Source organism: Pseudomonas sp. TH21, assembly GCF_016651025.1.
Lineage (GTDB): Bacteria > Pseudomonadota > Gammaproteobacteria > Pseudomonadales > Pseudomonadaceae > Aquipseudomonas > Aquipseudomonas aylmerensis.
In genome coordinates, this window is sequence record NZ_JAEKEQ010000001.1 from 3093703 (window position 1) to 3151373 (window position 57671).

At 61.8% G+C, this 57671-nt stretch carries 47 protein-coding genes and 2 pseudogenes (1 of these 49 running past the window's edge); 34 read left to right on the forward strand and 15 right to left on the reverse strand.

Features of this window, described 5'->3' with window-relative positions; genetic code table 11:
• A protein-coding gene (locus JFU04_RS13510; RefSeq protein WP_201144326.1) for a TonB-dependent receptor plug domain-containing protein crosses the window boundary here: on the reverse strand, positions 1-832 show its start. 1601 nt of this gene lie to the left of the window's left edge; 832 of the gene's 2433 nt are visible here — the first part of the coding sequence; the start codon lies at positions 830-832; the stop codon falls past the left edge of the window.
• Between the two features lie 197 nt (positions 833-1029).
• Complete coding sequence (locus tag JFU04_RS13515; protein ID WP_201144328.1) at positions 1030-1809, reverse strand: carboxymuconolactone decarboxylase family protein; 780 nt, start codon at positions 1807-1809, stop codon at positions 1030-1032.
• A 163-nt stretch (positions 1810-1972) separates the two neighbouring features.
• Between JFU04_RS13515 and JFU04_RS13520 the strand changes: the two genes are divergently transcribed.
• Positions 1973-2866: a LysR family transcriptional regulator gene (locus tag JFU04_RS13520; RefSeq protein ID WP_201144330.1), complete on the forward strand. Its 894-nt coding sequence runs from the start codon at positions 1973-1975 to the stop codon at positions 2864-2866.
• A gap of 106 nt (positions 2867-2972) precedes the next feature.
• Positions 2973-3983, forward strand: a complete 1011-nt coding sequence (locus JFU04_RS13525) for an aldo/keto reductase (protein ID WP_201144332.1) — start codon at positions 2973-2975, stop codon at positions 3981-3983.
• 11 nt (positions 3984-3994) lie between these two features.
• Here JFU04_RS13525 and JFU04_RS13530 read toward each other — a convergent pair whose 3' ends face one another.
• Positions 3995-4816 carry an SDR family oxidoreductase gene (locus tag JFU04_RS13530; RefSeq protein ID WP_201144334.1) on the reverse strand — a complete coding sequence of 274 codons (822 nt, stop codon included), beginning with the start codon at positions 4814-4816 and terminating at the stop codon, positions 3995-3997.
• 264 nt (positions 4817-5080) lie between these two features.
• On the opposite strand from JFU04_RS13530, the gene JFU04_RS13535 reads away from it, so the two are divergent.
• The 7 genes from JFU04_RS13535 (at position 5081) to JFU04_RS13565 (ending at position 12496) form a co-directional block, all read left to right on the forward strand.
• Entirely contained in the window at positions 5081-6028 is a 948-nt protein-coding gene (locus JFU04_RS13535; RefSeq protein WP_201144336.1) for an AraC family transcriptional regulator, read from the forward strand.
• Between the two features lie 107 nt (positions 6029-6135).
• The gene (locus JFU04_RS13540) at positions 6136-7509 is read left to right on the forward strand and encodes a Rieske 2Fe-2S domain-containing protein (RefSeq protein ID WP_065905065.1); all 1374 of its coding nucleotides are present in this window, start codon (positions 6136-6138) and stop codon (positions 7507-7509) included.
• Positions 7509-7997 carry a benzoate 1,2-dioxygenase small subunit gene (benB, locus tag JFU04_RS13545; protein ID WP_065905066.1) on the forward strand — a complete coding sequence of 163 codons (489 nt, stop codon included), beginning with the start codon at positions 7509-7511 and terminating at the stop codon, positions 7995-7997. The genes JFU04_RS13540 and benB overlap by 1 nt, the downstream gene beginning before the upstream one ends.
• A 10-nt stretch (positions 7998-8007) precedes the next feature.
• Complete coding sequence (gene benC / locus JFU04_RS13550) at positions 8008-9030, forward strand: benzoate 1,2-dioxygenase electron transfer component BenC (protein WP_201144338.1); 1023 nt, start codon at positions 8008-8010, stop codon at positions 9028-9030.
• A 10-nt stretch (positions 9031-9040) separates the two neighbouring features.
• Entirely contained in the window at positions 9041-9802 is a 762-nt protein-coding gene (locus JFU04_RS13555) for a 1,6-dihydroxycyclohexa-2,4-diene-1-carboxylate dehydrogenase (RefSeq protein WP_065905068.1), read from the forward strand.
• A gap of 69 nt (positions 9803-9871) precedes the next feature.
• Positions 9872-11206 (forward strand): MFS transporter, encoded by a 1335-nt coding sequence (locus JFU04_RS13560; RefSeq protein ID WP_065905069.1) that lies wholly within the window; start codon positions 9872-9874, stop codon positions 11204-11206.
• A gap of 42 nt (positions 11207-11248) precedes the next feature.
• Positions 11249-12496: an OprD family porin gene (locus JFU04_RS13565; RefSeq protein ID WP_201144340.1), complete on the forward strand. Its 1248-nt coding sequence runs from the start codon at positions 11249-11251 to the stop codon at positions 12494-12496.
• On the opposite strand, the gene JFU04_RS13570 is transcribed toward JFU04_RS13565, so the two are convergent.
• On the reverse strand, positions 12493-12717 hold the full coding sequence (locus JFU04_RS13570; RefSeq protein WP_106803980.1) for a DUF2790 domain-containing protein: 225 nt from the start codon (positions 12715-12717) through the stop codon (positions 12493-12495). The genes JFU04_RS13565 and JFU04_RS13570 overlap by 4 nt on opposite strands.
• A 110-nt stretch (positions 12718-12827) precedes the next feature.
• On the opposite strand from JFU04_RS13570, the gene JFU04_RS13575 reads away from it, so the two are divergent.
• On the forward strand, positions 12828-13763 hold the full coding sequence (locus JFU04_RS13575; RefSeq protein ID WP_201146389.1) for a LysR family transcriptional regulator: 936 nt from the start codon (positions 12828-12830) through the stop codon (positions 13761-13763).
• Between the two features lie 26 nt (positions 13764-13789).
• On the opposite strand, the gene JFU04_RS13580 is transcribed toward JFU04_RS13575, so the two are convergent.
• Complete coding sequence (locus JFU04_RS13580) at positions 13790-14932, reverse strand: cytochrome P450 (RefSeq protein WP_201144342.1); 1143 nt, start codon at positions 14930-14932, stop codon at positions 13790-13792.
• 74 nt (positions 14933-15006) lie between these two features.
• Here JFU04_RS13580 and JFU04_RS13585 point away from each other — a divergent pair, with 74 nt between their 5' ends.
• Positions 15007-15774: an ArsR/SmtB family transcription factor gene (locus JFU04_RS13585; protein WP_201144344.1), complete on the forward strand. Its 768-nt coding sequence runs from the start codon at positions 15007-15009 to the stop codon at positions 15772-15774.
• Between the two features lie 106 nt (positions 15775-15880).
• Here the strand turns inward: JFU04_RS13585 and JFU04_RS13590 are convergent, their stop codons facing one another.
• Complete coding sequence (locus tag JFU04_RS13590; protein WP_201144346.1) at positions 15881-16462, reverse strand: helix-turn-helix domain-containing protein; 582 nt, start codon at positions 16460-16462, stop codon at positions 15881-15883.
• Between the two features lie 153 nt (positions 16463-16615).
• Between JFU04_RS13590 and JFU04_RS13595 the strand changes: the two genes are divergently transcribed.
• On the forward strand, positions 16616-17536 hold the full coding sequence (locus tag JFU04_RS13595) for a DMT family transporter (RefSeq protein ID WP_201144348.1): 921 nt from the start codon (positions 16616-16618) through the stop codon (positions 17534-17536).
• 323 nt (positions 17537-17859) lie between these two features.
• Here JFU04_RS13595 and JFU04_RS13600 read toward each other — a convergent pair whose 3' ends face one another.
• The 4 genes from JFU04_RS13600 to JFU04_RS13615 form a co-directional block, all read right to left on the reverse strand.
• Entirely contained in the window at positions 17860-18612 is a 753-nt protein-coding gene (locus tag JFU04_RS13600) for an IclR family transcriptional regulator (RefSeq protein ID WP_201144350.1), read from the reverse strand.
• A 154-nt stretch (positions 18613-18766) separates the two neighbouring features.
• Complete coding sequence (locus JFU04_RS13605; RefSeq protein WP_106803974.1) at positions 18767-20086, reverse strand: MFS transporter; 1320 nt, start codon at positions 20084-20086, stop codon at positions 18767-18769.
• Between the two features lie 172 nt (positions 20087-20258).
• Positions 20259-21461: a CaiB/BaiF CoA transferase family protein gene (locus tag JFU04_RS13610; RefSeq protein WP_120448535.1), complete on the reverse strand. Its 1203-nt coding sequence runs from the start codon at positions 21459-21461 to the stop codon at positions 20259-20261.
• Positions 21458-22399 (reverse strand): hydroxymethylglutaryl-CoA lyase, encoded by a 942-nt coding sequence (locus JFU04_RS13615; protein ID WP_120448536.1) that lies wholly within the window; start codon positions 22397-22399, stop codon positions 21458-21460. The genes JFU04_RS13610 and JFU04_RS13615 overlap by 4 nt, the downstream gene beginning before the upstream one ends.
• Before the next feature lie 428 nt (positions 22400-22827).
• On the opposite strand from JFU04_RS13615, the gene JFU04_RS13620 reads away from it, so the two are divergent.
• Both JFU04_RS13620 and JFU04_RS13625 read left to right on the forward strand, forming a co-directional pair.
• Positions 22828-23760, forward strand: coding sequence for an SMP-30/gluconolactonase/LRE family protein (locus JFU04_RS13620; RefSeq protein WP_201144352.1), 933 nt, complete (start codon positions 22828-22830; stop codon positions 23758-23760).
• A 98-nt stretch (positions 23761-23858) separates the two neighbouring features.
• Positions 23859-25145: a CitMHS family transporter gene (locus tag JFU04_RS13625; RefSeq protein WP_201144354.1), complete on the forward strand. Its 1287-nt coding sequence runs from the start codon at positions 23859-23861 to the stop codon at positions 25143-25145.
• A gap of 369 nt (positions 25146-25514) precedes the next feature.
• On the opposite strand, the pseudogene JFU04_RS13635 reads toward JFU04_RS13625, so the two are convergent.
• Positions 25515-26428: pseudogene (locus tag JFU04_RS13635) on the reverse strand (LysR substrate-binding domain-containing protein).
• Positions 26429-26675: 247 nt separating this feature from the next.
• On the opposite strand from JFU04_RS13635, the gene JFU04_RS13640 reads away from it, so the two are divergent.
• The 4 genes from JFU04_RS13640 (at position 26676) to pgm (ending at position 32979) form a co-directional block, all read left to right on the forward strand.
• The gene (locus tag JFU04_RS13640) at positions 26676-27698 is read left to right on the forward strand and encodes a zinc-dependent alcohol dehydrogenase family protein (RefSeq protein WP_016975808.1); all 1023 of its coding nucleotides are present in this window, start codon (positions 26676-26678) and stop codon (positions 27696-27698) included.
• 705 nt (positions 27699-28403) lie between these two features.
• Positions 28404-29828, forward strand: a complete 1425-nt coding sequence (locus JFU04_RS13645) for a hypothetical protein (protein ID WP_201144355.1) — start codon at positions 28404-28406, stop codon at positions 29826-29828.
• A complete protein-coding gene (locus JFU04_RS13650) occupies positions 29825-31231 on the forward strand; it encodes an aminotransferase-like domain-containing protein (protein WP_201144357.1) in 1407 nt (468 codons plus the stop codon). Before JFU04_RS13645 ends, JFU04_RS13650 begins: the two co-directional genes overlap by 4 nt.
• A 104-nt stretch (positions 31232-31335) precedes the next feature.
• On the forward strand, positions 31336-32979 hold the full coding sequence (pgm, locus tag JFU04_RS13655) for a phosphoglucomutase (alpha-D-glucose-1,6-bisphosphate-dependent) (protein ID WP_201144359.1): 1644 nt from the start codon (positions 31336-31338) through the stop codon (positions 32977-32979).
• A 66-nt stretch (positions 32980-33045) separates the two neighbouring features.
• Here pgm and JFU04_RS13660 read toward each other — a convergent pair whose 3' ends face one another.
• Complete coding sequence (locus JFU04_RS13660; protein WP_201144361.1) at positions 33046-33741, reverse strand: pirin family protein; 696 nt, start codon at positions 33739-33741, stop codon at positions 33046-33048.
• A gap of 218 nt (positions 33742-33959) precedes the next feature.
• Between JFU04_RS13660 and JFU04_RS13665 the strand changes: the two genes are divergently transcribed.
• On the forward strand, positions 33960-36413 hold the full coding sequence (locus JFU04_RS13665) for a UvrD-helicase domain-containing protein (protein ID WP_201144363.1): 2454 nt from the start codon (positions 33960-33962) through the stop codon (positions 36411-36413).
• Positions 36414-36473: 60 nt separating this feature from the next.
• Here the strand turns inward: JFU04_RS13665 and JFU04_RS13670 are convergent, their stop codons facing one another.
• Entirely contained in the window at positions 36474-36746 is a 273-nt protein-coding gene (locus tag JFU04_RS13670; protein WP_065905103.1) for a DUF1652 domain-containing protein, read from the reverse strand.
• A gap of 257 nt (positions 36747-37003) precedes the next feature.
• On the opposite strand from JFU04_RS13670, the gene JFU04_RS13675 reads away from it, so the two are divergent.
• From JFU04_RS13675 to JFU04_RS13690, 4 genes are read left to right on the forward strand one after another with little or no spacing between them, the layout of a single operon-like run.
• Complete coding sequence (locus tag JFU04_RS13675) at positions 37004-37813, forward strand: helix-turn-helix transcriptional regulator (protein ID WP_065905104.1); 810 nt, start codon at positions 37004-37006, stop codon at positions 37811-37813.
• A 49-nt stretch (positions 37814-37862) separates the two neighbouring features.
• A complete protein-coding gene (locus tag JFU04_RS13680) occupies positions 37863-39269 on the forward strand; it encodes an NAD(P)/FAD-dependent oxidoreductase (RefSeq protein ID WP_106803914.1) in 1407 nt (468 codons plus the stop codon).
• Between the two features lie 26 nt (positions 39270-39295).
• Positions 39296-39637, forward strand: a complete 342-nt coding sequence (locus tag JFU04_RS13685; protein ID WP_201144365.1) for a cupin domain-containing protein — start codon at positions 39296-39298, stop codon at positions 39635-39637.
• A gap of 60 nt (positions 39638-39697) precedes the next feature.
• Positions 39698-40777, forward strand: a complete 1080-nt coding sequence (locus tag JFU04_RS13690) for a polyamine ABC transporter substrate-binding protein (RefSeq protein WP_201144367.1) — start codon at positions 39698-39700, stop codon at positions 40775-40777.
• A gap of 326 nt (positions 40778-41103) precedes the next feature.
• On the opposite strand, the gene JFU04_RS13695 is transcribed toward JFU04_RS13690, so the two are convergent.
• Positions 41104-41889, reverse strand: a complete 786-nt coding sequence (locus JFU04_RS13695) for a helix-turn-helix transcriptional regulator (RefSeq protein WP_201144369.1) — start codon at positions 41887-41889, stop codon at positions 41104-41106.
• A gap of 198 nt (positions 41890-42087) precedes the next feature.
• On the opposite strand from JFU04_RS13695, the gene JFU04_RS13700 reads away from it, so the two are divergent.
• The 9 genes and pseudogenes from JFU04_RS13700 to JFU04_RS13740 all read left to right on the forward strand — a co-directional run bounded on the left by JFU04_RS13700 (position 42088) and on the right by JFU04_RS13740 (position 53132).
• A complete protein-coding gene (locus JFU04_RS13700; protein WP_201144371.1) occupies positions 42088-43452 on the forward strand; it encodes an APC family permease in 1365 nt (454 codons plus the stop codon).
• A 9-nt stretch (positions 43453-43461) separates the two neighbouring features.
• A complete protein-coding gene (locus tag JFU04_RS13705) occupies positions 43462-44565 on the forward strand; it encodes a DmpA family aminopeptidase (RefSeq protein ID WP_065905114.1) in 1104 nt (367 codons plus the stop codon).
• 366 nt (positions 44566-44931) lie between these two features.
• On the forward strand, positions 44932-46365 hold the full coding sequence (locus tag JFU04_RS13710) for a serralysin family metalloprotease (RefSeq protein ID WP_065905116.1): 1434 nt from the start codon (positions 44932-44934) through the stop codon (positions 46363-46365).
• A 49-nt stretch (positions 46366-46414) separates the two neighbouring features.
• Positions 46415-46783 (forward strand): protease inhibitor Inh/omp19 family protein, encoded by a 369-nt coding sequence (locus JFU04_RS13715; RefSeq protein ID WP_201144373.1) that lies wholly within the window; start codon positions 46415-46417, stop codon positions 46781-46783.
• A gap of 102 nt (positions 46784-46885) precedes the next feature.
• The gene (locus JFU04_RS13720) at positions 46886-48637 is read left to right on the forward strand and encodes a type I secretion system permease/ATPase (protein ID WP_201144375.1); all 1752 of its coding nucleotides are present in this window, start codon (positions 46886-46888) and stop codon (positions 48635-48637) included.
• Positions 48634-49935 carry an HlyD family type I secretion periplasmic adaptor subunit gene (locus JFU04_RS13725; protein ID WP_065905122.1) on the forward strand — a complete coding sequence of 434 codons (1302 nt, stop codon included), beginning with the start codon at positions 48634-48636 and terminating at the stop codon, positions 49933-49935. The genes JFU04_RS13720 and JFU04_RS13725 overlap by 4 nt, the downstream gene beginning before the upstream one ends.
• Positions 49936-49937: 2 nt before the next feature.
• A pseudogene (locus tag JFU04_RS13730) lies at positions 49938-51263 on the forward strand (TolC family outer membrane protein); the annotation flags it as partial.
• A 188-nt stretch (positions 51264-51451) separates the two neighbouring features.
• Positions 51452-52882 carry a polyurethane esterase gene (locus tag JFU04_RS13735; RefSeq protein WP_201144377.1) on the forward strand — a complete coding sequence of 477 codons (1431 nt, stop codon included), beginning with the start codon at positions 51452-51454 and terminating at the stop codon, positions 52880-52882.
• 85 nt (positions 52883-52967) lie between these two features.
• Positions 52968-53132: a hypothetical protein gene (locus JFU04_RS13740; protein ID WP_162946084.1), complete on the forward strand. Its 165-nt coding sequence runs from the start codon at positions 52968-52970 to the stop codon at positions 53130-53132.
• A 42-nt stretch (positions 53133-53174) separates the two neighbouring features.
• Here the strand turns inward: JFU04_RS13740 and JFU04_RS13745 are convergent, their stop codons facing one another.
• Complete coding sequence (locus JFU04_RS13745; RefSeq protein WP_065905126.1) at positions 53175-53399, reverse strand: YgdI/YgdR family lipoprotein; 225 nt, start codon at positions 53397-53399, stop codon at positions 53175-53177.
• A 185-nt stretch (positions 53400-53584) separates the two neighbouring features.
• Between JFU04_RS13745 and JFU04_RS13750 the strand changes: the two genes are divergently transcribed.
• Together JFU04_RS13750 and JFU04_RS13755 are read left to right on the forward strand one after the other, a co-directional pair.
• Entirely contained in the window at positions 53585-55234 is a 1650-nt protein-coding gene (locus JFU04_RS13750; protein WP_201144379.1) for a VRR-NUC domain-containing protein, read from the forward strand.
• Entirely contained in the window at positions 55231-57495 is a 2265-nt protein-coding gene (locus JFU04_RS13755; protein ID WP_201144381.1) for an ATP-dependent DNA helicase, read from the forward strand. Before JFU04_RS13750 ends, JFU04_RS13755 begins: the two co-directional genes overlap by 4 nt.
• Positions 57496-57671: the final 176 nt, after the last annotated feature.

Consider the following 57671-nt stretch of genomic DNA (forward strand, 5'->3'; position numbering starts at 1 on the left):
CGGCGTTGTAGGCGAGGTTGAAGGCCTTGAGATCGGGGTCGCCGTTCTTGATCGCCACGCGATCCCACGCCGCTTCTTTTGCCGGGTCGGCAAATGCGCGCACGCTGTTGTCGGCCTTGTCGTTCCATGAGGCTTCACCGCGTTTGCGCGCATCTGCCGAGAAGTGGAAAAACCCGCCATCACCAAGCTTGAAGCCTTGGTCGCCGGCGACCTTGATAGTTTCGCCCTTGCCCGAATACAGCTGCCCGTAACTGGTTTCCAGGTGCCCACCGTTGTTGGTGGACTTGAGGATGATATTGATCACGCCGGCTACCGCGTCCGAGCCGTACTGCGCGGCAGCGCTGTCTTTGAGGACCTCGATATGGTCCACCGCGCTGACCGGGATCAGGTCGATGTCCACCGCATTCGCGCCGCTGTTGTCGATCGAACCGCGCTGGCCGGTGGCACCGTTGTGCCGACGTTTGCCGTTGACCAGCACCAGCGTGTAGGCCGGGCCGAGGCTGCGGTTGCTCAGGGGTCGCGTCACCGAGTTGTAGCCGGCGATATTGGTGCCGAAGTTGAACGACGGCAGCAGCTTGGCGATGGCCTCGGACAACTCGGCGCGGCCGGTCTTGAGCAACTGCTCGCTGTTGATCACATCAATCGGCGCCGGGCTGTCGGCCACGGTGCGCTCCTGGCCGCGCAGGCCGGTGGAGATCACCGTGACGGTGCCGAGCTTGGCATCCTCCTTGGTGGTGTCGGCGAAGGAGGGCGCGGTGGCCAGCAGCAGGGAGCTGGTCACCAATGACCAATGGAATTTTTTCAGCGGTTTAGGGAATTGAATATCTGGCATATCGAGAAGGATCCATTCAGCCTGCGGGAGGCTCCTGGTGGTCGGGGTACGTCCTCCGCCAGGCATGGGGTCGGTCTGTGATACGAAGATATTCCTATAAAAAACCTGAGTGAAAGTCTTTTTTGGAATAAGCTAATTATTAGACATTGTTATCTTATGAATTAATAAGATCATCTATTTTTATTATGTCGTGTGCATCAACCTTGCCCGCGGGCGGCGAAGACCTCCTTGAGCACCGGCACCGCCGACATCGCCTTCGGCCAGCCCACGTAGAACGCCAGGTGCGTCACCCCCTCGGCGACCTGGGCCTGGCTCAGGCCGTTGTCCAGCGCGCGGTTGAGGTGGAAGGGCAGTTGCGCCGCCTGGCCCTGGGCGATCAACGCGGCGACGGTGACCAGGCTGCGGTCGCGGGCGCTGAGAGTGCTTTGGCGCCACAGGTCCGCGAACAACACTTCATTGGTGTAGCGCGCGAGCTGCGGGGCCACACCGCCGACACCGGCGTCGACAGCGGCGCGGCGCTTGGCTTCACTGTCGGGGTCCAGCGTCAGCACGGCGCCTGCCGGCGGCGAGATCTGCTCGTCCGGGATGTTTCGTTCGATGAACACCTGCTTGGCGACTGCGGCAGCGGACATCGCGTTCGGCCAGCCTGAATAGAACGCCAGGTGCGTGATCAGCGCGCTGATCTCGCTGGGGGTGAGGCCATTGTCGAGGCCCAGCTTGAGGTGGTCCGCGAGTGCCGGCACCTGCCCGTTGGCGATCAGTGCCGACACGGTGATCAGGCTGCGATCACGCGGGGCCAGCTCGGTACGTTTCCACACCTCACCGAATAACAGCTCGGTGGTGTAGGCATACAGTTGCGGCGTGACTTCCAGCACCGCAGAGGAGGGCTTTGGGTCCGGACGCGGCTGGGCTTGATCGGCATCTACGACAGCCGCGTAGAGCAGGGTGGCGAAGGTGGTGGCGGTCAACAGTTTCATCGGGCGCTCCTTAAGCAGGTGAGCCCCATGGTAGGCAGCTGGCTGGCATTGATTAAGCCGCATAACCGGCATGCGCTTATGAGTCCGGCTCATCAATTCATCGCGAGGTCGGATTGATCTGCGATACGCTGCACCGTCATCACCCTATGAATGAGGTTCATCAATGGCACGCGAAGGCTACGGCGACCTGTTGGCTTTTGTGGCGGTCGCGCGTGAACGCAGCTTCACCCGTGCGGCCGCTCAGCTGGGCGTTTCGCAATCAGCCCTGAGTCATACCGTGCGGGCGCTCGAAGCCCGACTGGGCGTGCGCCTGCTGACGCGAACGACCCGCAGCGTGGCGCCGACCGAGGCCGGCGAGCAGCTGTACAACAAGCTGGCGCCACGCTTTGACGAGATCGAGTCGGACCTGGCCGAAGTCCTCGAACTGCGCGATTCGCCGCGCGGCACGGTGCGTATCTCGGCCACCGACTACGCAGCGAATGCGCTGCTGTGGCCGCGCCTGTCAGCGTTCATGCCGCGCTATCCCGACATCAAGGTCGAAATCATCACCGACTATGGCCTGACCGATATCGTCGCCGAGCGCTATGACATTGGCGTGCGCCTGGGCAACCAGGTGGCCCAGGACATGATCGCCGTGCGTATCGGCCCCGACCTGCGCATGGCCATGGTCGCGTCGCCGGCCTACCTGCAAGCCCACCCGGCGCCGCAGGCCCCGGACGAGCTGGCCGCGCACAACTGCATCAACCTGCGCCTGCCGACCCACGGCGGCTGCTATGCATGGGAGTTGGCCAACGGCGACCGCGAAGTGCAAGTGCGGGTGCAGGGCCAACTGACGTTCAACGGCACCTACCCGATGCTGGCGGCGGCGCTGGACGGCTGCGGCGTGGCGTACCTGCCCGAAGACCTGGCCAAAGAGCACGTGGTGGCGGGTCGCCTGTGCTGGGTGCTTGAAGAATGGTTTCCGACTTTTCCCGGCCTGCACATCTACTACCCGAGTCGACGCCAATCTTCGCGGGCGTTGAGCCTGGTGGTGGAGGCGCTGCGCTATAACACTTGATCACTCATGAGACAGGCTCATGGCCGTATCCTTCTTTAGCGCCTTAATCATCAATGCGCATTGGCCTAGGATCCGTCTACGTTTCCAACGCCGTTGAGGGTGAGCCATGAATTACCGTTACCTGGGCCGCAGTGCCTTGAAAGTGTCGCCCCTGTGCCTGGGGGCCATGATGTTCGGCGGCGAGGCCGATGAAGCCAGCGCCAAACGCATCATCGACAAAGCCGGCGCCGCTGGCGTCAACTTTATCGATACCGCCGATGCCTATCACGCCGGGCGCTCCGAAGCCGTGGTCGGCCGCGCCATTGCCGCCCAGCGTGACCAATGGGTGGTGGCAACCAAGTTCGGTTATCCGGCGTCGGCCGAGGCCGGCCCGAACCAGCAGGGCCAGTCGCGCAAGTGGATCATGCAGGCGGTCGACGCCAGCCTAAAACGCCTGGGCAGCGACTACATCGACATCGTGTATTTCCACCGGACCTTGAGCGATGCGCCACTGGAAGAGGGCCTGCGCGCCATCGACGACCTGATTCGCCAAGGCAAGATCCGCTATTACGGGGTGTCGAATTTTCACGGCTGGAAAATCGCCGAGATGGTGCGCATTGCCGACGCGCTGGGCATCCAGCGCCCGACCGTCAGCCAGCCGCTGTACAACATCGTCAACCGCGTCGCCGAGGTCGAGCAGTTGCCGGTGGCGGGCCACTACGGTATTGGCGTCGTGCCCTACAGCCCGCTGGCCCGTGGCGTGCTCAGTGGCAAATACGCGGTGGACGCGCCGCCACCGGCGGACACCCGCGCCGGGCGCGGTGACAAACGGATCCAGCAGACCGAATGGCGCCCCGAGTCGTTGAAGATCGCCAAGGCCATTGCCGAGCATGCGGCAGCGCGGGGTACCACTTCCGTGGCGTTCTCGATTGCCTGGGTCTTGAAGAACCGCTTGATCAGCGCGGCGATCGCCGGCCCGCGCACCGAAGCGCAGTGGGACAGCTACCTGGAGGCGCTGGGCCTGGAACTGGGGCCAGAGGACGAAGCGCTGGTCGACAGCCTGGTCGTGCCCGGCCATGCCTCGACCCATGGCTTTACTGACCCGGGTTACCCGGTGGAAGGGCGCAAGGTCAGCTAGACCGCGCGGTATCACTGGTCATCGCCGTACCAGTAGTGCGCGGTGACACCGCCGTCCATCAGGAAGTCGCTGCCCGTGATGAAGGTGCCTTCCGGGCCCATCAACAAGGCCGCGACGGCCGCGACTTCATCGGGTGTTCCGCCGCGCTTGGCGGCGCTGGATTCGATCATGCGACGGTAACCATCCCCGCGTGGGCCGTTCAGCTCATCGCGGGCCAACGGCGTGAAGATAATGCCCGGGCTGATCGTGTTCACACGCGCACCGCGCTTGCCCCAGCGCACGGCCTGCGCTGCGACGCGCAGCGCGTTGCCACGCTTGGACAGCTGGTAGGCGTGCAGCGAGTCGGTCACTTGCGCAGGCTGCAACATCGGCAGGGCCAGCAACGCTTCCGTCGCGGTCAGCGCCAACGCCTTGTTCTGCTCGGCACTCAGCGCGGGCAGACGGTGCCCGGACTGCGAGGCGATGACGATGGCCGAACCGCCCTTGGCAATCACTTCGCCAAACAGCTCCAGCACCAGCGCCGTGCCGTACAGGTCGACCCGCAGGATGGTCGCCGGCGATGCCTGGGACGGTGACACACCGGCGGCATGGATCACCTTGGTGATCTCGCCAAGGCCGGCAGCCAGTGCGACGAGCGCTACGACCGACTCTCGCGACGCGACATCCACCTGGGCGGTGGTCACCTCGAAACCGGCATCACTCAAGACTTTTGCTGCCGCCTCGGCGGTGTCCTGGCGCAGGTCGGCAAGCACGACGTGCTGGCCGGCACTGACGCGCCGCGCGATGGCCTGGCCGATCGAGCCGGCGCCTATGACTACGGTGACTTCCTTCATGGGATTTCCTCAAAGCGGGGGTGCCCACTTTAGAGGCAGCAGCACCTGATGATTAGTCGTGCAAAACCGCGAGGTCTCATGAGCTGATCTCATGAGTCGGCTAATAGGTATCAAGACGTTTCGCCGCCCGTGCGCCGGTGCGCGGGCTTATGCGTGTTATCCCTCGACCATACCTGCAGGGTATTCATTCAGACCTTATCCATATTGGACGGTCGCAACACCAGGCGTCAGCCTGAGGCCAATAACTATAAAAGAGGCGCAACCATGACCGTGCTATTGAGTGAGCGCAGCCAGATTTTCCAGGGTGCCGACGCCTATGCGGTGTCGGACTACGTCAACCAGCATGTCGGCAGCCACTGCATTCGCCTGCCCCCCAAGGGCCGGCCGCAGGCGAGCATCAGCCACCGCACTTTTTCCAGCCTGGACCTGTGCCGCATCAGTTACGGCGCGCCGGTGCGGGTCACGTCGGTGGCGCTGGAAACCATCTACCACTTGCAGATCCTGCTGAGCGGGCATTGCCGCTCGCATTCGCGAGGCGTGGAGCATGTGTTCGGACCTGGCGAGATCCTGCTGATCAACCCGGATGATCCGGTGGACCTGACGTATTCCGCCGACTGCGAAAAATTCATCATCAAATTACCCGTACGCCTGCTCGAAAACGCTTGCCTGGAGCAGCAATGGGCGCTGCCGCAGCCGGGTATCCGCTTTGCGACCGCGCGCCATGCACTCAGCGAAATGGGCGGGTTCCTGCCGTTGCTGGGGCTGATCTGCCACGAGGCGGAAAACGCTGCCGAACCGCATATGCAGAGCCTGTACGAGCGCATCGTGGCGACCAAGTTGCTGGCCCTGCTGGGCAGCAATGTGCTGCGGGTGATCCCCCAGCCTGCATACGGTGGCGGCTTCGAAGCGGTGCGTGAGTTTGTCGAACAGCACCTCACCGACGACATCAGCCTCGAACAACTGATGGCAGTGGCCAAGGTCAGCGAGCGCTCGCTGTACAGCCTGTTCGAGCGCCAGGTCGGCCTGTCCCCGCGTGACTACGTACGGCGGCGCAAGCTTGAACGGGTGCATGCCCGCCTGCAGCTGAGCAGCACGCGCAGCGTGACCGAGGTGGCGCTGGACCACGGTTTCACGCACCTGGGACGGTTCTCCGAGGCCTATCGCCAACGCTTTGGCGAGTTGCCCTCGCAGACCTGGAAGCGCCACCGCTGAGCTTCGTGCGCTCGGCGGATAGTGATCTGCAGAAAAGGGATATTGGACAACATGTCGGACACGTACGGTGAGGGCGCCTGATACAAGAACAACGGAGGGCTTGCCCCATGACCAGTACACTCGACCGACTCGCCCGACAACTGCGCGAGTCCGTGCAGGAAGATCCCGCCAACGGCGTGTTCCGCTGCCGCCGCGACATTTTTACCGACCCTGACCTGTTCGCCCTGGAGATGAAGCACATCTTCGAAGGCGGTTGGCTCTACCTGGCCCATGAGAGCCAGGTGCCCGAGATCAACGACTATTTCACCACCTGGATCGGGCGTCAGCCGGTGGTCATCACCCGTGACAAGCACGGCAGCCTGCATGGCCTGGTCAACGCCTGTGCGCATCGCGGCGCCATGTTGTGCCGGCGCAAGCAAGGCAACAAGGGCTCGTTCACGTGCCCGTTCCACGGCTGGACATTCAGCAATGCGGGCAAGCTGCTCAAGGTCAAGGACGCCAAGACCGGGGCCTACCCCGACAGCTTTGACTGTGACGGCTCGCATGACCTCAAGCGCCTGGCGCGGTTTGAAAACTATCGCGGCTTTCTGTTCGGCAGCCTCGGCGAGGACGTGCCTGAACTGAGCGACTACCTCGGCGAAACCCGCGTGATCATCGACCAGATGGTCGACCAGGCGCCCTTGGGCCTGGAGGTGCTGCGCGGCAGCTCGACGTATGTCTATGACGGCAACTGGAAGCTGCAGATCGAGAACGGCGCCGACGGTTACCACGTCAGCTCGGTGCACTGGAATTACTCGGCGACCATGGGCCGGCGCAACTATGAGGCCGAGGGCACGCGCACCGTCGACGCCAATGGCTGGTCGAAAAGCCTTGGCGGCGTCTACGCCTTCGATCACGGGCATATCCTGCTGTGGACACGCCTGCTCAACCCGGACGTGCGCCCGGTGCATGCCCATCGCGAGGCGCTGGCCGAGCGCCTCGGCCAGGCGCGTGCCGACTTTATCGTCGACCAGACCCGCAACCTGTGCCTCTACCCGAATGTGTACCTGATGGATCAGTTCTCGACGCAGATCCGGGTGGTGCGGCCGCTCGCGGTGGACAAGACCGAAGTGACGATTTATTGCATGGCGCCCATCGGCGAAAGTGCCCAGGAGCGCGCCACGCGTATCCGCCAGTACGAAGATTTCTTCAACGTCAGCGGCATGGGCACACCGGACGACCTGGAGGAATTCCGCGCCTGCCAGACCGGCTACCAAGGCGCGAGCACCTTGTGGAACGACCTCAGCCGTGGCGCCAAGCAATGGGTCGAAGGCGCTGATGAAAACGCCAGGGCCATGGGCATGCACCCGCAACTCAGCGGGGTCAAAACCGAAGACGAAGGGCTGTTCGTGCGCCAGCACGCGCATTGGGCCGCGAGCCTGCAGCGCGCGATCGAACGTGAGCAGCAAGGCCTGATTGCCAGCGACCGGGAGGCGGTGTGATGAGCCTGTCCCGTGACCGCCTGCTCGACTTTCTCTACCGCGAAGCGCGCTTGCTCGATGACCGTCAGTGGGATGAATGGCTGGCATGCTATTCACCCAAGGCGGAGTTCTGGATGCCGGCCTGGGACGACCACGACACCCTCGTCGAAGACCCGCAGCGCGAGATCTCGCTGATCTACTACCCCAGCCGTGACGGCCTCGAAGACCGCATCTTCCGGATCAAGACCGAGCGCTCCAGCGCCAGTACACCGGAACCGCGCACCGTGCACCTGCTCAGCAACCTCGAAGTGCTGGCCGACGACGGCGCGCAGGTCGAACTGCGCTTCAACTGGCACACCCTCAGCCATCGCTACAAGACCACCGACAGTTACTTCGGCACCTCGTTCTACCACCTCGATACCCGCGCCGAGCAGCCGTTGATCACACGCAAAAAAGTCGTGCTGAAAAACGATTACATCCACCAGGTCATCGACATCTACCACATCTGAGGACACCGCCATGACGTATGCCATTGCCCTGAACTTCGAAGATGGGGTCACGCGTTTCATCGACTGCAAGGCGGGTGAGAAGGTGCTCGATGCTGCCTTCCGCCAACGCATCAACCTGCCCATGGACTGCTCGGACGGCGTGTGCGGCACCTGTAAATGCCACTGCGAAACCGGCGCCTATGACTTGGGCGACGACTACATCGACGACGCCCTGAGCGAAGACGAGGCGCAGCAGCGCCAGGTGCTGACTTGCCAGATGGTGCCGCAGTCCGATTGCGTGATTGCCGTGCCGCTGCCGTCCAGCGCCTGCAAGACCGGCACCACCGCATTTGCCGCGACGCTGACCGGCATTACCCGCCACGCCGATGCGGCGCTGGAGGTGCGTTTCGAACTGGATCAGGCCCCGGTGTTCCTGCCCGGCCAGTACGTGAACATCGGCGTGCCCGACAGCGGCCAGACGCGTGCGTATTCGTTCAGCAGCCGCCCCGGTGAGACCGGCGCGAGTTTTCTGATCAAGCACGTGCCGGGCGGATTGATGAGCGGCTGGCTGCAGCGCGCGCAACCGGGCGACAGCGTGACCATGACCGGCCCGCTGGGCAGTTTCTACCTGCGCGAAGTGGCGCGGCCGTTGCTGTTGCTGGCCGGCGGCACCGGCCTGGCGCCGTTCCTGTCGATGCTCGAAGTGCTAGCGCAGCGCCAGGAAACCCGCCCGATCACACTGATCTACGGGGTCACACGCGACCAGGATCTTGTCATGGTCGAGGCACTGCAGGCGTTTGCCGCACGGCTGCCGAGCTTCAACTTCGTCACCTGCGTGGCCGACCCGCAGACCGCGCATCCACGCCAGGGCTATGTCACCCAGCACATGGCCAGCGAAGTACTCAACGACGGTGATGTCGACGTGTACCTGTGCGGGCCGCCGCCGATGGTTGATGCCGTGCGCCAGCACTTCAAGACGCAGGGGGTGAACCCTGCGAGCTTCCACTACGAAAAATTCACCCCCAACGTCAGCGCCAGCTGCGATGCCGCCTGAGGACATACGCATGACTTCACGTTTCACTGACAAAGTCGCGCTGGTCACCGGCGCGGCCCAGGGTATCGGCCGCCGTGTTGCCGAGCGGTTGCTGGAGGAGGGCGCCTGGCTGGTGGCGGTGGATCGCTCGGAACTCGTGCATGAGTTGCAGCATGAGCGCGCGCTGTTGCTCACCGCCGACCTCGAACAGCACGCCGAATGCGCGCGGGTGATGGCCGCCGCCAAGGCGCGGTTCGGGCGCCTCGACATTCTGGTCAACAACGTCGGCGGGACCATCTGGGCCAAGCCGTTCGAGCACTACGCCGAGAGCGAAATCGAAGCCGAAGTGCGCCGTTCATTGTTCCCGACGTTGTGGTGCTGCCATTGCGTGCTGCCCTACATGTTGGCGCAGGGCAGCGGCGCCATCGTCAATGTGTCTTCGGTGGCCACCCGTGGGCTCAATCGCGTGCCGTACGGCGCGGCCAAGGGCGGGGTGAATGCACTGACTGCCTGCCTGGCCCTGGAAACCGCCGGCAGCGGCATCCGCGTCAATGCCACCGCGCCCGGCGGCACCGAGGCGCCGCCACGGCGTATCCCGCGCAACAGCCAGCCACAGAGCGAGCAGGAACGCCTGTGGTATCAGCAGATCGTCGACCAGACCCTCGACAGCAGCCCGATGAAGCGCTACGGCAGCATCGACGAACAGGCCGGCGCGATTCTGTTCCTGGCCTCCGACGAGGCGTCCTACATCACAGGCGTAACCCTGCCGGTAGGGGGTGGCGACCTCGGCTGACTGCCCGCTTTCACCTGCGTGTTCCACCTGCAGACATTGACTCACAACAACAATAAAGAGAGCACTGCCATGCGTACCCATGATGTCCATTCGATAATTGATAATGCCCCGTTCAACCGCTTTCACTGGCTGATCGTGAGCCTGTGTGCGGTGCTGTTGATCTTTGACGGCTATGACCTGTTTATCTACGGTGTGGTCCTGCCGTCGATCATGCGTGAGTGGGGGCTCACCCCCTTGCAGGCCGGCGCCCTGGGCAGCTATGCGCTGTTCGGCATGATGTTCGGCGCGTTGATCTTCGGCACCCTGGCGGACCGCTTCGGCCGCAAGAAAGGCATCGTGTTCTGCTTTGCGTTGTTCAGCATCGCCACCGTGATCAACGGCTTCGCCAGCAGCCCGACCGAGTTCGGGATCTGCCGGTTTATCGCCGGGCTCGGTTGTGGCGGGCTGATGCCGAATGCCGCCGCGCTGATCAACGAATATGCACCGAAAAAAGTCCGCAGTACCTTGATGGCCTTCATGTTCAGCGGCTACTCCTTGGGCGGCATGCTCGCGGCGAGCGTGGGGATTTTCATGCTGCCGGCCTATGGCTGGTCGTCGATGTTTTTTGTCGCGGTCATCCCGCTGCTGTTGCTGCCATTGGTGGTGTACTGGTTGCCTGAGTCGATTGGTTTCCTGATCCGCCAGGGCCGCACGGACCAGGCACGGGCACTGCTCGCGCGGCTGTCGCCGGGCACGCCGATCAATGCCGACGACGAGTTGGTCATCGCGGACATCAAGGGTAAGGGCGCCTCGGTGGTGGAGTTGTTCCGCCACGGCCTGGCGGTGCGCACGGCAATGATCTGGACCGCGTTTTTCTGCTGCCTGCTGATGGTCTATGCATTGAGTTCATGGCTGCCCAAACTGATGGCCGGCGCCGGCTACAGCCTCGGGTCGAGCCTGTCGTTCCTGGTGGCGCTGAACCTGGGCGGCATGGCGGGCGCGTTGATCGGCGGGCGCCTGGGTGATCGCCTCAATCTGGTGACCGTGACCATCGGCTTCTTTATCGCCGGGGTGTTCTCGATCAGCCTGCTGGGCATCAACAGCCCGATGCCGGTGCTCTACCTGCTGATCTTCATCGCGGGCGCGACCACCATCGGCACGCAAATCCTGCTGTATGCCGGGGCGGCGCAATTGTATGGCTTGTCTATCCGCGCGACCGGCCTGGGCTGGGCGTCCGGCATTGGCCGCAACGGTGCCATCGTCGGCCCGCTGCTGGGCGGTGCGCTGATGGCGATTGAACTGCCGCTGCAGCTGAACTTCATGGCCTTTGCGATTCCCGGTGCCATCGCCGCATTGGCGATGACCGTGTTTGCCCTGAATGAGCGGCGCACCCGTGTCGTCTTGCCGACCGCCCAGGCGCTGTGACCTGCCGAACCGTCGATAACAACAATAACGAAGAGCAACGACATGCACACACAACGTATCTGGCTCGCCCTGTTGGGCGTGCCCCTTGCGGCGACGGCTGACGAGGGTGGTTTTCTCAAGGACTCGACGGCCACCCTGCAGGCCCGCAACTATTACTTCAGCCGCGACTTCTCCGACATCGTCGGGGCCAATCGGCAATCGCGGGCCGAGGAGTGGGGCCAGGGCTTCATCCTCACCTACAAGTCCGGCTACACCCCAGGCCCCGTGGGCTTCGGCCTGGATGCGCTGGGCACCCTGGGCCTCAAGCTCGACAGCAGCCCGGACCGGGTCAATACCGGCTTGCTGCCGGTCAAGGACGATGGCCGCGCCGCCGACGAGTACAGCCGCCTGGGGCTGACTTTCAAGGCGCGGCTGTCCAACACCGAATTGAAGGTCGGCGAGCTGCAGCCCAACCTGCCAGTGCTGGCCTTCAGCGACATCCGCCTGCTGCCCCCGAGTTACCAGGGCGTGGGCATCAGCTCCAGCGAGATCAACGGCCTGGCGTTGCAGGCCGGGCACTTGAGCACCACAAGCCTGCGCAACGAGGCGGGTGACGAAAAGATGATCGCCATGCTCGGCCATGTACCGCAGCGCGGGGCCGAGAGTGATGCCTTCGACTACGCGGGCGGCGACTATGCCTTCAACAGCAAGCGCACCAGCGTCAGTTACTGGCACGGGCAGTTGAAGGACATCTACGCCCAGGATTTCATCGGCCTCAAGCACAGCCAGCCGCTTGGAACCTGGGTACTGGGCGCCAATCTTGGCTATTACACTGCGCGCGAAGACGGCGACCGGTTGCTCGGCAAGATCGACAACCAGGCGTTTTTCTCGTTGTTGTCGGCCAAGCGCGGCGCACACACGGTCTATGTGGGTTACCAAGCGATGTACGGCGACAGCGCTTTTCCGCGCGTCTTCGCCAACATCAGCCCGCTGGGCAACGAGGTGCCGACCTATGAGTTCGCCTACACCGACGAGCGCTCGTGGCAAGTGCGCTACGACTACGATTTTGCCGCGCTGGGCCTGCCAGGACTGACCACCACCGTGCGCTACATCACCGGCGACAACGTAAAGACCGGTGCCGGCTACGAGGGCAAGGACCGCGAGCGCGACCTCGACATCGGGTACGCCGTGCAAAGTGGCGTGCTGAGTGGCCTGGGCATCCGCATCCGCAATGTGATGGCGCGCTCCAACTACCGCAGCGACATCGATGAGAACCGGCTGATCCTCAGTTACACCTGGAAGCTGCTCTAAACGCCGCCCTGGCAGGTGCCCATCACGCTGTAGTTGACCGTGTGACTGACGCCCTGGCTGTCGAGATACACCAGGGTCGCGGGCTCGACCTGGCAACTGCCGGGCACCGCTGTGACGGAAACAATCTGCTGGATATCCAGCCCCTGGCTGTCATTGCCGCCGGCGGCGAAAGCGCCGGTGGCGGTGAGCAGCAAAGCAACGCCGAGCAATCGAATTTTCATGGTGTCGTCCTCTATCAACAGGCTCCAGTGTAGTGGCTGCAGCGCCGTATTAAAGACAGGAACCGGTAAATGACCCGTACGTATTGCGTAGCAATCAAGGCCCGACGCTGATGGACGTGTTCAATGGCATGCGGGTGTTTGTGCAGGTGGTCGACAGCGGTAGCTTCGCGGCGGCGGCAGAGGTGTTGAGCCTCTCCGGCGCGCACGTCTCACGGTTGATCGCCGATCTGGAGCAGCACCTGCAGACGCGCCTGCTGCAGCGCACCACCCGACGCCTGAGCCTGACCGAGTCGGGCGAGCGTTTCCTGCTGCGCTGTCGCGGCATCCTCGACGACATCCGAGACGCCAGCGCCGAAGCCAGCGGCGCCCACCTCAACCCGCGCGGACGCCTGCGCGTGCACTGCATGAGCGGGCTGGGCGTGCTGATCACCCCGCTGATCGCACGCTACAGCGAGCTTCACCCGCAGGTGTCGATGGAGCTGAGCTTGTCCCAGCACACCCCTGATCCGCTCGAGGAGGGGCATGATGTGGTGATCTCCATCGCCCACGCGCTGCCGGATTCGGCCCTCGTCAGTCAGACCATCGGCCAGCTGTTCAGCGTGCCGTGCGCGGCGCCCCGTTACCTGGCAAACCATGGCGTGCCCGACCATCCCGAGCAACTGCTGCAACACCGGCGCCTGCACCTGCAGGATTTTCAGGAAGATGAGTGGCGCTTCCAGGGCGAGGCGGGAGACCTCAGCGTGCCCCCCGGCACCGCCTTCCGGACCAATGTGGCCGACGCCATGGTCAAGGCGACGCAAGAGGGCATGGGCATCAGCCTGTTGCCGTTCTTCAGCGCTGCCCCGGCCTTGCAGGACGGCTCGCTGCTACGCCTGCTGCCGGAATATCGGCTGCGTGAGCGCACTATCTTCGCAGTGTACCCTTCGCGGCGCTTTCTGGACGCCAAGGTGCGCACGTGGGTGACGTTTTTGCAGGCCAGCCTGCCGGCGTTGTTGGCCGAGTACGTCGGGGTGGTGGAACAACCGGGGCATTGGGCACAGCGTTGATGTGGCGGGCTGAGCAAACCCTGCGATCATCGCTGGGTGTCCCGATCACCATGGAACCTGGGAATGCGACCATTGAGGGAGGGCAGATACCGCCAGCGAAAAGCACCCACGGACGCGGCTGGCTGTCGGCGCAGCCATGCCGAGACCGCCTCGGCGGCGATCGCCAAGGCAAGCGGCTGGCCTGGACATTGATGTCTTCCCGCGCCAAAGCTGAAGGTTCGTCGCTGGGTTCGTTCGAGCAAGCAGCGATCGGGCTCCGGGTTCGCGCCGGGATCTCGGTTGGCTGAGGCGAGCAATAGGAGAACGGTATCGCCTGGCGCCAGTACGTTGCCCTCGATGTTGCATTGCTGGGCGACGAATCGCCGGGTGTTTTGCACCGGTGAGTCGTAGCGCGCCACTTCTGCCACCAGGTCTGCAACCTGCAGCCCGCCTTCAAGCAGTCCAGGCTCACGATGCAGCGCCACGAGGCTGTTGCCGATCAAGCCTGCGCTGGCTTCGCAGGTCTGCGACAACAAGCCGATCAGGTTGGCGATCAATGCCTCGCGGTCTCTCCAGGCGGTGGCTGCGCAAGCGCTTTGGACGTGGCTCAAGAAGCGGCTACTGTCATTGGCGTCGCTCAGCAGCGCGCTGAATAATTGCCTGAGTCGAGTCGCCGCGCCATGGGCGCTGTCGAGTTGAATGTCGTCGCTCAGGGGCGACAGACAGGCAACAAAATCCCGCGTCAGCCTCGCGACGTCCTGTAGCTGGCTGGCTGGGAAGCCTATCAACGCTGCAATGACGCACACCGGTACGGTGAACATCAATTCATCCAGGTGCTCGACGGGGAGGGTCTCGACCAGGCGTGCCACGAGGCCTGCGATGCATTCTGTCTCGACAGCGGCCAACGCCGGTTCGATGGCCATCCTCGGGCACATGTGCTGCGGGCCCTCGTTCATGCGCATCAAGCGAGCGAAAATCATCCCCGCGGCGCCTTGCGCAATGGCCGCGGGAACCGACTCGTCCGGCGGACGCACCCGACAGTCGGGGTGCCCGAGGAGGGCGTCGACCGCGCTGGCACTACTTGCAATCCATAACCGAAGGTCGGTATCGAAGTACAGCCCACCTTGTCGCCTGAGGTAGGCGTAATAAGGATAGGGATCGGCATGGGTCGCGGCTTCAAAAGGCGTCATTCCTGGAGTCCTGTTCACAAAGAACGGCTACTATCGAACACCTTTCATGCCGACGATTCGCTCAGGAACGAAATATGGATGCCCAAGGCAATGACAGCGCGATTTCTCGGGTAGCCGGCGCCATTGCCGAGCCTGCGAGGACCAAAATGCTGTGTGCGCTGATGGATGGCCACGCACGTACCAGTACCGAAATGGCGGTGATCGCCGACGTGAGTGCATCTACGGCGAGTGCGCATCTGGTACGGCTCAAAGACGCCGGCTTGGTAAGGCTGCATACGCAGGGTCGGCATCGCTACTACAGCCTGGCGGACGCGCAGGTGGCCCAGGCGATCGAGGCCCTCATGGTGATCAGCCAAAACGCGGACACGCGCTACGTTTCCACGACGCCGAGCCGATTGCAGTTTGCGCGTACCTGTTATGACCACATGGCAGGATCATTGGCCGTGCAGCTGCACGACCATTTCATCGCGTCAGGCTGGCTGACCGTGGCGGTTGCCGGGGACGTCCTATATCAGCTTACGGCGAGCGGCGAAACAGCCATGACGGGGTTGGGTATCGAGGTGGAAAAGGCCAGGGCCCAACGACGTCGTTTCGCGTGTTCATGCCTGGACTGGAGCATGCGCCGCCCTCATCTGGCGGGAGCGCTCGGTGCGGCTTTCCTGCAGATGCTCCTGAGCCGCCAGTGGGTTATTCAAGACCTCGACAGTCGCGCACTTGGATTGACAACCAAGGGGCGGGAAGCGCTGTCTGGCCGGTTCGGGATCACGCTTGAAAGCCCACAGGTGCAGGGATCAGTGCAGCGAAAGATCAACCGATCCGCCGAGCTGGCCTATGACGGCTGACGGATAATGTCTGGAAAGCAGCCTCTGCGTGTTCGCGGAGCATTGGCACGTTGCCGGTGACTTCGGCGCGTGGCCGGTTGTTCGTGCCGTGTCCCTGGTCGCCACCTCAAAGATGCTCGATCACCATCACCGCAGTAGTGTCGGCCTCAAGCGCTTCGAACACATGAGGCGCATTCGCCAGGTAGCTTATGTAGTCGCCCGCGTTCAGCAACACCGGTCCGTCCGCCGGGCCGATGCGGGCACTGCCACTGCACAGCACTACGTGCTCTACGGTGCCTGCCGGGTGAGGCTGAGACAGGCGGACATCGCCAGGCTGTACCTTCAACCGGTAGAGGTCGCGCCGCACTCCGGCCGGGCAGTCGGCAAGCAGTGTCGCGGCATAATTGGCCGTCTCGGCATACGTCGTCATGCCCTCGTTGGCGCGGATCACCCGCAGGGTTTGTTGGGGCTGCTCGAAGAAGCGAGTGACTTGCAAGCCCATCGCCATCGCCAACGACCACAAGGTTTCGATGCTGGGATTACCGATTCCCGACTCCAATTGAGACAAGGTCGATTTCGCCACCCCGGCGCGCTTCGCCAATTCGGTCAAGGACAGCCCGGCGGCCAGGCGTTCGCGCTTGATTGAAAGCGCCAGCAGATCGATTCGGCTGGGATTATGGCTCATGGAGCTGTTCGTTATGTCAGTCATTTGTTCTTCAAATCATCCGATTGAGAATTGACGCTCTGGGTTCGCGCGTTCATTATAGTGGTCGTTAGTTCATTATAGAGTTCTATTTGTCGAATCCTCCCGCGAACGGCGGCCTGGGTCACGGCAATGTCGACAGCAAGGAAGCCGTGAGTGATGAAGGCGCAAACCCGTGGAACGTTAGAAATGATTTCGGCCATGCTGATCTCCGGCACGGTGGGCTGGTTCGTCATCATGTCGGGGCAGAGCCCGCAGGCCGTGGTCTTCTGGCGTTGCGTGTTCGGCGCGTTGGCGATGTTGGTCGCGTGCCTGATGCTGGGGGTGCTGCGTCGCCCGCTGATCACTGCCCGGCAGTTCATTTGGGGGTGCCTGGGCGGGGTGGCGCTGATGCTCAATTGGGTGCTGCTGTTCAGTGCCTACCAGCACGCCTCAATCGCCATTGCCACGGTGGTCTACCATGTCCAGCCGTTTATGCTGGTCGGTCTGGGTGCGCTGTTTTACGCCGAACGCCTCAGCATCGCCAAGCTCGGCTGGCTGCTGGTGGCCTTCGTCGGCCTGATGCTGATCGTGTTCGCCAAGGGCGGCGGGCAGGCCAGCGGCGCCGACTACCTGCTGGGCGTCTGCCTGGCGCTGTCTTCCGCCTTCTTCTACGCGGTGGCAGCAGCGATCACCAAGCGTCTCAAGGAGGTGCCCGCGCACCTGATCGTGCTGATCCAGATGGTGGTCGGCGTGCTGGTGCTGGCCCCATTCGTGGACTTTGGAAGGGGCGACACGGTCGGGGATGCCTGGATTTACCTGATCATTATCGGCGTGGTTCATACCGGGCTGATGTCGACGCTGCTCTACAGCGCCATCCAGAAAATCCCCACGGCCCTGGTCGGGGCTCTGTCATTCATCTACCCGATCGCCGCCATCCTGGTCGACTGGGTGGCCTTCGCGCATCCGCTCAGCAGCCTGCAAGTGATTGGCGCGAGCGCCATTCTGCTGGCGGCGGCGGGCATGAACTTCGGTTGGTCACTGCGCCGTCCCGGGCCGCAGATAATCGCGCTGACTGACCGCCGTGGTCGCCAGGATTGACTTGGGCGATGTTTCAACTCGGTCACCTGTGGCTGGTGTGGCACGCGCTGTCATATGACGTTGAGGGTTGGCATACGCTGCTGGTCGCCACTCCGGGCAGATCTGTACGATGTAACCGGACCCCGCCAAGATTTGAGCTGCCATGGTTCACGCTGCAGCGCAGGAGGAAGGTAGTCATAGCAGAGCGGGTGACTCCCGGCAGCCTTGCCCAGAGCCCAACTGCCAGTGCAGATAGCAGCACCTAACCTGCGCTCGGGCGGGCCTGTGGAGGGTGCTGCGATACGCTGACGGCTCAATGGTCGCGTCAGCCTCGGTGGAACGGTTCACCCCTCGATCTTTGCACTGGCCTGCTGTAACTCCCGAGCGTCCCCCCCCAGCGCACCGGTGGCTTGGGCTGCCAGTTTCAACAGCATCTTGCGCGCACTCGTAATGGCGTCTTCGTTGAAACGCTCGGAGGGCCCCGAGAGGGTCAGGGCGCCTTTGAGTTCGTTATTCATGCCGAACACAGGTACCGACACCGCTGCGGTATCGGGATCGCGTTCGCCAAAAGAACTCGCCCAGAGTTGCTCGCGAACATTGGCAAGCGCATCAGCAACAGACGGGCCGAAAGTCCGCAGAATCTTTCCCGAAGCCCCGGCGTTAAGTGAAAAACGATCACCCTCGTGAATGGAAACCCGCACGGAACGCTTGGGTTCGACGCGGAAAAGCACCACCCGACTGTCGTTTTCGATGACGTAGAACGAGGAAGTTTCCCCGCTCTCTTGCGAGAGCGTTTCGAGTATTGGGTAGATGATGTCGCGCAGGCGAAATGAACTTTGGTAAAGCGGTGCCAGCCGAAGGGGTTCGTGGCCGATAGCGAATTGTCCGTCCGGCAATCGACGAATGTAACCGGCTCTTTCCAGGGAGATCATTAAGCGCAGGATGGTACTTTTGTAGAGACCGGTGCGGCGCGCCAATTCCGCCAGTGGCAACACGCTGCACTGCGTGTCGAAGGCGCCGAGTATGGCAAAGGCGCGGTCCACCGCGGCAACGCCGCCGTCAGCGGGATCTTTCTCAGGTTTTTCGTTACTGTTCATGGTCATTTCGGCCAGTGATTGGGCTGCAAATCCATCATCGTGAGTAAGCTCACCCCTGCGACGGGTGAGCAATTTGACGATACCTTACCCGCAGCGCCTACTCGCCGACTAGTCTGTCTGGCAGCACATCATTCTGGCCCTTAGCATTCGCTGCTCAAGCGTCACGCATGAAGAAACGCAGTGACACGGCCATCAGCGCGGCAAACAACAGTACGCAACCCATGACCATCAGGCCCGCGGTGAACGACTGCGTGGCGTCTTTCAGATAGCCCATCAGGTAGGGGCCGACGAAGCCTCCGAACGCGCCAAAGGTATTGATCAGCGCAATCCCTCCCGCGGCGGCCCGGCCCGAAAGGAACTTGGCCGGCAAGGTATAGAAGATGGTTTTCGCAGAAATCGTCCCGACCAGGGCCAGGGTGATGCCTATCAGCGCCGGGGCCAATGCGTTCATGTTCAGTGCGAACATCAACGCCAAGCCCGCCAGCACCAGCGCAATCACCAGGTTAAGGATGCCTCTGCCTGTGCGGTCGACATACTTGGCCCAGAACAGCAGGCCTAGGGTGGAGAAAAAGTACGGAATGGCGGCGACCCAGCCGATCATGCTGATTTCCACGCCATGCGCCTTGAGCATCTGTGGAAGCCAGATGCCAATGCCGTACGTGCCGATGGTGAAGCTGAAGGTGATCGAGCTGAGGATCCACACGCGTGGATCCTTGAGTACAACGCCGAAGTCATGGCGTTTCTGATCCTTGCCGGCTTCCTTTTCCAGCATGTCGTTCAGGGCGTCACGTTCTTCCTGCGTCAGCCATTTTGCTTCGCTGGGGCGGTTTGCCAGGACCTTCAATGTGATCAAACCCAGCACACACGCCGGAATGCCCTCGATCAGGAACATCCATTGCCAGCCGGCCAGGCCCCAGATGCCGTGCATCTGTAGCAACCAGATTGACAGCGGGCCGCCGACCAGAAAGGAAATAGGGGTAGCCACGGTGAACCACGCCAATACCCGTGTACGGTATTGCGCGGGGAACCACAGGGTCAGGAAGAAAATCACGCCAGGAAAGAAGCCCGCTTCCGCCACACCCAGGATGAAGCGCACGGCATAGAAACTATAAGGGCCGATAACCCAGGCTGTGGCCGCTGCGGCCAGGCCCCAGCTAATCATGATGCGGGCCATCCACACCCGGGCCCCGAAACGGTACATCGCCAGGTTGCTGGGCACTTCGCAGAGGCAGTAGCCGACGAACATAATGCCGGCGCCCAGTCCGAACTGGGCCGCAGTAAGACCGAGCTGATCGGTCATCTGCAGCGCGGCATAACCCACACTGGTGCGGTCCAGATAGTTGAAGAAATAGGCCAGTGCAAGCAGGGGAATCAAGCGCCAGGCGGCTTTTTTCATCGCTCGGCGTTGAAGTCCCGAATGCACTTCAGGCTGGGACTGGGGCAAGTGGGAAGTCGTGGTCGTGACGTTAGCCATGACTGTATCCTCGGTATTGTTGTTATGGATACCGTGGCGGGACACGCCGACGGTTCTGGCAGGATTTCGTGCGGTTCCGGCACTCCGTTCTGCGGTTCACGCCGAGCCTCCCTCGGCGCGTCAGATTTATCGGCAGCCGCAACGGGCCCAGGTTGGCCCGCCGTAGCGCCGGTCAGGCGCTCTTGATCGTGCCTGTGGCCTCCAGGGCGTCGATCGCCTCGGCGGTATAACCGAGTTGTTCCAACAGTTCCCGAGAGTGGCTACCCATTTGCGGAACATTCAGGCGTGCGCCAAAACGCTGGCCGTCCATCTCGAAAGGGAGCATCGGCACTTTCACGGTCTCGCCGTTGGGCAGCGCCAGTTCTGTCATGCCGCCGGATTCGTTGAGGTGGTGATCGTCGAACAGGTCATCCGGGCGTTGAATCGGGGAGAAGGGCAGGCCGGCCTGTTCACACAGCTTCATCACCGCCTGCTTGCTCATGCCGGCAACGCGTTCACGTACCAATGGCATAATCTGCTCGCGAGCAATCACACGCTGGTTATTACGCGCAAGAGCCGGGTCGTTGCCCAGTTCCTGGAAGTCGAAGGCGGTGCAGAACGCTTGCCATTGGCTATCGCTCACCACGCCGATAAAGACCTGTTCGTTTTCTTGATCCGTATCAAACACGTCATAGATCGCCCAGGCAGAAATGCGGCTGGGCATGGGGGCGGCGGATGCGCCCGTGACCACTTTCTGCATCATGTGCTGGGCTACCAGGAACGCCGAGTTCTCGAAGAGCCCGGTCTGGACGAATTGACCGCGTCCAGTTTCCTTGCGCTGGAGCAGGGCCGCCAGGATGGAGACGGCGCTGAACATGCCGCCCATCACATCGTTGACCGACGCACCGGCACGCAGTGGGCGCCCGACAGGGCCTGTCATGTAGGCCAACCCGGTCATCATCTGCACGACTTCGTCGAGGGCGGTGCGGTTTTCGTAGGGGCCCGGCAAGAAGCCTTTCATCGAGCTGTAGATGATGTCCGGCTTGATGGCTTTGACCTGTTCATAGCCCAGTTCCAGTTTTTCCATGGCTCCGAGGCGGAAGTTCTCGATGACCACATCGGCGGTGGCGATGAGTTTTCGCACCGCTTCCTTGCCTTCGTCGGATTTGATATCCACCGCAAAACTCTTCTTGTTGCGGTTGTAGGTCATCCAGTAGCCCGCGCCGGAGCCCATCAGGCGGCGGGTGTTGTCGCCCTCCGGCACGGGCTCAACCTTGATCACCTCGGCACCAAGATCGGCGAGCAGCAGGCCGCAGGTTGGGCCCATCACCATGTGGACGAACTCGATCACGCGGATCCCGGCCAGTGGCAGCTGTTTTTCTTCTGGCTGGTTCATACGCGCTCCTTGGCATAGGTGAAGTTCTTGCCCACGCCGGCATCGGGAATGAAGCCATACAGCGGTTCACCCGGCAGCCCTTTAACCAGCCAATCCCGTGCATGAACCAGGCGGTCAAGGTCAACGCCGGTGCGCAGGCCCATCGATTCGAGCAGGTAAACGAGGTCTTCGGTAACGATATTTCCCGAGGCGCCAGGCGCGTAGGGGCAGCCGCCAATACCGCCTTGGGAACCATCGAACGTAGTGACGCCAGCTTCCAGTGCCGCCACGACATTGGCCAGGCCCTGCCCGCGGGTATTGTGAAAATGCGCACTGCCGCTGAGTGCGCCTATTTCGTTGCGTAGCCGGATGAATAGGCGGCGCACTTGAGTGGGGTTGGCATAGCCGACGGTGTCGGACAGGCCGACCTCATCTACACCGAGTTCGGCCATTTTCACGGCAATGGCGAGGGTCTCGTCATCCGTGACCACGCCTTGAAGCGTGCAGCCAAAAGCCGTGGAGACGCCTGCTTCTATCTGGATGCCGGGGAAGCGTTCGTTGCGCAACGCAACCACGGCCTTCACCTCTTCGAACACCTGCGCGTGAGTCTTGCGGATGTTGGAGATCGAGTGCTGCTCACTGACAGAGATGGGCAGGGTGATCTTGTGTACACCGGCGTGAAAGGCCGCTTCAGCCCCACGAAGATTAGGCACCAGGGCGGTCACGTGCAGGTTCGGCAGTGTCAGCGCATGGGCCACGACGAGCGCACAGTCCGCCATTTGCGGCAGCAGCTTGGGAGGCACAAACGAACCCACTTCGATCTCGCGTAGGCCTGCTGTTGCCAGTGCCGTTATCCATTCCAGTTTGAGCTCGGTAGACATGATGGCGTTGACGCTTTGCAGGCCATCGCGCGGCCCCACTTCACTCACCAGGATGTCGATTTCAGTGGCGTCTTTCACAGTAGGTTCTCCTCATCTGCGGGACAGCCTGTTGAACATTCACGCAATGCGGCGGTTAGGAAAAGCACGTATTGTTATGTTTGTTCTGTCAGGCAGAATATTGTTCTATTCCTAGTATTGGCCTTGAAAATACCTGCTGTCAACGGCTGTCTTGATGCACTCACACCCCCATGCCTCTGGCGCTTTCAAAGGGTTTCTGGTTATCCCGCGGAATAATTTTTGCTCTGCGCGCGCAACGCCCCAGCGAAATCTCGCGCTTGACAGGCAATCAAAATGCTTGGAAAGTTATTCCGCTAGAAGGAATGTTGTTCTATCAGACAGAACAAATAAAAACAAAAACCTCTGTGCATCTGGACGGCAAGGCGTTACCTGAAGCAATTAGGTTCGCCTTCCTTGTCACGATGCCAGTTGATACGCGGAGTGCTGCCATGAGCCTGTATCCCCCACCTCAGGAGAGGACCACCGAGGTCTTCACCCGGCTGCCCGAGAAGTTCTGGCGCAACGGCGACTCGGATTGGGTTCGTGCCAACAAACCGGGCCAGAAGGTTGCCAGTTTTCTGGAAGGACCCTCCTTCGACCGGGCCGGCAATCTTTACGTGACCGATATCCCCTACGGCCGCATCTTTCGCATTTCACCGCAGGGGGAGTGGGAGTTGGTCGTGGAGTACGACGGCTGGCCCAATGGCCTGAAAATTCATGGTGATGGCAGAATTTTCATTGCCGACTACAAGCGCGGCATCCTGGTCCTGGACCCGCTAAGCAAGCGCATTGAGCCTTTCCTTACCCACCGCCGCAGCGAGGGCTTCAAGGGCGTCAATGACCTGTTTTTCGATCATGAAGGGCGTCTCTACTTCACCGACCAGGGCCAGACCGGCATGCACGACCCCAGTGGCCGTGTGTTTCGCTATGACCTGGAAAGCCAACGTCTGGATTGTCTGTTGGATAACGGAGCGAGCCCCAATGGCCTGGTCATGGACCTGCACGAGCAAGCATTGCTTGTGGCCATGACCCGGGGCAATTCGATCTGGCGCCTGCCCATTCAATCGGACGGCACGACGTCCAAGGTCGGAGTGTTCACGGCGATGGCAGGCGGGGTGAGCGGCGCGGACGGCATTGCACTGGATGACCAGGGCAACCTGTTCGTTTGCGATGCGGGTAATGGCTGCGTATGGGTCTTCGATCGCCATGCGGTGCCTCTCTATCGCCTGCGGTCCTGCACCGAAGGACGGACCTTGACCAACCTGGCGTTTGGCGGTGAAGGCAACCGGCACCTGTTCGTCACCGACTCTTCAACCGGCCACATCCTCAAGATAGCCATGGAGCATCCTGGCAAGCCGATGTTCTCGCACGCCACTACGTAACTACAGATACGCAAGCCAAAGGCGCGTGGATTCGATTCGCCTCGAACCGCGCTAATGGCTGCGCTTTGCCCAAACAAAACCAATAAGAAGAGGGACACATGCTTACGATCCTCAGCTACACAATGATCGCCTGCTTCATGTACCTGATCATGAGCAAGCGACTGTCACCACTGGTTGCACTCGTGCTGGTGCCTATCGTGTTCGGCTGCCTCGCCGGGTTTTCCACCGCCCTGGGCCCGATGATGCTCGACGGCATGAAAATGCTCGCCCCGACGGGGATTATGCTCACCTTCGCCATCCTGTATTTCTGCATGATGACGGACGCAGGTCTGTTCAACCCGCTGATCAAGTTGATCCTGAAGCTGGTCAAGGGCGACCCGCTGAAAATCGTGGTGGGCACCGCGATCCTTGGCATTTGCGTGGGCCTCGACGGGGATGGTGCAACGATGTACATCATCACCACAGCAGCGATGCTCCCGCTCTACCGCCGTACGGGTATAAGTCTGCAAGTCATGGCGACAGTGCTGATCCTGACCATTGGTGTGATGAACATCCTGCCGTGGGCCGGCCCGTTCTCCCGCGCGGCCAGTGCTATGCACGTCGACATTACCGACCTGTTTATCGAGATGATCCCAATCATGATCGCGGGGCTTGGCTGGGTGATCTTCAGTGCATTCTGGCTTGGCTTGAAAGAGCGACGCCGCCTCGGGATCTTGACGCTCGACAACGATGAGCTCATGGATCAGTTCACAGAGTTTCGCCTGGGTGACTGGCGCTTTCTGTTCAACGCCGCGCTGACCATCACCCTGATCGCGCTGATGATGCTCAACCTGATGCCACTGCCGGTGCTGTTCACCATCGCCTTTGCCCTGGGCCTGATGGTCAACTTTCCCACGCTCAAGGCGCAGAAAGCGGTGATCGGCAAGCACGCCGACAACGTCATGGCCGTCACCTCGCTGATTTTTGCGGCGGGTATTTTTGTCGGCATCATGTCCGGTACCGGCATGGTCAAAGCTATCTCCGAAAGCCTGATCATGGTCATCCCGGATTCCGCCGGGCATTTCATGTCGGTGTTCACCGCCTTCATCAGCATGCCATTCACCTATGTCCTGACCAACGACGCCTTCTATTTCGGCATTCTGCCGATCCTGGCCGAGACCGCCAGCCATTACGGCATCGAAGCTCAGGAGATGGCGATTGCGAGCCTTATCGGTCAGCCGGTGCACCTTCTAAGCCCACTGGTAGCCTCTACTTATCTGCTGTGCGGCCTCCTGGATGTGGACTACGGCGACAACCAGCGCGCCTCCATTTTCTGGTGCATCGGTACCTGCCTGGTGATGTTTGTAGCCGCTGTCGTGCTGGGTTCTATCGATATTTATAACTGAGGGTCTACGCCGTTACGCGGGGAGGTTGGGGCGTCCACCATTATTTTGCCGCAATGGGTCTAATCAGCCCATTGTCGAGTCGCCTTCTGGCTCTGCACTAGGAGTTGCGCGCATAAACTGCCTCGATCACACCTGGCATTTGGTGAAACGACGGATCTATGCAAATGCTCGTCGAGGTAGAGGTCCGGTAGGTGGCGCGAAAGGCGTGGGCAGTGATGTCGTACTCTGGCCAGATACGCTGAAAGGACGTGAGCATGGAGGTCAGGTTTATGGGAGGTCCCGGATAGACCGGCGAGACGAACACCCAGCCTTTGCCTTCTACCAATGGCAGGCAATATGTGGTTGTTCAGCGCTCCGCTAAACCCTCCTTTACAAGCTATCCGGATCCCCAAAAAACATCTGAATCCGCGACCGCAACCACCGCTCCCCGGATCATTATCCTGCGACCCTCGCCACGCCATGTGCAGTTCAAACGAGCGCACCGGCAACGGCGGCTCTTCGGCGCGCAGGCCGCCGGCGGCGGTCAGGGCTTCGGCGGCGTAGTCGGGGACGATGGCGACGATGTCGGTGCCTGAGAGCAAGGTGCCCAGGCCGTTGAACTGCGGCACGGCGAGCACTACGTGGCGCTTGCGGTCGAGCTTTTCCAGTTCTTCGTCGATGAACCCGCTCAAGTCGCCGGCAAACGACACCAGCGCGTGGGGGCGGGCGCAGAAGTCGTCCAGGCTCAGGGAACCCGGCACGCTGTCGGCGCGCAACAGTTTCGGCAGGCTGCGACGCAGGACTTTGCGCTTGGCGTTGGCCGGCAAGTCGGCGGTGTAGCTGACGCCAATCGAGATTTCGCCGGAAGCGAGCAGGCCGGGCATCAGAATATAGTTGACGCGGCGCACCACCAGCACGATGCCGGGGGCTTCGGCGCGCAGGCGCTTGAGCAGTTGGGGCAGCAGGGCGAATTCGACGTCATCGGACAGGCCAATACGGAAAACGGCGGTGCTGGTCGCCGGGTCGAACTCGGCGGCGCGGCTGACGGCGGTGGAAATCGAGTCCAGGGCCGGGGAGAGCAGGGCGAAGATTTCGACCGCGCGGGCCGACGGTTCCATGCTGCGGCCGGTGCGTACGAACAACGGGTCATCGAACAGCCCACGCAGGCGCGACAATGCCGCGCTGATCGCCGGCTGGCCCAGGAACAATTTCTCGGCAGCGCGGGTCACACTGCGCTCATGCATCAAGGTTTCGAATACGATCAAGAGGTTAAGGTCGACACGACGCAGGTCGTTACGGTTCATCTTGTGTCCTGGAAGAGTCAGCAAACTTGACGAGAGCGGCCACATAGGAACAATGACCGGCATGAATCTTACGGGGAAAGGCTGGTACTCTGCACAGGATAATTGAGTTTTCCTACGATACTTGAGGTCAATTCCTCAGTTGCGGAATCAATAACAGACATGTCGACTATTAACGGCGACCGGTGGTCTTACCTGGAAAGCCCAGATAGAGTTCATGGCATTAGAGGTTACTTTGACGAGGTTTGCGATGTCCCGCACGATCCGTTTTCACAAGTTTGGTCCGGCCGAGGTGCTCAAATGCGAAGAGCATGCAGCCGCGCAGCCCGCACCGGGCGAAGTGCAGGTGCGTGTCGAAGCGATTGGCATCAGCTGGTATGACATTCTGTGGCGCCAGAACCTGGCGTCTTCCCATGCACGCCTGCCGTCCGGCCTTGGTCATGAGATGGCCGGTGTCGTGGTTGCCGTAGGCGATGGCGTGGATGACTTGGCCGTCGGCGATAAAGTCGCCAGTTTTCCGGCCGAGAGCCCCAATGATTACCCTGTGTATGGCGAACAGATCGTCCTGCCCCGTTCGGCCCTGACCCGCTACCCGGATGTCTTGAGCCCTATTGAAGCGAGCGTGCACTACACGCCGCTGCTGATCGCCTACTTTGCGTATGTGGACCTGGCACGCGTCAAGCCCGGCCAATTTGCCCTGGTGACGGACGCCAGCCACTGCGCCGGTCCTTCCTTTGTGCAACTGGGCAAAGCCCTGGGTGTGCGGGTGATTGCCGCCACCAAGGACAGCGAAGAGCGCGAATACCTGCTGTCCCTCGGTGCGGAGAAAGTCATCGTCACCGAAGAACAGGACCTGCTGATGCAGATCAACAAGTTCACCGACAACCGCGGCGTGGACGTGGTGTTCGATGGCTTGGGCGGCCCGCAGATGTCGCTGCTCGGTGATGTGCTGGCGCCACGTGGCAGCCTGGTGCTCTATGGCCTGCAAGGTGGCAACCAGACGCCATTCCCGGCCTGCGCGGCGTTCCAGAAGAACATTCAGTTCTTTGTGCACTGCATCGGTAACTTCACCGGCAAGCCTGAGCTGGGCATCATCCAGGACCAGGTCGCCTTGCAGCGCGCCTTGCGGGATATCAACCAGCTGACTGCTGACCGCGTGCTGGTACCGCTGAAAACCACGGTGTTTCCATTCAATCAGTTCGTGGAAGCACACCGCTATATGGACGAATGCCCGTGCCGCGAGCGTGTGGCACTGCAGGTTGAAGCTGTTTAAGGCGTAGGAATATTCGCAAACGAGTGTTTCTGACCGCTGGCGCATGGGGCAAATGCGCCATTTGACAGGGCTGAAGCCGCGCAGGCTTCAAGTTGACCTCCCTGCATTTGAGCCCCTGATTCCTGGCTTTCCCCCTGACGCCGCGTTGAATTCCAGCGCGGCGTTGTCGTGTGCGCGTCATTAACGCCTGCGGCGTTGTCTATCTGCACTGGTTTTCGGCCAGCTTCTGTATCTATTAATCATTATTCCAGCGCTGATAATTGCCCTTCACTTTCATCTCAAGGACTGAGCAATGATTGACTATTTGATGCGTCATCCGCGAGGGCTTCGAACTCATCGCGCAGCCGAGACGTGGTGCAGGGCGAGCACTTACTTGCAGGGGAAGTTCACAGTGTGGACAGCCGGAAGTTGCTTGAATCAATTTGTCGGATGTTTCTTCAAGTTGTTGGATAAAGGTGCGTAGGAGGGCGTCGGAATAGTCCTAGGATGGCCGCCTCGGCGCGCTTCGGCCCAGTAATAAAGGCTGTCTGTGCGTTTTCCAGGCGTGAGCCATGCCCGAGGAGATCCGTGTCGTATTGTTGCGCGGTGCTAGTGTCTATTCATCGGTGCACCTGGCGGCGGGCGAACTTCTTATCTGCGCAATAGCTCAAGCAAACACTGTCAGCAGTTGCTTGAAACTGATATTTCAACTCAGGTAGTAGAATGATGAGCACTATTCACGAACAAGCCATGACGTATGTTTACCAGCAAGTTCTGCAACGCTTGATCGGACACTTTAATCGCGCTGAACGTACTGCACTTCAATTGTTGATCCAGCGCATCGTGGTCGCGGCGGGTGGCATGGAACAGGTGGGCGATTACAAGGTGCTGATCGCCCACGGCGGCGGCGAGGTCAGCAGCTACACCCTGGCGCTGCTGCGCGCTGCGCAACTGAGTATTGCCGGCCGGGCCCCGCGTACCTTTCACTTGCGGGTCGCGACCCTGCGCTACCCCGGCATGACCGAGAGCAGGCTCGACACCCTCAATCGAGGCTACAGCCGCCTGTTTCTCCACGACGACCCGCGCGTGGAGTTGTTGATGGTGGAAAACCACGACGTTCACCCCTTCAACCACCTTCGCCCGGCCAATGCCGCCGGGCGCGAAATCAGCCAGCGCAATCGGGTGATGGTGGGGCACATGACCTCTGGAGACTGTCGCGCGGCGCTGAGCAATGACACCTACCTGGCCTTGGGGGATTTCTACCAGCGGGCCAGCACCTGGCGCGGCGGTGTGCATGCGCTGGTCAGTGGCGATTCGCCACGCAAACAGAGCCACTTGCTTGCCTGGCTGAAGAAGACCGCGCTGGGGGCCGGTGTCGCTGCGCCCAAAGCCTGGCCGCAGTCGCTCAACGGCTTGTTCGCGCGCATGGAAGAATGGAGCACCGCTTACTACGACGACCTGTACGGCGAAGAACATGCGCCGCGCGTCACGCCCAGTCTCGCCGGCCACCGCCAGTTGGCGTACATCGGCATTGCCGACCTGCTCGATGGCGTCGACCCCCGGTCGTCGTCCTTGCTCACCGAGTTCATGGCCCACACCCCTGACGCCCTGGGCTTTCATTTCAGCCATCCGGCCTTTTCCCATCCCTTGCTGATGGCTCACCTGCGTGGGTTGCAGGCCGAGTGCCTGCGCACGCTGGACTACGAAATGGGCGTCGAAGGCTTTATCCAGCAGGTGGCGCCATTCATGCGCCGCCTGCACCTGAGCGAGGCGATGTTCGCCGAAGCTTGCACCAGTGACGGCCGCACCTTGTCGGCCACCCAGGCCAACCAGTTTTTCGGCCTGGATGAAACCCAGCTGACTTGCCTGCTGTTCTCGCCGTTTATCCATCATGGCGAAAGGCTCGAAAGCTATTTGCGCCAGTGCCATCCCGGCATGTTGGTGGCCCTGCCTGAGCTGCACAAACTGCTGCAGGGCAAGCCCTGCGCCGACATGCTGCAGCAGTGGGTGGTGGACACCAGTGGCTTGCCGCTGCCTTTGTTGCTGCACCTGTACCAGAAACGGCCGCTGGTCATTACGGGCAGTAAACCGCGCGGCGCCCGCGCAACGGCCCGCAACCCTGCGCAGGCCCTGCAATTGTCCGGTCAATGAGCCTGCGCGGCGAGCGGCAGGCTGACTTCGCGTATCAGGCGGTCTATCGCTACATGATCAGCCTGATCAACCAGGTCAGTACCGATGCCCGGGTAAAACTGCCGTCCTTGCGCCAACTGGCCGGGCGCCTGAACGTATCGATCTCGACGATCCAATACGCGTATTCGCTGTTGGAGAAGGAGGGCAGGGTCTATTCGGTGGCGAAATCGGGCTATTACGCCTGGCCGCTGTCGGTGAGCCCGTCGGCCTGGGCGGGCGGCGATTTGCTCGATCGGCTCTACGCGGCGGCCCGTCGCCCCGGCATGCTGGTGCTCAGCGGCGATGAGCCGGCGTTGCTGGCATCCCTGGATAGCAGCTTGTTGCGATTGGAGCGCGAGTTGGTGCGTCACTATCCGCACCCGTTGCAGCCGTGGTCGCAGCCGTGCGGCGTGTGGGAGTTGCGCGCGGCGTTGGCGGCGCGCTACACCACATCGCCCACGCGCTGCTGGCACGCCGACGAGGTGTATATCGGTGCCGATTTGCGCGGGGTGTTGGACATTCTGATCGAGGTGCTGGGCCTGCGGGGCACCACGGTGATTGTGGAGTCACCGTGTGATTGGCTGATCCTGCGTCTGTTCCAGGATGCCGGGGTGCACCTCATCGAGCTGCCCTGGACGCCCGACGGACACCTGGACATGGCGACCCTCGATCAACTGTTACGTGATGAGCCCGTGCACCTGGTGTTGCTGTCCTCGGCGGTCAGCTTGCCCTCGGGGGTGGCGATGTCGATCAGCGAACGCCTGGGCGTGGCGCAGTTGCTCGAGCAATACGGCTGCTGGCTGCTGGAGAACGACACCTTCGGCGAGCTGGGTTTCAAGGGGGCGCAAGCGCCCCTGCGGGAGTTGGTGAACCCCGAACGGTTGATCGTGTTTTCTTCGTTCGAGAAGGTCCTGGGCGCGGAGGCCCCCTTTGGCTATCTGCTGTCCCGGCGCATGAGCAGTGAATTGCAGCGTCAGTTTCTGCTGCGTTCATTTCGCTTGTCGTCGATCCGCCAGCGTGCCATTGCGCGCCTGTACCAGAGCGGCCGGATCGATCAGCACTTGCGCGCACTGCGCCAGCAATTGCGCGAGCAGGCCGCCGAAATGGGCCAGCGCCTGGACCAGCACCTGGGGGACCAGGTGACTTACCGCGCGCCCTCCGCCGGGGCGACGTTCTGGCTGGGCTGCACCCGGCCGGTCGACATGCGCCAGGTGTTCCAGCGCCTGCTGACTGAACACGTGGTGATGGCCCCGGGTGAACTGTTCAGTGTCAGCGGCCTGCATCGCCAGCACCTGCGCATCAGCCATACCTTTGAAGGGCAAACCAACCTGGATATTGCCCTGGCTGCATTGAGCGACGCGCTGCGGCAGGCACAGATGGAGTGAATACGTGAATTTTCTCTTGATGCTGTAGGATCGATACCGTCGCGCAGCAGTCGAACACTCAGTAAACTGCGACTTTTCCGATTCCTTCTTTCCGAGGTTCATGCATGACAATCAGTCCTTTTGCGGGCAAGCCGGCGCCAGCCCAGTTGCTGGTGGATATCCCGCGACTGGTCACGGCCTATTACACCGGCCAGCCTGATGCAGCAATCTCCACCCAGCGCGTGGCCTTTGGTACCTCCGGGCACCGGGGCTGCTCGTTCGACCTGAGCTTCAACGAATGGCACGTGCTCGCCATCAGCCAGGCCATCTGCCTGTATCGCGAAGCACAGGGCATCAACGGCCCGCTGTTTGTCGGCCTGGATACTCATGCACTGTCGACGCCAGCCGGCGCCAGTGCCCTGGAAGTGCTGGCCGCCAACGGCGTGCACGTGATGCTGGCCGAAGGTGATGAGTACACACCAACGCCGGCGATTTCCCACGCCATCATCTGCTACAACCGCGGCCGTACCAGCGGCCTGGCCGACGGCATCGTGATCACGCCGTCGCACAACCCGCCGCAAAGCGGCGGCTACAAGTACAACCCGCCCAATGGTGGCCCGGCTGATACCCACGTCACCAAGTGGATCGAAGCCAAGGCCAACGAACTGCTGGCGAACAAGCTGGCTGGCGTCAAGCGCATCACCCACGCGCAGGCCCTCAAGGCGGACACCACCCATCGCCATGACTACCTCAATAGCTACGTGGCGGACCTGGTCAATGTGATCGACATGGACGCCATCCGCAGCGCCGGCCTGCGCCTGGGCGTAGACCCGCTGGGCGGAGCAGGGGTGCGCTACTGGTCGGCGATTGCCGAGCATTACCGCCTGAACCTGGACGTGGTGAACACCGAAGTCGATTCGACGTTCCGCTTCATGAGCGTCGACTGGGATGGCCAGATCCGCATGGACCCGTCCTCCAGCTACGCCATGCAAGGCCTGATCGGCCTCAAGGAGCGCTTCGACGTTGCCTTCGCCTGCGACCCGGACCACGACCGCCACGGCATCGTGACCCCGTCCGGCGGCCTGTTGGCGCCCAACAACTACCTCGCGGTGTCGATCGACTACCTGTTCCAGAACCGTCCCGACTGGCGTGCCGACGCGGCCGTGGGCAAGACCGTGGTCAGCAGCGGCCTGATTGACCGCGTGGCGGCCCGCATCGGTCGACGCCTGTACGAAGTGCCGGTGGGCTTCAAGTGGTTCGCCGATGGGCTGTTCGAGGGTTCGCTGGGCTTTGGCGGTGAAGAAAGCGCCGGTGCCTCGTTCCTGCGCAAGGACGGCACGGTGTGGAGCACCGACAAGGACGGTTTGATCCCGGCGCTGCTGGCGGCAGAAATGACCTCGCGCAAAGGTCAGGATCCGAGCCAGATCTACCGTGGCTTGACGGATGCGCTGGGCGAACCCTTCGCCATTCGCGTCGACGCCAAGGCGACGCCGGCGCAAAAGGCCCTGTTGGGCAAGCTGTCGCCGCAGCAGGTGACCTCCACCGAACTGGCCGGCGAAAGCATCCAGCAGATCCTCAGCCATGCGCCGGGCAACAATCAGGCGATTGGCGGCTTGAAAGTGATGACCGAAAACGGCTGGTTCGCCGCGCGTCCGTCCGGCACCGAGGACATCTACAAGATCTACGCCGAGAGCTTTATCGGCGAAGATCACCTCAAGCAGCTGGTAGAAGAGGCACAAGTGCTGGTTGACGGCGCTATCAGCGAATAATCCGCTGAAGGCGCCGGCCTGCCGGCGATAGCGCTCGCAAGACCGCCATCGCCGGCCGGCCAGGGGTCAAGCGAGGTCGACCAACACGATCTCGCTGTCTTCAATTGCCGTCACCTGCAACACCTGCTCATCTTCCACGGCAACCCCGTCTCGCGCTTGCGCACGCAAGCCATTGACTTCAATCACGCCCGTCGCCGGCACCAGATACGCCCGGCGACCGTGGTCCAGACGGTACTGCGCAGTTTCCCCAGCCTTCAGATTGGCCGCTACCAGGCGTGCATCGGCGCGAATGCGCAGGCTTTCGCTGTCTCCGGCCTTGCCGCTGGCCAGTGTGACAAAGCCTTCTCGATCCCCTTTGGGGAACGGCTTAGCGCCCCACGACGGCGGCAAACCGGCCTCGTTCGGGATAATCCAGATCTGGAAGATCTTGGTGGGTGTCGCTTCCAGGTTGTATTCACTGTGGGCGATGCCGGTGCCGGCACTCATCACCTGTACGTCACCGGCCTCGGTGCGGCCTTTGTTGCCCAGGTTGTCAGCGTGGCTGATGGCACCTTCGCGCACATAAGTGATGATTTCCATATCCCGGTGCGGGTGCTGCGGGAAACCGGTGCCCGGGGCGATGATGTCGTCGTTCCACACCCGCAGGTTGCCCCAGTGCATGCGTTTGGGATCATGGTATTCAGCAAATGAAAAATGATGATGGGCATCGAGCCAGCCGTGGTGGGCGCCGCCCAAGGTGGTAAAAGGTCGAAGTTCAAGCATGATCGTCTCCTGTTGATGGCGCCTATGATCCAGCAGGGCATAATCGATAAAAAGCGTAAAAAATGCCTGATTCCTATCAGTCGATTAGATTGGTAGCCGGCGCTTGTACTTTCAGTTCATCGCCTAACTGCATGACGGCAAAGCAATTGGTGGAACTGAACGGCAATTCCGGCGACCATGGCGAACTTGTTGAAACTCAGCTCATCGCAGGAGTCCGCGTGCCGCAACACAAGCCTGATCTGCCCCCTGAACTGCGCCCCCTGGCAGAAATGCCCCTGTTGAAACGCCTCGCCGCTCGTCTGTTTGGCCATGGCCTGACCCGGTTGCGTGCCCAGCACCGGTTTTCCTGGTTGCATGGCCAGGCCGACGGTTTTCGCAGCGGCCATGAAGCAGGGGTGGAGTACGGCTATCGCGAGGGCAAGGCGGACGGCCTTGAAGAAGGCCGCCAAGTCCTGCTGATCCGCGACTTCCGCCCGGACGAGCACCGTGCGCCGGGCGTGGATGACAGCCTGTTCGACGATTGGCGCCTGCCGCTCACGGCCGATATCAAGAAGCGTATCAAGGCCGACGTTGCCCGACTCCTGCCGGCCCATGCCCAACCGAGCGCGGCGCAATGGAAGATGATCTTCAGCGATACGCCGTCAACCTCGGTGATTGCCGGCGCCGGCGCGGGCAAATCGACCTCGCTGGTGCTGCGGATTCTGCTGCTCACCCATTACCTGGGCTTTGAACTCAGCTCGATGACCGTCGTGACGTTCACCCGCGAGTCGCGCAAAGACTTCATCAACAAGCTCATGGAAATCCTCAACCTCTGGGGCCAACCCCTTGGTTTTAAAGAAGCCCAGGCCGTGGTGCGCACCTTTCATTCGCGCATCCTGCCGATGGTGCGCAGCCTGCCGGGTTTTGAGCGTCTGCAGGCGTTCGAGAACCTCAGCGCGGGTTTCGAAGAGGCTGACAGCAACCCGTTCGACCTGCGTATCGGTGATGCCCAGCGCCAGCAGATGAATGCCTGCTATCACCAGTTGCATGGCCGCCACGCGCGATTTCGCGAGCTGATGACACCGCTGGCCCGACAAGGCCTGCAACTCAAGGAGTTGGAGCGCGACCATCCGGATGTGCAGAAGCGCATGGCAGTGACCGAACTGGCTGCCAAGCGTGATGAAGAGCTCTGTGATCTGATCGAGGACCTGTGGTTCCGTGCCGGCGCGTGGCCGATCAAGGGCATTGAGCCCAGCCGCCAGACCTTCGAAATCAATGGTGCGCAGTTTCACTGCCATGGCTATATCCCGGAGCTGGATGCCTGGGTAGTGCTGGGCTTCGACTCGCGGGAGAACGCGCAGATCAGCCGGCCGAATGCAAAACTGTCGGTGCGTGCAGAGTGGGCGGTAAAGCGCACCCTGTTTCAAGCTTTCTGTCATAAGCCATTGATATGGTTGGATAGTTACGATTCGTCCAAGCGTCTTTTGAGCAGCCTCGCCGGTGACGCCAGTGCCGGGCCCGGCTTTGATTACAAGGTCAAGGGTGAGCTGGCCTCGGCGCCGTTGCTGGACAGCTTTGTCATGGCGGCGGGGTTTATCGAGAACCTGGGGCTCGACGTGCCGACCGCCGTCGGCAACATGACCTTTGCCAAGGACGATCCCGACCGCTTCTTCTTCGAGGCCCTGAGCATTTTCTGGAAAGCTCTGGAAGACCATCTGCTCGATCAATCCCCGCCGATCATGACCTACAACCGGATGTTTTCGCTGTTCGGCGAAAATACCCCGGAAAACCTCAAGCTGCTCAGTGATCCGCTGTTGCGCCCGATGTCGCACCTGATGATCGACGAGTTCCAGGATGTGTCGCCGCAGATCGTCTCGTGGCTCCGCGCCAGCCTGCGCGAGATCCGCAGTCGCGGCCCGGCGATGCATGTCGGGCGTGGGGCGCAACGCTCGTCGTTGTTGTGCGTGGGCGATGACTGGCAGTCGATCTACGGCTGGCGCGGCAGTTCGCCGAAGTACTTCATGGCATTCAACCAGGAGTTCCCGTCGCCGAGTACCACGCGGGTGATGCTGGGTGAGAACTACCGCAGCCATCAGCACATCATTGATGCTGCCGAACACATTGTGCGGGCCGCACCGGCGATCCCTGGCAAGAAAGCCAAGGCGGCTGGCACACCCAAGGCGTTGGTGCCGGTCACCGTACTCGAACGTGACGACGCCGCCTTGGGTCGCAAGCTGCTGGAGCACTATCAGCAGGGCGATTCAGTGTTAATGTTGTATCGAAAAAGCAGCGATAAACTATTGATTCAAGAGCACATTCAGTCAGTAGTTAATGTGGATTCTAGCTTGCCAGTCCAGGCGCGCCGTTTGAAACAGCTGACCTATCACAGCGCCAAGGGCCTGCAGGCGGATGCGGTATTCCTGCTTGGAGATTGCCAGCACGTGACCAGCTCGCCCTACAAGAACCAGGTCTATCGCATGGCGGGCCTGGGCAAGGACGGTGACAGCGAGCCCTATGACACAGCGCAAAAGGACGAAGTGCTGCGCCTGGCTTATGTCGGTATTACCCGAGCGGTGAGCCACTGCTATTGGTATGTGGAGAAACCGGAAGGTCCGGCAGTGAATGTGCCGAAGGCCTCGGAGCGGGTGGATGGCAGGAAAGCATTCTTCGACGACCAACGAATCCTTGTGTAGGAGCCGGCTTGCCGGCGATGCCTACCCAGATCGTTGACCCATTGTTTGATGGATGAGCTGTCAGGCCCGCAACGACAGCGGCGGCACGAATGACTCAAGTTCATCCTCCACCGCCTCGATGATGCGCTCCACGTCGGCGGCGTTCATCACCGTGGCACACGGGATGCCGGCAATGGCGATCAAGGTTTCGCCGCTGACACGGTCGAACAGGCGGGCGATCATACTGCCGGGCGCGTCCATGCTCGCCTCGAAGCCCATCGGATGAAAATGCCAGCGCATCAACTGGCAGGCGTTGGGGAACGTCACTTTGTTCATATTGCCCACCTTGTACATTGAGCGCTCCCTTTAGCTCGCGGCAGGGAGCCATGACCTTCACTGGTCGTGGCGTCGGAGAACTTCAAAATAGCATTCGTTCGTAAGCCCAAGGAGACTTTTTTAGCCCCGTTCGGCGGTTGTTTTCGATTCGTTTGATATGGATCACGGCTTACAAGACATTAGGCAAAAGGCCATTAGTCAGAAGTTGCCACCGTCCATTGAACGCGCCGCCAAAATTCGGCAATCTCCAGGGTTTACCCGCCGCAGAGCTCTTCATGCCCGACCTCAGCCCCGACGATGACAGCCAGTGTTCCCACGCCACGCGTGAACTGGTGTTGCGCCACCACCTGTGCTGGCGGCATCGGGACCTGGACGGGGTGATGTCCTACTACCACGCGGATATCCAGTACCACGACTTCTTCCAGAACCGGGTGGTCGGCTATGCCGAGTTGCGTGAGTACCTGCAGGCCAGCATGCCCCGAGAAGCGGACGAGGCGATTGAACACTCCGATCGCATTCGCGCCGATGGCGACACCGCGTTTATCCAGTACCGCATCACGCTGCGGGGCAGCCAGGGCCTGGTGTCGTTTCGTACCAGCGAGGCCATCACGGTGCGGGACGGGTTGATCTGGCGGGTCAATGAATACGCGTCGCTGGTGCATGAACAGCCGACGCAGGCGACGCGACCCACGGTCAGCCGCCTGGGCCTGTCGCCCCAGCAACTGGGGCACATGGCCAATGACCTGCAGCAATACTTCGAGCGCAAGCAACCCTACCTGGACCCGGAGCTGGACCTGCAGCGGGTTGCCAAGGAGTGTGGCTACAGCCGCAATCAGATTTCCTACCTGCTGAACCAGGTGCTGGGGCAAAGCTTCTACCGCTACGTCAACCAGGCGCGGCTCCAGCATTTGCTCGCAGCCCTGGACAGCGCGGTGCCGCCGATCAAGGTCGATGACCTGGCGTTTGCGGCCGGCTTCAATTCGCTGTCGGCGTTCTACAGCGCCTTTCGCCAGCACACAGGCCAATCGCCCAAGGCCTACGTCAAACAAATTTCCCTGCGTGCACGCGCGCAAGACAGCCAATAACGCCGCGCTCTAGGATCCAGCCTATCGAAACGAGGTAGGGGAGCTTGGCATGCCGGCATGGCGCAATATCAGTTTATGGATGGACCAGCTGGACGACCCGCTGACCGCGCGGCCCTCCCTTGAGCATGACCTGGACGTCAATGTCGCCATTATCGGCGCCGGTTACACCGGCCTGTGGACCGCCTATTACCTGAAACGCCAGGCGCCTGAACTGAAAATCGCGATCATCGAGGCGCAAACCGCCGGCTTCGGTGCCTCCGGCCGCAATGGCGGCTGGCTGATGGGCAACCTGCTGGGTGAAGACCGCCTGCTGGCAGGCCTGGCGCCCGAACAACGGCGCGCCTCGTTTGACCTGTTGCACGCCATTCCCGACGAAGTGGCGCAGGTGCTGGCCCATGAAGGCATCGACTGCGACTACCGCAAGGGCGGCGCGTTGTACTGTGCCGCGCGCTACCCCGAGCAGGAAGGCAGCCTGCGCCGCTACCTGGATAAATTGCATGCCCAGGGCCTGACGGAGGCCGACTATCGCTGGCTCGGCCCGCAGCAATTGGCCGAGCAGATTCGCATCGCCAAGCCCTATGGCGGTATTTATGCACCGCATGTCGCCACGATCAACCCGGCCAAGCTGGTGCGCGGCCTTGCGCGGGTAGTGGAGGGCATGGGCGTCGCGATCTACGAAAACAGCCCGGTCACCCACTGGCAGTCCGGCAGCCTGCGCACCGCCAAGGCCAGTGTGCGCGCCGCCTGGGTGGTGCCGGCTGTCGAGGGGTATGCCACGACGTTGCCGCCTCTGGGCCAGTACCAATTGCCGGTACAGAGCCTGATCGTTGCCACCGAGCCGCTGCCTGCCAGCACCTGGGATCAAATCGGCCTGAACCATGGCCAGGCATTTGGTGAAAGCAGCCGCCAGGTCACTTATGGCCAGCGTTCGGCGGACAACCGCCTGGTGTTCGGCGCCCGTGGCGGTTATCAGTTCGCCGGCAAGTTGCGGCACAACTTCGATTTGACCGACAGCGAGGTCGAGCTGCGTCGCTACCTGTTCGGCGAACTCTTCCCACAGCTCAAGAACGTGCGGATCACCCACTCCTGGGGCGGCAACCTCGGCATGTCGCGCCGGTTCCGCCCGCACATGCTCTGCGATCACAAGACCGGCATCGCGCTGTCCGGCGGCTATGGCGGGGAGGGCGTCGGTGCGACGAACCTGGGCGGCCGCACCTTGGCCGACTTGATCCTGGGCCGCGACACGCCGCTGGTCCAGCAACCCTGGGTGATCCGCGAGCGCGGCCTGGACGCGCTCAAGGCCTGGGAACCGGAACCCTGCCGCTGGCTGGGGTACAACGCGATCATTCGCAGTTTTGTCCATGAAGATCAGGTGTTGGCCAACCCCAACACCGCGCCCTGGCGCCGCAAGCTGGCGACCGGCATGGCCGAGTTCATGGAAGGTTTCATGCACTAAGTCGTTTCACTCACACGGGAAAACCCATGAGCATCACTCAATTCAAAGACACGCTGAATGCCCACTTGCCCGACGCCTCACCGGTGGCCGTGCCGTTGGGCGAGCCCATCGCCGTGGCCTCGACCCTGAGCGTGGAGCGCAACGACGGCGTTGAAACCGGCATCTGGGCGTGCACCCCAGGCCGCTGGCGTCGGCAGATCAAATCCCAGGAGTTTTGCCACTTTATCCAGGGCCGCTGCACCTTCACCCCGGACGACGGAGAAACCATTCACATAAAAGCCGGCGACGCACTGATGTTGCCAGCCAACAGCACCGGTATCTGGGATATCCAGGAAACCGTGCGCAAGACCTACGTATTGATTCTGTAACGCTTTGATCCTTGATCGCCTGCCATAAAAACAGCCCTAAAACCGCCAGGAAATCGAACCATGAAAGTCATTGCCCTGTTGCCCTTGATGTTGGTGGCCTCTATCAGCCAGGCCGCCGAGACGGTGAAAATCTACAACTGGTCGGACTACATCGCGCCGGACACCACCAAGAACTTCCAGAAAGAAACCGGCATCGGTTTTACCTACGACGTCTACGACAGCAACGAAACCCTGGATGGCAAGTTGATGACCGGTAAATCCGGCTACGACGTGGTGTTTCCGTCCAACCACTTCATGGCCCGCCAGATCCAGGGCGGCGCACTGAAGAAGCTCGACAAGAGCCAGTTGCCGAACTGGAAGAACCTCAACCCGGTGCTGCTCAAGGCCCTGGAAAACAACGACCCGGGCAATGCCCACGGCTTCCCGTACCTGTGGGGCAGTACCGGCATCGGCTACAACATCGACAAGGTCAAGGCGGTGCTGGGCGATAACGCGCCAGTGGATTCCTGGGACTTGATCTTCAAGCCCGAGAACATGGCCAAGTTGCAGAAGTGCGGAGTGGCGATCCTCGATAACGGCCCGGAATTGTTGCCCGCCGCGCTGAATTACCTGGGCTTGCCGCACCACAGCAAGAAGGCCGAAGACTACAAGAAGGCCGAAGACCTGCTGATGAAAGTGCGGCCTTACGTGGCGTACTTCCACTCCTCGAAATACACCGCTGACCTGGCCAATGGTGATATCTGCGTGGCCGTCGGTTTCTCCGGCGACATCCTGCAAGCCGAAAGCCGCGCCAAGGAAGCCAAGAACGGCGTGAACATCGGCTACAACATTCCCAAGGAAGGCGCCGCCATCTGGTTCGACATGGTCGCCATGCCCGCCGATGCGCCCGACGAAAAAGCCGGCTATGCGTTCATGAACTACCTGTTGCGCCCGGAAGTGATGGCCAGCATCACCAACTACGTGCACTACGCCAACGGCAACCAGGCCGCCGACAGCCTGGTGGACCCGGCGATCAAGGCCGACACCAAGGTCTACCCGAGCCCCGAGATGATGGGCAAGCTGTTCGCGCTGGAAGCCATGCCGCTGAACATCGACCGGATTCGGACGCGGGTGTGGAACACCATTCGTACCGGGCGCTGAAGATTGGGGGGGAGTGGCTACTGCGGCAAGCCTGTTTAGTGTGGTGAACCCATTTGCTGTGGTGAACCGGGTTGTTGTGGCGAGCGGGTTTTTTACTGTGGCGAGCGGGCTTGCCCCGCGTTGGGCTGCGCAGCAGCCCCATTCAGTGAGCATGCGGTGTATCAGGTACTCCTCTGAGGCTGGTTTTGGGGCTGCTTCGCAGCCCAACGCGGGACAAGCCCGCTCACCACAAAAGAAAGGAAAGGCCACCTTCTGCAATAGGGCCACTCTCGACAACGACCCCACCTTAAACAACACCCCGCCCATTCATCCCTGAGCCCCGCGGCTCAGGGATTTTCCAGATCATGCCCCAACGACTGGATAAACAACGAAAACAGCTCCGGCTGTGACGAAATATCCAGCTTCGCGTACAGATGCCGACGGTGCACCTTCACCGTGTCCGGCGAGATGTTCAACCTTTCCGCCATAGCCTTGGAAGAGAACCCGCGCAGCACCAGGCGGGCGATTTCCAGTTCGCGGTCCGACAGCACGCCGCAGCCGAACTGGCTCAGTGCATCGCGAATCTGGCTGTCCATGGCCGGCGCGCGCTCGGTGCTCTGCTGCCAGTGCTGTTGCATCAATGGCAACACCCACGCCGCCAAGGTAGTCATCAGCCCGGTCTCATCGGCGCTGAAGCGCCTTTGCATCCCCAGCGACAACGACAACGTGCCCGCCCCAGGCAGTTGCAGGATGAATTGCACCTCGTCTTCCAGCACGTTGTCGTGGAAGTAATTGAGGAAGTATTCACTCTGGCGAAAATGGTCCGGCGCCACTTCTTCCAGGCGGTACACGCCGCTGGCGTAGCCTTCGCGGCAAGCCTGGAAGAACGGGTCGAGCAGGTACAAGCCATTGAGGTACACCAGCATCGAGGCCGGCTTGCTGCTGGGCTGGGCGTCGTATTCTTCCAGGGCCTGGGGGGCGCCCTCCACGGGATAGTAAATCGCCAGGGCGTTATCGAACGGCAAACACTGGTGCAGCAACAGCACCAGCTGTTTCCAGAAACGCTCGGTGCCGATGTGCGCGACGGTGCGGCCCAGCCCTGCGTGCATGCCGACTTCCCGGAACAGGCTCATGTAACAGGCTCCCGCCAGCAAAAGATCGGCCAAGGGTTCGGCTTTTGTCGGGTGCCGTCAAGGGGAGTACGCCAATAGGGGAATTGGCTGACATAAACCCAGCGTTTACCTTCGCCATATCCAGTGGGAAACATATCCCGCGATATTCAGACTTTTCGTTTCTGCCTCACACCAAGAACAACGACAGAGGATAACGATATGAGCACTTCACCCACGCCCGACGGCGTGCTGAAACCGACCCTGAGTGTCTTCGATGTGGTGGCTATCACCGTGTCAGCGGTGACGCCCGCCAGTTCCGTCTTCGTGATTGCGCCCTTTGCCATCCAACAGGCCGGCAGCGGGGTGTTCCTGGCGTTTGTGATGGCCGGGCTGCTGGCGCTGATGTTCGCCTTTTGCTACGCCGAACTGGGCCGCGCCCACAACAGTGCGGGCGGTGAATATGTGTATGCCAAGCGGGTGTTTGGGGGGATGGCCGGCTATGCGACGTTTCTGACGGTGCTGGTGATGTTGCTGTTTATCCCGCCGGTATTGGCCACGGGCGCCGCGACCTACCTGAACAACGCGCTGGGCACGCATTTCGACGCACAGACCGTCGCCTTGGTGATTGTGGTGTGCAGTTACGCGCTGGGCATCCTCAATATCAAGCTCAATGCCTGGATCACCGGCACGTGCCTGCTGTTGGAAGTCGCGGCGTTGCTGGTGATCGTGGTGATCGGCTTTGGCAATCCGGTGCAGCCCGCCAGTGTGCTGTTCCAACCGCAGATCGTCGAAAACGGCGCGTTGCACCTGGCGCCTTGGGCCTTGGTGATCGGTGCGGTGGGCATTGGTCTGTTTTCCTACAACGGCTATGGCCCGGCGGTGTTGCTCGCCGAAGACATGAAGTGCGGCGGCAAGGGCGTGCACAAGGCGGTGTTGTGGTCCCTGGGCCTGGTGGTCGTGATCGAGCTGGTGCCGATTACCGCGCTGTTGATCGGCGCGCCGTCGCTGAGCGCGATGATCAGCAGCCCGGACCCGATCGGCTATCTGCTGACCAGCCATGGCAACGAAACCCTGTCGCGACTGGTCAGCGCGGGGATCTTCCTGTCGGTGTTCAACGCCATCGTCGCCATCGTGATCCAGATCGGTCGCGTGGTGTTCAGCAGCGGGCGGGATGCGCTGTGGACGCCTACCATCAATAAGCTGTTCACCCGCATCCATCCGCGCTGGGATTCGCCTTGGCTGGCCACGCTGTTCCTGGCGATCCCGTCGGCGCTGCTGAGCTTCAGCTCCAACCTGGCCGATCTCACCTCGTTCAGCGTGCTGCTGATCATGCTGGTGTACCTGGTGGTGGCGTTGAGCGCGTTGATGAGCCGCGTACTGCTGCGCGACCGCGAGCACCCTTATCGCATGCCGCTGTGGCCGCTGCCGGCGCTGGTGGCCGTGCTGGGCGCCGGGTACCTGTTGGTGACCTTGCTGGTGGCAGCCTCGGTGCGCGACATCATGATCATCATCGGCTTGCTGGCCTTGTCGGTGATTCTGTATTGCATCAGTGGCCGGTTGAGTCCGGCGTTCCAGAAATTGTAAGGAGTGGTTATGCGTGCACGTCAACTAGGCATCACTTTGGGGCTGGGTGTCCCCGGCGAATTGAATGCCATCACCGATGTACCCGGGGTGCGGGTCGGCCACAGTACGCTCAACACGCGCATTGATGGCAAGCAGGTGCGCACCGGGGTGACCGTGGTGCAGCCACGGGCCGGGGAGGCGCGCCAGCAACCGTGCTTCGCCGGTTACCACGTGCTCAACGGCAATGGCGATGCCACCGGCCTGGAGTGGATCAGCGAGGCGGGCCTGTTGACCACGCCGCTGGCCATCACCAACACCCACAGCATCGGCATTGTGCGCGACACCTTGATCGCCCTGGAGCGCGAGCGCCTGGCGGACCCGGCGGTGTATTGGTGCATGCCGGTGGTGATGGAAACCTACGATGGCCTGCTCAATGACATCTGGGGCCAGCACGTAAAGCCTGCGCATGTGCGCGAGGCGCTGGATAACGCCGCCGGTGGCCCGGTGCAGGAGGGTGCCGTCGGCGGTGGTACGGGGATGATCTGCCATGAATTCAAGGGCGGCATCGGCAGCGCCTCGCGCTGCTTGCCGGCGGAGCAGGGTGGCTGGACCGTCGGCGTGCTGGTGCAGGCCAACCATGGTAAACGCCAGGAATTGCGCGTCGACGGTTACCCGGTGGGGCGCCAGCTGCTGGATATCCCCTCGCCGTTTGCCGAGCGCGGCACACCGGGGATGGGTTCGATCGTGGTGATCATCGCCACGGACGCACCCTTGCTGCCGCATCAGTGCCAGCGCCTGGCGCAACGCGCATCCATCGGCATCGCGCGCACCGGCGGCGGTACCGAGGATTCCAGCGGCGACCTGTTCCTGGCGTTCGCCACCGGCAACCACGATTTGCCGCCCGCCGATTACGCGCGCAAGGACCTGCCGCTGAGCAGCGCACTGCAGATGGTCAACAACGATCATATTTCGCCGCTGTTCAGCGCGGCCGCCGAGGCGGTGGAGGAAGCCATCATCAACGCGATCCTGGCCGGGGAGGACATGTTGACCGACGCCGGCGTGAAAGTGCCTGGACTGGGCGCCGATACACTGTTGGAAGCACTCAGCAAGACCGGCTGGCGTCTGCCCCGGTAATACGGGACACGCAGGATTAATACGTTAAGATAATGGCTATTTAGTGTTGTGAATGACACCCTGCCAATATATTGGATCCATTAATTAAGCAGGCCGCCCAAGTTGGGCGGCTTTACTGCTATTTAATATTTAAATAACCGGCGCTGTCTTTTGTCCGACAAAAACTCGCCGGCCCAATAAATACGGCCTTGAACTTCTGAAAGTTGCTGGCGTGCCACTGTTTTGCCAAAGAAATACAAGTGGACGAAAGATTTCAAGTTGTGTCAGTTTTCTTACGCCTTCAAAAGAGGCGAGTGATAGGACGATCTCGCCCGCGGGGTTCCTATCGATCAAAACTGATGCATTTGCAAACAAGGAAGTACGTTTATGTCAAAAGTAAAAGAGCAGGCTATTGTGTCGGCGGCGCAAGTCAGCACGGCGTATTCGCAAATCGATAGCTTCAGCCATTTGTACGACCGTGGCGGCAACCTCACGGTCAATGGCAAACCGTCCTATTCCGTCGATCAGGCAGCCACCCAGCTGCTGCGCGACGGCGCTGCATACCGGGACGTGAACGGTAACGGCAAGATCGACCTGACCTACACCTTCCTGACCTCGGCCTCCTCGAGCACCCTGAACAAACACGGGATCTCGGGTTTCAGCCAGTTCAACGCCCAGCAGAAAGACCAGGCGGTACTGGCGATGCAATCCTGGTCGGACGTGGCCAACGTGACCTTCACTGAGAAGGCCACCGGCGGCGATACCCACATGACCTTCGGCAACTACAGCGGCGGCCAGGACGGCGCGGCGGCCTTCGCCTACCTGCCCGGCACCGGCGCGGGCTACGACGGCACCTCGTGGTACCTGACCAACAGCAGCTACACGCCCAACAAGACGCCGGACCTCAACAACTACGGCCGGCAGACCCTGACCCACGAAATCGGCCACACCCTGGGCCTGGCTCACCCTGGCGACTACAACGCCGGGAATGGCAACCCGACCTACAACGACGCGACCTATGGACAGGACACGCGCGGCTACAGCGTCATGAGTTACTGGAGCGAGAGCAACACCAACCAGAACTTCAGCAAAGGCGGGGTCGAGGCCTATGCGTCGGGCCCGTTGCTGGACGACATTGCGGCGATCCAGAAGCTCTACGGTGCCAATTACAACACCCGCGCCGGCGACACCACCTACGGCTTCAACTCCAACACCGGGCGTGATTTCTACAGCGCCACCTCGAATGCCGACAAGCTGGTGTTCTCGGTGTGGGACGGGGGCGGCAACGATACCCTGGACTTCTCCGGTTTTACCCAGAACCAGAAGATCAACCTCAATGAGGCGTCGTTCTCCGATGTCGGCGGCCTGGTGGGCAACGTGTCCATCGCCAAGGGCGTGACCATCGAGAACGCGTTCGGCGGTGCCGGCAACGACCTGATCATCGGCAATAACGCGGCCAACGTGATCAAGGGTGGCGCCGGCAATGACATCATCTACGGCGGTGGCGGTGCCGACCAACTGTGGGGCGGCGCGGGCAATGACACCTTTGTGTTCGGCGCCAGCTCCGACTCCAAGCCGGGTGCGGCAGACAAGATCTTTGACTTTACCTCGGGTTCGGACAAGATCGACCTCAGCGGCATCACCAAAGGCGCAGGCCTGACCTTCGTCAATGCCTTCACCGGGCATGCCGGCGATGCTGTACTGACCTACGCGGCAGGCACCAACCTGGGGACCCTGGCGGTCGACTTCTCCGGACACGGCGTGGCGGATTTCCTCGTCACTACCGTAGGCCAGGCGGCCGTCAGCGACATCGTGGCGTGATGCACGAGCGCGGCGCTTCGGCGCCGCGCTTTGAGGATGGAGCCGCTCAATGAAAGGTTTTTATCAATCGATCGCCTGCGCTGTGCAGGTGATAGTCGTGTCGGCAGGAGCCCACGCAATGGCGAGCAGTCTTGTATTACCCAGCAGCGCCCAACTGGCCGGGCACTGGCAGTTGCACCAGGCGGATCAGGTCTGCGCCCTCGACCTGCTGGAACAGGCCAACGCCCTGGGCGGCGACGTGGCGTGCGTGGCGCAATGGCTGGGGGACACGCCCCGGACCTGGTCGCCGACCCCCGACGGCATCTGGCTGATGAACGCCGAAGGCAGCGGGATAACCCATTTGAATCGCCAGAAAGAAGGCGAATACCAGGGGCGCACGGCGTCCGGCGTCGTGGTGGTATTACACCGCGCGCCTTAGTTGCCGTTATAACGCTATAACCCAAGTTTATTAGTTGGCCGCTCCTGATCGGGGGTGCGGGCAACTATTGCGTGTCGTTTGGTTCAAGGAAGATAAACCACTATGGCCAAGCCTATTGCCGTGGCGCCTTTATTCAAGGCGCTGGGTGAATACAAGAGCATCCTGATCAGTGTCGGCTGTTTTACCGCGCTGATTAACCTGTTGATGCTGGTGCCGTCGATTTACATGCTGCAAGTGTATGATCGCGTGCTGTCCTCGCAGAATGAAACCACCCTGGTCATGTTGACGCTGATGGTCGTGGGGTTCTTTGCGTTTATTGGCACACTGGAAGTTATCCGCAGTTTTATCGTGATCCGTATTGGCAGCCAGTTGGAACGCCGTTTCAACTTGCGCGTGTACAAGGCCGCTTTTGAACGCAATCTGCAACGCGGCCAGGGGCATGCCGGCCAGGCGCTGGGCGACTTGACCCTGTTGCGCCAGTTCATCACCGGCCCGGCGCTGTTCGCGTTTTTCGATGCGCCATGGTTTCCCCTCTACCTGCTGGTGATTTTCCTCTTCAACGTGTGGCTCGGGGTCCTGGCCACGGCGGGTGCGGTGCTGCTGATCGGCCTGGCGTGCCTCAACGAATACCTGACTAAAAAGCCCTTGGGTGAGGCGGGCGCCTATTCCCAGCAATCGAGCCAACTGGCCACCAGCCATTTGCACAACGCCGAGACCATCCAGGCCATGGGCATGCTCGGTGCACTGCGCAAACGCTGGTTTGCCGTGCATTCGCAATTTCTGGGGTTGCAGAACACCGCCAGCGACACTGGTTCGGTGATCACGTCCTTGAGCAAATCCCTGCGCCTGTGCCTGCAATCACTGGTGTTGGGCCTCGGCGCATTGCTGGTGATCAAGGGCGACATGACTGCCGGGATGATGATCGCGGGCTCCATCCTGATGGGCCGCGTACTGAGCCCCATCGACCAGTTGATCGCGGTGTGGAAACAGTGGAGTTCGGCCAAGTTGGCCTACCAGCGCCTGGACGATCTGCTGCGTGAATTCCCTCCCGACAGCGAGCCGATGAAACTCCCGGCGCCGCAGGGCCAGGTGAGCTTCGAGCAGGTCAGCGCGGGGCCGCCCGGACGGCGCACGCCGACCCTGCATCAGGTCAGCTTCACCCTGGGCGCCGGCGAAGTCCTCGGCGTGCTCGGTGCCTCCGGTTCCGGCAAATCCACCCTGGCCCGCGTGCTGGTGGGGGTGTGGCCAACCCTGGGCGGCACCGTGCGCCTGGATGGCGCCGACATCCATCGCTGGGACCGCGAAGACCTCGGCCCGCACATTGGCTATCTGCCCCAGGACATCGAATTGTTCAGCGGCAGCATCGCCGACAACATCGCGCGTTTTCGCCAGGCCGATCCGGCCTTGGTCGTGCAGGCTGCGCAACAGGCCGGCGTGCATGAGCTGATTCTGCGCCTGCCGCACGGCTACGACACGCTGCTCGGCGACAACGGCGGCGGCCTCTCTGGTGGGCAGAAGCAGCGGGTGGCCCTGGCCCGCGCCCTGTATGGCGGGCCGCGCCTGATCGTATTGGATGAGCCCAACTCCAACCTCGACACCGTCGGCGAAGCGGCCCTGGCCAGCGCCATTGTGCAGATGAAAGCCCAAGGCAGCAGCGTGGTACTGGTCACCCATCGCTCTTCGGCATTGGCCCAGGCCGACAAATTGCTGGTGCTCAACGAAGGCCGCCTGCAGGCGTTCGGCCCGAGCCAGGAGGTGTTGCGCGCATTGTCCGGCCAGCCGGAAGCACCGAAGGAAAGGCCCGGTGTGAGTTTCAGTCGTCAGTATCAAGCGGGAAGGAATCCAGGCGCATGAGCAGTCTCACTTTTGAACAACGTGACGCGCGGTTCTTCGTGCGCATGGGCTGGTTGCTGACCGTGGTCGGCGCCGGTGGATTTTTCCTCTGGGCCAGCCTGGCGCCGCTGGACCAGGGCATTCCGGTGCAGGGCACCGTCGTGGTCTCGGGCAAGCGCAAAGCGGTGCAAACCTTCAGCCCGGGCGTGGTCAGCCGAATTCTGGTGCGCGAGGGCGAAACGGTTAAACAAGGCCAGCCGCTGTTTCGCCTCGACCAGACCCAGAACCAGGCTGATGTGCAGTCGCTGCAAGCCCAGTACCGCCTGGCCTGGGCCAGCGTGGCGCGTTGGCAGAGCGAGCGCGACAACCGTTCCAGCATCCGCTTTCCCGCCGAGCTGAGCAGCAACCCCGATCCGGCCCTGGCCCTGGTGCTGGAAGGCCAGCGCCAACTGTTCAGCAGCCGCCGCGAAGCCTTTGCCCGTGAACAGGCGGGGATCCGCGCGAACATCGACGGCGCCACTGCGCAACTCGGCGGCATGCGCCGGGCGCGCAGCGACCTGACCGCCCAGGCCCAATCCCTGCGTGATCAACTGAGCAACCTGCAGCCGCTGGCCGACAATGGCTACATCCCGCGCAACCGCCTGATGGAGTACCAGCGCCAGCTGTCCCAGGTGCAGCAGGACCTGGCGCAGAACACCGGTGAAAGCGGCCGCGTCGAGCAGGGCATTCTCGAATCGCGCCTGAAACTGCAGCAGCACAGCGAGGAATATCAAAAGGAAGTGCGCAGCCAATTGGCCGACGCTCAACTGCGCAGCCTCACGCTGGAACAGCAACTCACCTCGGCCGGGTTCGACTTGCAACACAGTGAAATCAACGCGCCGGCCGATGGTATTGCCGTCAACCTCGGCGTGCACACCGAAGGCGCCGTGGTGCGCGCCGGTGAAACCCTGTTGGAAATCGTGCCCCAGGGCACGCGCCTGGAAGTCGAGGGGCATTTGCCGGTGCACCTGGTGGACAAGGTCGGCACGCACCTGCCGGTCGACATCCTGTTCACCGCCTTCAACCAGAGCCGCACACCACGCGTGCCGGGGGAGGTCAGCCTGATCTCCGCCGACCAGATGCTCGATGAAAAAACCGGTGCGCCGTATTACGTGCTGCGCACCACGCTCAGCGACGCGGCCGAGCAAAAACTGCAGGGCCTGGTGATCAAGCCGGGCATGCCGGCCGAGATGTTCGTGCGCACTGGCGAGCGCTCGCTGCTCAATTACCTGTTCAAGCCGCTGCTGGACCGCGCCGGCTCCGCGCTGACCGAGGAATGAGCATGAGATCGCTGCTTATTGCCGTGTTATTCAGCTGCGCCAGCGCTCACGCCGCCATGGGCCCGTTCGACGTCTACGAGCAGGCCCTGCGCAACGATCCGGTGTTTCTCGGCGCGATCAAGGAGCGCGACGCCGGCCTGGAGAATCGCACCATCGGCCGCGCGGGGCTGCTGCCCAAGCTGTCCTACAACTACAACAAGGGTCGCAACAATTCCCAGGCCACCTTGCCTGACGGGCGCGGCGGCAATTATCACGACGACCGCAACTACAACAGTTACGGCTCGACCTTCAGCCTGCAGCAGCCGCTGTTCGACTACGAGGCCTACGCCAACTACCGCAAAGGCGTGGCCCAGGCGTTGTTCGCCGATGAAAGCTTTCGCGACAAGAGCCAGGCGCTGCTGGTGCGGGTGCTGACCTATTACACCCAGGCGCTGTTTGCCCAGGACCAGATCGACATCGCCCGCGCCAAGAAGAAGGCCTTCGAACAGCAGTTCCAGCAGAACCGACACCTGTTCGAGCAGGGCGAGGGCACCCGCACCGATATTCTCGAAGCCGAGTCGCGTTATGAGCTGGCCACGGCCGAGGAGATCGAGGCGCTGGACGAGCAGGACGCCGCCCTGCGCGAGCTGGGGGCGTTGATCGGAGTACAGAGCGTAAACATCGACGACCTGGCGCCGCTGAGTCCTGGTTTCGCCGCCTTCAGCTTGAGCCCGGCCAACTACGACACCTGGCACGAGTTGGCGATCAGCAATAACCCCACGCTGGCGTCCCAGCGCCAGGCCCTGGAAGTGGCGCGCTACGAAGTGGAGCGCAACCGCGCCGGGCACCTGCCGAAAGTCACCGCCTATGCGAGTTCGCGCCAGCAGGAGTCGGACAGCGGCAACACCTACAACCAGCGCTATGACACCAACACCATCGGCGTCGAAGTCAGCCTGCCGTTGTATGCCGGTGGCGGCGTCTCGGCGTCCACTCGCCAGGCCAGCCGCGCCATGGAGCAGGCCGAGTATGAGTTGGAAGGCAAGACACGCGAGACCTTGATCGAGCTGCGTCGCCAGTTCAGCGCGTGCTTGTCCGGGGTGAGCAAGTTGCGCGCGTACCAGAAGGCGCTGACGTCGGCCGAAGCGTTGGTGGTGTCGACCCGGCAAAGCATCCTTGGCGGTGAGCGGGTCAATCTTGATGCGTTGAATGCCGAGCAGCAGCTGTACAGCACACGCCGAGACCTGGCCCAGGCGCGGTATGACTACTTGATGGCCTGGACCAAGCTGCATTACTACGCCGGCAATTTGCGCGACACCGACCTGGCCAAGGTAGACGAAGCCTTCGGGCCCAAGAGGGCCGAGCCTCCCGCTGCAGACAAGCCCCCTGTGGCAAGCCGACTCCCTGTTGCAAACAAACCGCCTGAGGCAAGCCGACCCCCTGTGGCGAGCGGGCTTGCCCCGCGTTGGGCTGCGCAGCAGCCCCAATAAAACCACACGCACAATCTCCGGCCAATTCCAACAACAAGAGAGACAAGACCATGGGTGTATTTGACTACAAGAACCTCGGCACCGAAGCCAGCAAAACCTTGTTCGCCGATGCCACCGCAATCACGTTGTATACCTATCACAACCTGGATAACGGCTTCGCAGTCGGCTATCAGCAACATGGCTTGGGGCTCGGCCTGCCGGCCACACTGGTCGGGGCGTTGCTCGGCAGCACAGACTCCCAGGGAGTGATCCCCGGCATTCCCTGGAACCCCGACTCGGAAAAGGCCGCCCTGGACGCGGTGCACACAGCCGGTTGGACGCCAATCAGCGCCAACGCACTGGGCTACGGCGGCAAGGTGGATGCGCGGGGCACTTTTTTTGGCGAGAAGGCCGGCTACACCACGGCCCAGGCCGAAGTGCTGGGCAAGTACGATGACGCCGGCAAACTGCTCGAGATCGGCATCGGTTTTCGTGGCACCTCGGGCCCTCGGGAAAGCCTGATTACCGACTCCATCGGCGATCTGGTCAGCGACCTGCTCGCCGCGCTGGGCCCCAAGGACTATGCGAAAAACTATGCCGGCGAAGCGTTTGGCGGCTTGCTCAAGACGGTGGCCGACTATGCCGGCGCCCATGGCCTGAGTGGCAAGGATGTGCTGGTCAGCGGCCACAGCCTGGGCGGCCTGGCGGTCAACAGCATGGCCGACCTTAGCACCAGCAAATGGGCGGGTTTCTACAAGGACGCTAACTACCTGGCCTACGCCTCGCCCACCCAGAGCGCCGGCGATAAGGTCCTGAATATCGGCTACGAAAACGACCCGGTGTTCCGTGCGCTGGACGGCTCCGCCTTCAACCTGTCGTCCCTCGGCGTGCATGACAAGCCCCACGAGTCGACCACCGACAACATCGTCAGCTTCAACGACCACTACGCCTCGACGTTGTGGAATGTGCTGCCGTTTTCCATCGCCAACCTGTCGACCTGGGTGTCGCATTTGCCCAGCGCTTACGGCGACGGCATGACGCGTGTGCTGGAATCGGGGTTCTACGAGCAGATGACCCGTGACTCGACGATTATCGTCGCCAACCTGTCCGACCCGGCGCGCGCCAACACCTGGGTCCAGGACCTCAACCGCAATGCGGAGCCGCACAAGGGCAATACCTTCATCATCGGCAGCGACGGCAATGACCTGATCCAGGGCGGCAAGGGCGCGGACTTCATCGAAGGCGGCAAGGGCAATGACACGATCCGCGACAACAGCGGGCACAACACCTTTTTGTTCAGCGGGAATTTTGGCCAGGATCGGATTATCGGCTACCAGCCGACCGACAAGCTGGTGTTCCAGGGCGCCGACGGCAGCACCGACCTGCGCGACCACGCGAAGGCCGTGGGGGCCGATACGGTACTGAGTTTTGGCGCCGACTCGGTGACCCTGGTCGGGGTCGGGCTGGGCGGCCTGTGGAGCGAGGGTGTGCTGATCAGTTGAGGAGGGCGCGACGGATTATCGGCGGTCCATGCGTTTAACGGTTACCTGCGAGGTGTATCGCCTGTTGCCGTACGAGGGTTTGAGCATGTCCCGACTTCGATTGTTGCTGTGTGCCGTGGTATTGGGGTTGAGTGGGTGTGCGGTGTACCCGGCCTATCCAGGCCCATGTTGCTACCGCCCTTACTACCACTCCTACTATTACCATCCTTACTATCGCCCGTATTACTACCATCCGTACTACCGGTATTGATCGGTCCCAACAAAAAGCCCCGCATTGCGGGGCTTTTTCATCTCAGTCTTCCTTGCGCACCGTGGCGACGTCATCGGCCTTGACCCGGATGTGCTTGCCGGCAATGTCGGTGAATTCGTAGAAACCGTCGGCGGTCTTGGTCTTGGGGGTGTCCTTGGTCAAATACTGCGTGCCGTTTTGCAGCGTCACTACGGTTTGCGTCGCGCAACCGGCCACTAGCAGAAAAGTGAGTGCAACCAGTGGCAGACCCAAATTCTTCATGTTCATAACCCTTACCTTTAACCCTGAAAAAACCACGCCAGGGGCGTGGGCCACAAATGTTACGCCATCGACTCACCCATCTGATCACTTTTATACAAAAAGTTGCCTGCGCCATTTATCTATTAGCGATTGCCACCAGGCTTTTGCGCCGGCACTCTGTATGCATAAACAGTATTTGATCAAAGCGCGCCATGGCCAATCCCCTCGAAGACCCGCTCTATTACCTGCATAACTTCCGCCAGGTCCTGCATTGGCTGGAGCAACGCTATGCCGACCTGCTGGATACTGACGAACAGCATTTCATTCAGCAATTTGACAGGTTGCCGCAAGCCTCCCAGGCGTTGCTGGTGCGCATGGTGATGCGCAAAGGTGTGCATTTTCGAGCAGGCAAGCTCAATTACCTGGAGGTCGGTTGTCCGCATGCCGCCGCCGAGCCGTTGCTGGAACTCGGTTGGGTGGATGCGCAATGCCTGCTGGCCTTCGAGGAGCTGTTCGCCTTGCTGCAAAAAAGCGAACTGCTGGGCGCCTTCAAGCCCTGGATCGAGCAGCCCAGGGGCAAGAAAGCCGATTGGCTGGAGGGCCTGGCCGCCCAGTTCAGCGAGGCACGCAGTTTTGCCGACTGGTGCCCCGACCTTGCCGACCGCCTCTACAGCCTCACCGTCATGGAGTTGTGCGACCGCCTGCGCCTGATGTTCTTCGGCAACCTGCACCAGGACTGGTCCGAGTTCGTGCTGGCTGACTTGGGCATCTACACCTACGAAAAAGTCGAGTTCTGCGCCGAGTCCCGGGGCTTGCGCAGCCGCGACGACGTGCACGGTTTCCTGTTCCTGCACCAATGCCAGCAAGCCTTTGAGGCCGGCGAAGCATTGGCGCAGGTGCTGGCGCAAGTGGCGACGCTGCACACCGACAACCCGTGGCTGGAAAAACGCCGGGCCAAGCTGCTGTTCCAGATCGGCCAGTATTGCGAGCGCAGCGCCGAACTGGACCTGGCGCAGCAGATCTACCGGGGCTGTGCCTATCCGGGCGCCCGCGCGCGGCTGATTCGCGTATTGGAACGCCAGGAGGACTACGCCCAGGCCATGGCCCTGGCGAGTGCCGCGCAACAGGCGCCGGAAAGCGCCGCCGAGCAGCAGCACCTGTTGCGCGTATTGCCACGCCTGCGGCGCAAGCTCGGCGCGCCGCCGTTGCCCAAGGCCAAGCCACGGCCTGTCACGCGCCTGGACCTGGCCCTCGCGCTGCCCGAGCCGATGATGTCGGTGGAGTACTGCGTGCAGGCGCACCTGAGCGAGCCCGATGCGCCGGTGCACTACGTCGAGAACGGGCTGATCAATTCATTGTTCGGCCTGTTGTGCTGGGACGCGATCTTCGCGCCGCTGCCGGGTTCGTTTTTCCACCCGTTCCAGCGCGGCCCGGCGGACCTGCACAGCGAAGACTTCCACCCGCGACGCGCGGCATTGTTCGCTGCGTGTTTTGCGCAACTGCAGGATGAAGGCTACAAGACCACCATCCGCCAGCGCTTTAGTCAAAAATGGGGAATCCAGTCACCCTTCGTGTTCTGGAACCTGCTCAGTGAAGAGTTGCTGGAGCAGGCATTGGCCTGTTTACCGGCCGAGCACCTGCGCTACTGGTTCGAGCGGCTGTTGCTGGATATCCGCGCCAACCGTACCGGGATGCCGGACCTCATCCAGTTCTGGCCGGCGCAAAAGACCTACCGCATGATCGAGGTCAAGGGCCCCGGCGACCGCCTGCAGGATAACCAGCTGCGTTGGCTGGAGTTCTGCGGTGAATACCAGATGCCGGTCACCGTCTGCTATGTGCGCTGGGCGGAGCACGCCGCTTGAGCTATACCGTGGCCGTGCGCGCCTTGTGTGAGTTCACCGCCAAAGTGGGCGACCTCGACCTGCGGTTTACCCCATCGCCCAGTGCTCAGGAAGGCATTCTCGGCCATCGCACCGTGGCCTCGCGGCGCAGCGCGCACTATCAGAACGAAGTGGCCCTGGAGGGCGAGTACCAGCAGCTCAGAGTACGGGGCAGGGCGGACGGCTATGACCCGGACGCCAATCGCCTGGAAGAGGTCAAGACCTATCGCGGTGATCTCGACGCCCAGCCCGCCAACCATCGGCAGCTGCATTGGGCCCAGGTCAAGGTGTATGGCTGGCTGATGTGCCAGAAGCTCGGCCTCACCGAGATCGACCTGGCGCTGGTGTATTTCGACATCGTCGGCGAGGGCGAAACCCTGCTCAACCAGCGCTTCCAGGCCGCCGAGCTGGAGCCGTTCTTCAACCGGCAATGCGCACTGTTCCTCGGCTGGGCCGAGCAGGAAATGCAGCACCGCGACGCGCGCAACCTGGCGGCGCAAAGCCTGGCCTTTCCACATGCCGACTTCCGCGCCGGCCAGCGCACCCTTGCCGAATCGGTATACAAGGCGGTCAGCACTGGCCGCTGCCTGATGGCCCAGGCTCCCACGGGGATCGGCAAGACCATCGGCACGGTCTTCCCGCTGCTCAAGGCGCTGGCGCCGCAGCAGCTGGACAAGGTGTTTTTCCTGACCGCCAAGACTCCGGGGCGCAAACTCGCGCTCGACGCCTCCCAGGTGCTGTTCGACAGCAGCCCCGACCTGCAATTGCGCGTGTTGGAACTGGTGGCGCGCGACAAGGCCTGCGAACACTTGGACAAAGCCTGCCATGGTGATTCTTGCCCGCTGGCCAAGGGTTTCTATGATCGACTGCCCGCCGCGCGTACTGCCGCGTCCAAGGTGCGCCTGTTGAACCAGCGCAACTTGCGCGAGGTGGCCCTGGCCCATGAGGTATGCCCGTACTACCTGAGCCAGGAGATGGCGCGCTGGGCCGACCTGGTCGTCGCCGACTACAACTACTATTTCGACTTTGGCGCCATGCTGTTCGGCCTGGCCCAACTCAACCAATGGCGAGCGGCGGTGCTGGTGGATGAAGCCCACAACCTGGTGGAGCGTGCCCGTTCGATGTACAGCGCAAGCCTCGACCAATACAGCCTCAAGACCCTGCGCGACATCGCCCCCGAGCCCCTGAAAAAGCCCCTGCAGCGCCTGAACCGTGAATGGAATGCGCTGCACAAGGACCAACTTGCGCCGTACCAGGCCTATGCCGCCCGCCCGGAAAAACTCCTGCAGGCCCTGAGCCTGTGCGCCAGTGCCATGGGCGACTATTTCAATGATCATCCCGAGGCGCTGGCGAGTGACCTGCAAGCCTTCTACTTCGAAGCGCTGCAATTTGCCAAGGTCGCCGAGCTGTTCAACGAGCACTTCATTTTCGATATCAGCAAGCGCCAGTTCAGTGGCAAGCGCAGCAGTTCAACCCTGTGCCTGCGCAATGTGGTGCCCGCCGAATTCATCCGGCCCCGGTTGACGGCGGCGCGCAGCAGCGTGCTGTTTTCCGCGACATTGAGCCCGCGCCACTTCTACGCCGACTTGCTGGGCCTGCCGGCGGACACCGCCTGGATCGACGTCGAATCACCGTTCAAGGCCGAGCAGCTGCGTGTGCGCATCGTCGATGCCATCTCGACCCGGTTTGTGCACCGCGACGCCTCGCTGGAACCCATCGTCGAACTGATCGCCCAGCAGTTCGCACAGCAACCGGGCAACTACCTGGCGTTTTTCTCCAGCTTCGATTACCTGCAGCAGGTCGCACAGCGGCTGGCCGAACGACACCCGCACATTGCGCTCTGGCAGCAGTCACGCGGCATGGCCGAAGCCGAACGCCAGGCGTTTCTCGACCAATTCACCGAGCACAGCCAGGGCATCGGCTTCGCCGTGCTCGGCGGCGCATTCGGCGAGGGCATTGATTTGCCCGGCGCCCGCTTGATCGGCGCGTTTATCGCCACCCTGGGCTTGCCGCAATTGAACCCGGTCAATGAGCACATGAAAACGCGCATGGGCGCAATTTTCGGCGCCGGCTACGACTACACCTATCTGTACCCCGGCATTCAAAAAGTCGTGCAGGCCGCGGGCCGGGTGATCCGCAGCCAGCATGACCGCGGCGTGGTGATGCTGATCGATGACCGCTTCGGCGAAGCGCGTGTGCGCCAGTTGCTGCCGCGCTGGTGGGCGCCGGCGACGGTAACCTGAGCGGCTGGCCACGCGGGAGCGCAGGGCCTGGGAATGTGCCTGCCCGCCGTTGGGGCGGCGTTGATGACCGCGCATTTGGCGCAAATGATGCTGGTGAAAATCCTGTGGCTCTATCACTCTGCCTGAGCGCCACTCCACGCGCCTGTGTCGCGCTGAAGCGCCGAGCGAAACCTACA

Bases quoted from the DNA above. Each gene is read 5' to 3' on its own strand.
- JFU04_RS13740 (WP_162946084.1), top strand. From the start codon at position 52,968: ATGTCCCGACTTCGATTGTTGCTGTGTGCCGTGGTATTGGGGTTGAGT.
- JFU04_RS13595 (WP_201144348.1), top strand. From the start codon at position 16,616: ATGAAGGCGCAAACCCGTGGAACGTTAGAAATGATTTCGGCCATGCTG.
- JFU04_RS13640 (WP_016975808.1), top strand. From the start codon at position 26,676: ATGTCCCGCACGATCCGTTTTCACAAGTTTGGTCCGGCCGAGGTGCTC.
- JFU04_RS13585 (WP_201144344.1), top strand. From the start codon at position 15,007: ATGGATGCCCAAGGCAATGACAGCGCGATTTCTCGGGTAGCCGGCGCC.
- benB (WP_065905066.1), top strand. From the start codon at position 7,509: ATGAGCCTGTCCCGTGACCGCCTGCTCGACTTTCTCTACCGCGAAGCG.
- JFU04_RS13750 (WP_201144379.1), top strand. From the start codon at position 53,585: ATGGCCAATCCCCTCGAAGACCCGCTCTATTACCTGCATAACTTCCGC.
- JFU04_RS13710 (WP_065905116.1), top strand. From the start codon at position 44,932: ATGTCAAAAGTAAAAGAGCAGGCTATTGTGTCGGCGGCGCAAGTCAGC.
- JFU04_RS13515 (WP_201144328.1), bottom strand. From the start codon at position 1,809: ATGAAACTGTTGACCGCCACCACCTTCGCCACCCTGCTCTACGCGGCT.
- JFU04_RS13605 (WP_106803974.1), bottom strand. From the start codon at position 20,086: ATGGCTAACGTCACGACCACGACTTCCCACTTGCCCCAGTCCCAGCCT.
- JFU04_RS13525 (WP_201144332.1), top strand. From the start codon at position 2,973: ATGAATTACCGTTACCTGGGCCGCAGTGCCTTGAAAGTGTCGCCCCTG.
- JFU04_RS13570 (WP_106803980.1), bottom strand. From the start codon at position 12,717: ATGAAAATTCGATTGCTCGGCGTTGCTTTGCTGCTCACCGCCACCGGC.
- JFU04_RS13700 (WP_201144371.1), top strand. From the start codon at position 42,088: ATGAGCACTTCACCCACGCCCGACGGCGTGCTGAAACCGACCCTGAGT.
- JFU04_RS13590 (WP_201144346.1), bottom strand. From the start codon at position 16,462: ATGACTGACATAACGAACAGCTCCATGAGCCATAATCCCAGCCGAATC.
- JFU04_RS13735 (WP_201144377.1), top strand. From the start codon at position 51,452: ATGGGTGTATTTGACTACAAGAACCTCGGCACCGAAGCCAGCAAAACC.
- JFU04_RS13600 (WP_201144350.1), bottom strand. From the start codon at position 18,612: ATGAACAGTAACGAAAAACCTGAGAAAGATCCCGCTGACGGCGGCGTT.
- JFU04_RS13645 (WP_201144355.1), top strand. From the start codon at position 28,404: ATGAGCACTATTCACGAACAAGCCATGACGTATGTTTACCAGCAAGTT.
- JFU04_RS13745 (WP_065905126.1), bottom strand. From the start codon at position 53,399: ATGAACATGAAGAATTTGGGTCTGCCACTGGTTGCACTCACTTTTCTG.
- JFU04_RS13620 (WP_201144352.1), top strand. From the start codon at position 22,828: ATGAGCCTGTATCCCCCACCTCAGGAGAGGACCACCGAGGTCTTCACC.
- JFU04_RS13650 (WP_201144357.1), top strand. From the start codon at position 29,825: ATGAGCCTGCGCGGCGAGCGGCAGGCTGACTTCGCGTATCAGGCGGTC.
- JFU04_RS13540 (WP_065905065.1), top strand. From the start codon at position 6,136: ATGACCAGTACACTCGACCGACTCGCCCGACAACTGCGCGAGTCCGTG.
- JFU04_RS13685 (WP_201144365.1), top strand. From the start codon at position 39,296: ATGAGCATCACTCAATTCAAAGACACGCTGAATGCCCACTTGCCCGAC.
- JFU04_RS13580 (WP_201144342.1), bottom strand. From the start codon at position 14,932: ATGACGCCTTTTGAAGCCGCGACCCATGCCGATCCCTATCCTTATTAC.
- JFU04_RS13720 (WP_201144375.1), top strand. From the start codon at position 46,886: ATGGCCAAGCCTATTGCCGTGGCGCCTTTATTCAAGGCGCTGGGTGAA.
- JFU04_RS13725 (WP_065905122.1), top strand. From the start codon at position 48,634: ATGAGCAGTCTCACTTTTGAACAACGTGACGCGCGGTTCTTCGTGCGC.
- JFU04_RS13705 (WP_065905114.1), top strand. From the start codon at position 43,462: ATGCGTGCACGTCAACTAGGCATCACTTTGGGGCTGGGTGTCCCCGGC.
- JFU04_RS13660 (WP_201144361.1), bottom strand. From the start codon at position 33,741: ATGCTTGAACTTCGACCTTTTACCACCTTGGGCGGCGCCCACCACGGC.
- JFU04_RS13560 (WP_065905069.1), top strand. From the start codon at position 9,872: ATGCGTACCCATGATGTCCATTCGATAATTGATAATGCCCCGTTCAAC.
- JFU04_RS13610 (WP_120448535.1), bottom strand. From the start codon at position 21,461: ATGAACCAGCCAGAAGAAAAACAGCTGCCACTGGCCGGGATCCGCGTG.
- JFU04_RS13695 (WP_201144369.1), bottom strand. From the start codon at position 41,889: ATGAGCCTGTTCCGGGAAGTCGGCATGCACGCAGGGCTGGGCCGCACC.
- JFU04_RS13670 (WP_065905103.1), bottom strand. From the start codon at position 36,746: ATGTACAAGGTGGGCAATATGAACAAAGTGACGTTCCCCAACGCCTGC.
- JFU04_RS13690 (WP_201144367.1), top strand. From the start codon at position 39,698: ATGAAAGTCATTGCCCTGTTGCCCTTGATGTTGGTGGCCTCTATCAGC.
- benC (WP_201144338.1), top strand. From the start codon at position 8,008: ATGACGTATGCCATTGCCCTGAACTTCGAAGATGGGGTCACGCGTTTC.
- JFU04_RS13530 (WP_201144334.1), bottom strand. From the start codon at position 4,816: ATGAAGGAAGTCACCGTAGTCATAGGCGCCGGCTCGATCGGCCAGGCC.
- JFU04_RS13565 (WP_201144340.1), top strand. From the start codon at position 11,249: ATGCACACACAACGTATCTGGCTCGCCCTGTTGGGCGTGCCCCTTGCG.
- JFU04_RS13575 (WP_201146389.1), top strand. From the start codon at position 12,828: ATGGACGTGTTCAATGGCATGCGGGTGTTTGTGCAGGTGGTCGACAGC.
- JFU04_RS13680 (WP_106803914.1), top strand. From the start codon at position 37,863: ATGCCGGCATGGCGCAATATCAGTTTATGGATGGACCAGCTGGACGAC.
- JFU04_RS13520 (WP_201144330.1), top strand. From the start codon at position 1,973: ATGGCACGCGAAGGCTACGGCGACCTGTTGGCTTTTGTGGCGGTCGCG.
- JFU04_RS13625 (WP_201144354.1), top strand. From the start codon at position 23,859: ATGCTTACGATCCTCAGCTACACAATGATCGCCTGCTTCATGTACCTG.
- pgm (WP_201144359.1), top strand. From the start codon at position 31,336: ATGACAATCAGTCCTTTTGCGGGCAAGCCGGCGCCAGCCCAGTTGCTG.
- JFU04_RS13535 (WP_201144336.1), top strand. From the start codon at position 5,081: ATGACCGTGCTATTGAGTGAGCGCAGCCAGATTTTCCAGGGTGCCGAC.
- JFU04_RS13675 (WP_065905104.1), top strand. From the start codon at position 37,004: ATGCCCGACCTCAGCCCCGACGATGACAGCCAGTGTTCCCACGCCACG.
- JFU04_RS13555 (WP_065905068.1), top strand. From the start codon at position 9,041: ATGACTTCACGTTTCACTGACAAAGTCGCGCTGGTCACCGGCGCGGCC.
- JFU04_RS13715 (WP_201144373.1), top strand. From the start codon at position 46,415: ATGAAAGGTTTTTATCAATCGATCGCCTGCGCTGTGCAGGTGATAGTC.